The organism is Psychrobacillus syltrankelensis, from assembly GCF_055454035.1.
In genome coordinates, this window is the sequence record NZ_CM144227.1 from 3384329 (window position 1) to 3441660 (window position 57332).

Sequence of the window (57332 nt, forward strand, 5' to 3'; positions counted from 1 at the left end):
CTTTTAACAATCAATGGAGACATTCCTGACCGTGAAACCGGACTGAAGCTTGCAGAACAATATGGTATTGATGGGGTTATGATCGGGCGAGGTATTTTTAAAAATCCTTTTGCTTTTGAAAAAGAGCCAAAAGAACATAGTAGTAAAGAGTACCTTGATCTTTTAAGACTGCAACTTGAACTTCAAGACAAATATTCTGAAGAATTGCCCCGTTCAGTCTCGGCGCTTCATCGCTTCTTCAAAATATATGTCAAAGGATTTCGTGGAGCTGGTGAATTAAGAAATCAATTAATGAACACGAAATCAACGGATGAAGTACGTACATTGCTTGATAATTTTGAAGCAAACAATTTTGATTGAAGCCGAACAGTATGCTGAAATAAATTGCAATAATTATCTTAGGTTTTATGAGCAAAAAATTAGTTATAATTAGTATAAAAAAAGAACGAATTCCCAATGGTGGAATTCGTTCTTTTTCTTGCCCAGATATAGATCTACTATCCTCGTAAAGTAATGGATAACTACTATTTTTACTCCTGCTCATAATTTTATAAATAAAACTAGTAATAGCTAAAAATAGAAAGGCTCTCGACTGGCGATTATTATGATAGGTCTCCATTATTTACAGGTGATACAGGTTCTGGTGAAAGTGAGATTCAGAAAATTCTTCATTTGTAAGGGAAACATACAAAAGATAATTTTGTCTACATACTAAATTTTTAAATGCATTGCATGTCTAACTAAATTCCTTTTCACTGTGCAGATACCCTTAGTGAGTCTTAGTTGTTTGCGTATTTTAGAGAGAGGGCAAAATTGTCTTCTTTGATTAATCTATAGGAGGGAGGGATGGACATGTTGTTTTTCGAAGGTGAAATAAAGAAAGTAAGTAATAAAGTTGGACCGTCGGGATGGAATACAATGCTGATACAAGACCCACGCTTAAATGGGCAATTACGGAAGGATCAGATAGCCCAGGAGACGGAAGCAAGGAATGCAGCGAATCGTCGAAAGCGCTTATTGAAGGGATATGACTAATTAGAATAAAAGACGTTGCTTCACCGAGAAGGTGTGGCTACGTCTTTTTATTTTTAACTTTCAATTGATGTTTTTTTTATTATTAGGTATGCTGAATCTCTTTATGAATCAATCGAAGAATATATTATTTTAAAATAGTGAAAAATGGAAAAAGTATTGCATAAAAGTACTTTTTACAACGTTTTTTATTAGAATATTATGTTAATTCAGATAATATTCTAGTATTGTAATCTCTTAATAAAATCAGTATAATACTATTTGTATTGAGTACAAATGTCTTTTTGGGATGGAATTCAAGTGACGTTCATTCAATAGAATTAATTGCTCTTTTTATAAACTTATTTAATAGTATAGGCGCCGAAGTCTATTAGTAATGAATAACTTTAAAATAGCAATATCGTAAATTAACAAGTGGGGGAAAGTTATGAAAAGTTTATTTAAAAAGTGGAGTCAGTTGAGTCTAGTAAAACAGATAATTATAGGTTTGATTGTTGGTATTATTCTTGCATTAACAATTCCGGAAACAGCAAAGTTCATAGTCATTTTTGGCTCTTTGTTTGTAGGTGCTTTGAAAGCTATTGCACCTGTGTTGGTACTCTTTTTGGTTATTTCAGCTATAGCTCAACACAAAAGTGGTCACAAAACGAATATGAAATCTGTTATCATTCTATATCTGTTAGGAACTTTTTTAGCAGGATTAATTGCTGTAATTGCGAGCTTTATTTTTCCTGTAAGCTTAACTCTTGTAAATGGAGCTGAGGGTGTAACGCCTCCTAGCGGTGTTGTTGAGGTTCTTAAATCGTTGTTGTTGAATATGGTTGATAATCCAGCTAAGGCAATTTTTAATGCTAACTATATTGGTATTTTAACTTGGGCAGTAATTCTGGGATTAGCTTTAAGAAATGCTGCTGATTCTACAAAAACGATGATTTCTAATGTTTCTGATGCTATTTCCAAAATGGTTACATGGGTTATTAAGTTTGCACCGTTAGGAATCATGGGTCTCGTATTTGAGTCCATTACGACAAATGGATTGGAATCTTTACTTAGCTATGGGAAATTACTTGTTGTATTAATTGGTTGTATGCTTTTTGTTGCGTTGGTTGTTAATCCGATCATTGTATATGTATATATAAAGCAAAACCCCTTTCCGCTTGTTATTAAGTGCATAAAGGAAAGTGGTATTACAGCATTCTTTACACGCAGCTCAGCTGCTAATATTCCTGTAAATATGAAATTATGTCAAAACCTTGGTTTGAATAAAGATAATTATTCAGTATCCATTCCATTAGGTGCAACCATCAATATGGCAGGTGCCGCTGTCACTATTTCTGTATTGACACTTGCAACGGTCCATACTCTTGGAATTCAAGTAGATCTTCCTACAGCCATCATTCTTAGCGTATTATCAGCAGTATGTGCTTGTGGTGCTTCTGGAGTAGCAGGTGGATCCTTATTACTGATTCCTCTAGCATGTAGCTTATTTGGAATCCCAGCTGAAATTGCAATGCAAGTAGTTGGAGTAGGCTTTATCATCGGCGTCTTACAAGACTCTTTTGAAACGGCTCTTAACTCATCTACTGATGTACTTTTCACAGCAGCAGCTGAATACAAAGAGTGGCGTAAAGAAGGAAAAACAATAGATATCAACAAAATAAAATAAAGAATGATGGAACTGCACCCCAAATGTTAGTATAGACTATACAGTGGGGTGCATTTTTTTAAATAAAAATGAATGGCATAAAATATGTTAATCCTTTTAATAGGCGCTCTATGTAACTTGTTAAATTTAGAGTTCCTAAGAATAGAAAGAAGACAGAGGTTAGAAATAAATGTATAAAGATGATGTTAGTTATGAAAGTTGAAATTAGAAATAAAATGATAGATTTTAATGTTCAATATGGAAAGAGGAAGAAATTATCTATTCATATAGATTCGTTTGGTTATATAACTGTTAAAGTTCCCAAAGACACAAGTAAAGAAACTATTGTCAGTGCAATAGAAAGTAAAGGGGAGTGGATCCTTGAGAAGATTCAGGAAATCGGAGAATTTCGAGAAAACCCTAAGGCAAGAGAGTATCACGCTCAAGGAAAGTTCTTATACCTTGGGAAAGAGTGTTTTCTTCATGAATTAATAGATAGTAGTGAGTTAAATGAAGATATACTTAAAAGAAATCTTAAAAAGTTCTATATAACTAGCTGTAAGAAAATTGTAGAAGAACGGATAAAAATATATCAAAAACAACTGAAAGTAAAGCCTAAAATCATAGAAATTGTTGAATCTAAAACCAAGTGGGGTAGTTGTAGTTCGGATAAAAAGATATCCTTTAATTTTCGATTAGCTATGGCTCCAATTGAAGTTATTGATTATGTGATAATCCACGAACTATGTCATATAATTCATATGAATCATGATCGCTCATTTTGGAGACGTGTAGGAAGTATTATGCCAGATTATAAAGAAAAGGAAGATTATTTGGCAAAGCACGGGCATTCAATGTCCTTTTAAAAAAATGAACCGTATTTTGAGTTAAAAACTTATTAACCTTGTAAAAGCTTTTAGTTTGTAGTTACTTAAAACAGGAGCCAAAATGATCAACAAATTTTAAAAATGAAAGGATTATTCATTATGGCAATCATTACTTTTCTTTTGGTTGGTTGGATTCTAAATTGGTTTAAATTCGAACAATTAATTATTCAAGCATTTAAGGAATTATTTAGTAAAGACATAACAAAGGCAACCTACTATTTTCTGTTTTTTTGTGTAGGGGTATTAGGTGAAATCGTCTTATTTTTTCAAGGTGCTTACTATAAATATTTCTTACATTGATGAACTATGTGACTCTGTGCCAAGCAGGGTCACTTTTTTGGAAAAAGTATATAAATGATTAGAGTAGTGGAACCTGAAAAAAAATGATAGCATCTATGATAAAGAAGCGTTGAGCGGACGAAATTGTATCTTCGTCCGCTTTTTTAAAAAATAAGAAAGCATCTCATCTCTCATTATCCAAACCAAATGCATCAAGTATCCAAAGCACTTTGGAAATAGTGAATACCAGATGTACTTAAAGTATACATGCGGCTTGAAACCTGGCCCTTTTCATCCTTAGCACCGCAATATTAGTTAATTACGTGATATAATAGATAATCCGAGCTACAGTATAAACAAAAAGCATAAGTAGGAGGTTTATAAATGGATAACAATGATATATTAATTAGACTTAGGTATGCTTTAGATATAAAAAATAAAGATATGATAGAAATATTTAAACTTGGCGGAATAGAAGTAGCGAAAGAAGATTTACCAAAAATACTTACAAAATCAAAAGATGAGTACGATGAAGAAGTGCATGTAGAGGAAAATGAGGATCAGATTAAATGCAATAATAAGATGTTAGAGTCCTTTTTAAATGGCTTCATTACTTTTAAAAGAGGTAAACAAGATCCAAAACCAGGACAACCAGAAAGTCCTGAACCTCCTGAAAAAAGTGCTAATAATATGCTTCTTAAGAAAATGAAAGTAGCACTACAATTAACAACGGAAGATATGCTTGATATCCTTGATGATGGTGGTATCGCTGTATCAAAAGGCGAATTAGGCGCTATTTTAAGAAAAGAAGGACATCGAAATTATAAAGTTTGCGGGGATAATTTCGCACGAAAATTCTTAAGGGGATTAGCTGTAAAACATCGAGACAAAACGACTAGCAAAGTAACGGAATAGCACCGTAACATTGTTGTTAAAAGAATAGTGTAAAGTTGTTATAGCATCAATTTAGGTGTTTATAACATCTGTTTAGGATTTAAAAGTCTCTCTCTTCGGAAGGGACTTTTTTGTGTTGTATCGATTATCCTTGAAGCAATACAAGCACGAATATTGAGAATCATTTTTTATAATTGTATGATGAACTACGACTGGGAAAATTTAATTCATTTTTAAAAGAGGGGGCAATGACGATGGAAATTGGAATAACAACGTTTGTAGAAACAACGCCAGATGTACATACAGGTAAAGTGATTAGCCACGCTGAACGTATTCGTGAAGTTGTGGAGGAGATTGTGTTAGCAGATAAGGTAGGATTGGATGTTTTTGGAGTAGGAGAGCATCATCGTGAAGATTTTGCATGTTCTGCACCTGCTGTTTTGTTAGCTGCAGCTGCATCACAGACGAAACAAATTAAACTGACAAGTGCGGTTTCCGTATTATCATCAGACGATCCAGTACGTTTATATCAAGAGTTTTCAACGGTTGATGCAATATCCAATGGACGTGCAGAAATCATGGCAGGTAGGGGATCATTTATTGAATCATTTCCTCTATTTGGTTATGACCTACAAGATTATGATGAGCTATACGACGAAAAATTAGATTTATTATTGAAAATTAGAGAATCTGAGAAAGTGACATGGAGTGGTAAACATCGTCCATCTATTAACAACTTAGGGATTTATCCTCGACCAGTTCAAGCTCAGATACCGGTATGGATTGCTAGTGGTGGTACACCACAATCTGCTGTAAGAGCTGGGGTTCTTGGGCTACCTCTCGTACTAGCTATTATTGGTGGAAGCCCATTACAGTTTGCTCCAATTGTCGAGTTGTATAAGAGAGCAGCAAAACAGGCAGGTCATGACGTTTCAAAGCTGAAGGTTGCCTCTCATTCTCATGGTTTTGTAGCTGAGACAACAGAAAGTGCAAAAGAAAAATTTTATCCACCAACTGCACAAGTGATGAATGTTCTTGGGAAAGAACGCGGTTGGGGACCGTACACGCGTAAAACGTTTGATGAAGCTAGTAGTTTAGAAGGTGCTTTATATGTAGGGGACGTAGCTACAGTAGCGGAAAAAATCATTTTCCTTCGTAAAAACGTTGGCATTACTCGTTTCATGCTTCATGTACCAGTCGGTTCTATGCCACATGAGGATGTGTTAAGAGCAATAGAGCTATTAGGAACAGAAGTGGCGCCAATTGTGAGAGCTGAAATTGATCGTTGGGAAATGGAAACGGAAAATACGTTATAGAGAAATGTTTAAAATATATCGAAGCACCCACTTTTTTAAAAGGCGGAGTGAATGAGATATTGGGTTCCGATTGTAACGAAATGTTAATAGAAAACGTCTATTTATGTACAGTTATTTTCGGGAGGGAAAAAAATGAAAGAAATAATTGGTGTAATACTTTTATTGAGCGTTTTATTGTTTGGATGTACAAATGAAGATAATGCACTTCAAGTACAATCTCAAGAGAAAGTTGCGTCAGAAACAACGAATACTAGTGAGAACGAGGAAGAGAAGGTATTGGGTGTCGTTGAAAAGTTTGGAAAAAGTCTTCAAAATGTGTCCTTATTAGGTCCGAAAGAACAACTGGAAGAGAATATGCAGGATAATTATGGCGATATCGTTTCTCCCGAGCTTATAAAACAGTGGATGACAGATCCACCCAAAGCACCTGGAAGATTATTTTCCAGTCCTTGGCCAGATCGGATTGACGTATTAAACAAGGAAAAAATTTCTGAACATGCATATGCAGTACGCGGTGAAATAATTGAAATAGCTAATAAAGATGAAGTCGTTAGTAAAATTCCTATAAACCTCGTAGTCGAAAAAGTAAGAGACCAATGGCTTATTAATGAGGTTACTCTCGGAACGGAAGAACAGATTGATTCCATTAAATATAAAAACAATGAATATGGTTTTATATTTAAATTACCAAAGACTTGGGAAAATTATTCGATTGTCAGGGATAAATGGGAAGGACTAGCTATATCTACATCCGAAGGTGAAAAAGTTGTAGAGACAGGGCCAATAATTTCACTCCGACATCCTATGTGGACTTCGGAAAATCCACGCCAAGATATTCCGATTATGATTTTCACTATAGAGCAATGGAATTTAATGAAGCAGGAGAAATTCCATATAGGAGCGGCGCCTATCGGACCATCCGAGTTAAACCGTAATGATAAATATGTTTTTGCAATACCTGCCCGCTACAATTTCGCATTTCCCACAGGTTATGAAGAAGTTGAAAAGATTTTAGAAGGTAAACCATTAGTTGTAGATGGTGTATAAAAGCAGGAAAGTGGAATTGAAACAATAAAAACGAACTACTCGCAAAAGTTCTTTATAGTTTAGATATGAAAAATGCAACTAGCGGCTGAAGCTACACTTTCGGCCGCTTTTTACTTCATTAAATACTGTCCACTTATGTCTGAGAGGAGTTAGGAATAATAAAGAAGGAAAAATGTGCATTTAAGCGAATTAAATAATATCCAATCAAATAATAAAAAGCGAAAAAATAAAGGAGATGTACAATGCAAAATAACTATAAAAACTGTCAAAGTTGCGGAATGCCATTAAAAAGTGATGAAAATGGTGGAGGAACTGAAGCGAATGGACAAAGAAGTAATATGTATTGCAGTCACTGTTATGAAAATGGAGCATTCACGTTACCAAACATTACAGTAGATAGGATGAAAGAAAAAGTAATGGATAAAATGGTAGAGATGAAATTTCCGAAGTTTGTAGCAAAAATTTTTACGAGAAATATTCAAAAATTAGAGAGATGGAAAAACTAAAGGAAAAATAAACCGTTCGCAAAAAAGCTTAAGGCTGTATTAAAAAGAAATATACGGAGTAATAAAGGAGATTTACTTATGAAAAGCAAGTCGCTTACTTATACCAAAAGAGATGCAAGATAAATACAATGAAATCACTGAAATGATAAGTGCGTTTTGCGAAGAAAATTTAAACGAAGAGTACAAACTGCTATGTTTTAAAGTTGTGTGCAGCATTATGTAGGAAACGCCAATCGCCTCTTGCAAAAGGAAAAACGAACATATGGGCATGTGGCATCGTTCATGCAATAGGTACTGTTAATTTCTTATTTGATCCAGATCAAAGTCCTAACATGAAAGTAAAAGAACTTTATGAGAAATTTGGGGTAAATGGCAGTACTGGAAGTGCAAAATCAAAACTAATAAGTGATCTGATGAAAATAGGGATTTTCGATCCTAATTGGTCATTACCAAGTAAGATCGAGAACAATCCAATGGTATGGATGGTTTTAGTGAATGGTCTCCTAATAGACGTTCGATATGCAGCTAAGGAGATTCAAGAAGAAGCATACAAAAAAGGATTGATACCATACCTCCCGGAATAGATATACGGTTTCAGTCAAATTATGTTTCAACCAGCTACAATGGTATCCAGATCATTGTAGCTGGTTTTTTATTTCTTCTTTGCGACCAAGGTATTCAAGAAATATTTGCAGTATCTACTATATAAGCCACTTCATCTATGTTCCTTACCCAAGTACGAATTGAAGAACAATTGTATACTTTAATCTCACTTAACTGCAGAAAGATTGATTGACCCGAGAGTAAAAATAACCGTCAAAACCTAATTAGAGGGGACGGTTATTTCTTTTTGTATTGTGAAAAGAATCGTTTAAAAAAATAGTTTTCAATTTATTATCAAGTTTCAAATTAACAAAAGAGGGTAAAAAAAGTCTATGTGTACACTGCAAAAAATGAGATTTTAAAAAGAATGAAGTAAAACTATTTTTGATTTTTTAATACTTTTTATATACTAAATATTGCTTTAAATAAGAACTTTAGTATTTGTTATATCCTTAACCTTTCAGGGCATAATAAAAATCATGGCGAAAATAACGTGTCAAATTAACGTAAAGAACGAAGAATCCGTAAGAGCCAGCTACATAATTTGGGTGTTAAGATACTTTATTCAACATAACTTCTATAATTATGTTGAAAAATATTAAAACATCGTGGAGGTATCAGTTTGGACTCGATTTTTGTAACTTATATTAAATATTTTAATTTTTTTATGTTCCTATTTTTCACATTTATGTATTCTTATCAGATATTTTATATGTTTATTGCATTTAAGGCTAAACAAAATAAGAATTTGGAAATTAAGAAGGTTCATCGTCATAAATATGCAGTGATAATACCAGCGCGAAATGAAGAGCGAGTCATTGAACATCTTATTAAAAGCATAAAAAATCAAAAATATCCCAAGCAATTGATAGATATTTTTGTTGTAGCAGATAACTGTACCGATCATACAGCCCAAGTTGCAGAGAAAGCTGGAGCTATTGTCAAAGAGCGTTTCAATAAGATTCAGATAGGTAAGGGATATGCCCTAGACTTTATACTAAAAATAATTGAAAGTGAATTCTCATCTAGAAAATATGATGGATATATTGTGTTTGATGCAGATAATCTCCTTGATGAAAATTATATAGCGGAGTTAAATAAAACATTTAATCAAGGATACAAAGTAATCACCAGTTATAGAAACTCTAAGAATTATGATCAGAATTGGATATCTGCTGGATATGCACTTTGGTTCCTTCATGAGGCAGAATATCTTAACCTTCCCAGAATGGTTTTAAACACTAGTTGTGCAATTTCTGGAACAGGCTTTCTAGTACAAGCAGATTTAATCAAAGACAATGGTGGCTGGATCCACCATTTACTTACGGAAGATATCGAGTTTTCCGTTTCTGAGATTATTAAGGGCGAAAAGATTGGATATTGTAGAAATGCAATATTCTATGATGAGCAACCAGTCACCTTCTCACAGTCATGGAATCAGCGTTTACGTTGGGCGAAAGGTTTTTATCAGGTCTTTTCTAAGTATGGAAAAAGCCTAATTAGAAATATTTTTCGAGGAAAGGGTAACCGGTTTTCATGCTTTGATATGACTATGATGGTAATGCCAGCTGTTCTCGTTTCCAGTGTTTCTATTATTGTTAATGGATTGTTTTACTTGGCAATTTTTTTAGGAATATTTGGTGGTAAAGAGATGATTCCTCAAGCTTCTCTTGGAATATTACTTTCTTTTGGGTGGTATTATGGAATACTTTTTCTTATTGGTTTAATAACCACGATAACGGAATGGGAAAAAATTCATTGTTCAAGGTGGAAAAAAATAGCTTATACAATAACTTTTCCTTTTTTTATGTTTACGTATATACCAATTTCTGTCGTAGCCTTGTTTAAGCATGTTGAATGGAAACCAATTGCTCATACCGTAGTGAAATCACTTGACGATGTACGATAAAGGTACAATAGAATCTTCCAAAAGAACATTGAATCCCGAGACACTATAGAGAGGCAGGTCGTGACTAAGGTCATGATTTGCCTCTCTTTCTAATAGGTTTTGTATTTGAGGTCTCTTGTTATTTTCTTCTGTTTTATTGACTAAAACGTGATTGCGAGTCTTAACTACAAAAGGTAATGTGCTTATTTCGGATGGAACTATTAGAAAAAGTAAAAAAATTTATTAAAAGTAAAAATATTAGAATCTATTGTTTTTTATTTTCTAGGAATATAATTTATTTAGATAAATAAATCATTCTATTAATTTGATATAGAAGGAGAGAATTATATGGAGAAGAAGAATCTTGAATTAGCAATTCAATTACGTCATGAATTACACCAACATCCTGAACTCTCGAATCAAGAGGCTTGGACAAAAAAACACTTAATTGATTTTTTGAAAACGCATACAAAATTAGAAATTGTAGATAAGGGTCAATGGTTCTATGCCATTTATCGTGCTGGTGAAGATAAAAAGAATATTGCATACAGAGCGGATTTTGACGCACTCCCAATGCCAGAAGTAATTGAAATACCACACGCATCACAGATTCCAGGTGTTTCTCATAAATGTGGACATGATGGTCATTCAGCAAGCTTAGCAGGATTTGCATTAGAGATTGACCAAAACGGCGCCGATAAAAACATCTTCTTCCTCTTCCAACATGCAGAGGAAACTGGTGATGGAGCTCTACAGTGTGTATCTTTTATAGAGGAAAATAACATTGAAGAGATTTTTGCTTATCATAACATGAGTGGAATGGCTTTAAAATCAGTGAACATAATTGACGGTACAACACAATGTGCATCAAAGGGGATGACAATCCATATGGAAGGGGCACCTGCCCATGCAAGTCAACCTGAGGATGGAGTAAATCCTGCTTTCGCTATAGCTAAAGTTATTGATGCTATTCCCGATTTTATATCACCTGACAGTAACAAAGGTATCGTTTTATGTACAGTTGTTCAAGTAGATATAGGAGAAAGAGCATTTGGATTAGCTGCTAGCAAGGGAAACTTGCTATTAACGATCCGTGCATTATACGAAGCAGAATTAGACAAACTACAAAAGAATCTCGAAGATTTTGCTTGCTCTCAAGCTGAAAAGTATGGACTAAAAGTAAGTTTTTCATATAATGATACTTTTCCGGAAACTGTGAACCACAAGGAAAGCACGCATAAGATACGAACGGTTTGTGAAAATAAAGGGTTCCAATTAGTTGAAATGACACAAGCATTTCGTGCCTCTGAAGACTATGGCCATTACTTGAAGCAGACAAAAGGAGCAATGTGCTATATTGGAAATGGAGAAAATTATCAACATGTTCATACATATGAATATGACTTTCATGATGAAATAATTGAAACTGCTGTTGAACTTTTCAAAGGTATAGCTGAATTATAAAACTTATTCAACAAAGAAATTAAAGAAAGCGACAAAGAGCTGCCTCACATGAGGTAGCTCTTTGTCTGTAGAACAATGTTTAGACTTGTATTAATTCGGCAAGCTCATTCGTGGACTTGGCTTCTGTAACTTTGTAAAAAAGATTGATTATTTATAATAATGATCTATTTGGCAATTTGATGAAAATGATGTTTTTGTTCAGCAAATGGAATTGTTCTGTAAAGTTTCAGATTTAAAATTAGAATACCTTCTCCGATTTCTTCTAAAAACTTTGGTTAAGAACAAAGTAATAATAATCGACGTACTAACATATCATTCAAAGGATCTATACGTTTTTCTTTCCATTGCGGAAGCGACTTAGCTTTGGACGCTGATATCCTAAAAATAATACATAATCTTCAGAAAAGTGTTGACAATCAGAAATAAGTAATGATACCCTATAGTAGTTAGATATTCAAATTAGAAATGGAGGTACGGAAAATGACTACATTTAGAACTTTAAAAAATAATTGTATAGTGATTTCGTGCCCAACCGCTAATTATTTTTTTATAAATAATTAATACGGACGGCATGTTATGCCGTTCTTTTTCTATGAGCACACGCTTATGTAAAGAAGCGTGTGCTCTTTTGTGTGCATTTTTAGAAAATTTGGTGTTTTCGCGCATTGCGTGTTGCATATATAAACAAAATAACAAGAAAAGGAGTGCTGGTGATGATGATCATGAAACAGCGAAGAAAGTTATTAAAAAAGGAATCTCTCGAAAGTGGATAGCACCGGTTGGGGAAAGAAAAACCCCAGTTGACTAAAATGATGCTATTGGTTTAATCGGAAAAATAATAAATGAAGGAGGAAAAAAAATGATGATACCAAAAATGAGTGGTAAGCAGATTAATAAATTTGTAGGAAAAAATAAATTGGAGTCGCCAACACACTATTTAGGTGAAAAGAGGCTAACAGGAATGGTGCTAGCCACACCTTAACAATATAATTGGACTTCTCCTTAAGGAGAAAAATAATGTTTACCATTAACGATATAGAATATGCAAAGCAACGGATGGCTGACTTGGAAAAGGAAGCAAGACAATATAAATTAGGACATAACTACCTATCTAGAAAAAAGAAAATCCAAAAATCTTATTTGAAAAGAGTCTTGAGTTATTTTACACGCGTAAATTCAAAATAACCTTCAGAATTGGTAACGATAAGTTGACATAAAGTGAACCTTTAATCAGTGGGGGTATTACTGCCAGTTAATGCGGTATAAAGAACCCATTTAATTCGTTACGGCGCTAGGGACGCCCCTCGCCATAAGCCAAGCAGCTTCACCGCTGTTCTGATGACTTCGGCTACCCCTGTTAAGGCTCCTGCACTTAGTTCGTTTAGATATTCATTTGTTCGATTTATATAGATAGTAGTCAATTACCTATTCATAACTAAGAAAAGATCTCTAGAGCGTATGAGTACGCACTAGAGATCTTTTTGATTAGAAATATCGATAATTAAGTGAGAGGTACCCGCGTTCTAACACGATTATTGCTGGAAATGGAGATATCCGTTCAATAGGCGGGGCAAAAGTATATGAAGATGCTGTTATAAAAGTAACTGTAATATGGGATGGCTTTAAAGAGTCATTTGAACTACATAATAATAGTAAGTAACTTTATTGAACGGGTGCTTTAGCAGAACAAGGCTGTCAGCAGAAAGCCATTATCCTTTTTCAACTTAAGCGACAGGTTAGTGAAATAAGAAATGGTTTTATTACGTAGGTTACTAATTACTAAAGAGGTGGTTTGAAAATGAAGTTGAGAGTGTTGTTTGGTATTTTTCTTATAATTAGTTTGACAGCTTGTTCATCAACCAAACAAACTGTTATTGCGGATGAGGTTATCTTCTATGGCGAGGGAGAACATTGGAATGTCAAGTATATTTACAATCCTGAATTGTATGATGAAAAAAAAGTAAATTGGGTTGAAATCGAATTGAAAGATTTAGAACTATCGCAGGGAGATTAATCTACCATGTGTGCTTCCCGTAAGGGAGCGACAGTCAGTGGTGCACCGTGGTCGTTGGAGTCAGAATAACGGATGGGCTCTAACGCACCATAGTATATTCAATTAAAGCATTCTTGTATAAAAAGTTTGAGCATTTTTGTGACATTTATTCCATTAAATCCTGATTATGGTACAACCCAGTAATTTAAACGACTTTATAGTTGAAGCTATTTTATAAAAAATTATTGTACTAAAGCAACAGGATAGTGGAAGAATGTTTGTTGACTCTAGTTAGAGATAATTGATAATATAGTTGCATGAAATTATATATAAAAAAGGATGACAGTCATGAGAAAAGCAGTGAAATAAGCCTCCTAAGATAAAATTAAGTATATTAGGAGGCATTGAATATGAAATTCAATATTATTAATCGTGACAATTGGTATCGAAAAGAATACTTTGAACACTTTTTACAACAACAAACAACTTTCAGTATAACCAATGAAATAAATATTACTATTCTTATGAAAAACCTAAAGGAAAAGAATTATAAGTTATATCCTGCGTTTATTTTTATGATTACAAAAGTAGTTAATTCCCACAGAGAATTTAGAACTAGTTTTAACTATGAAGGGAAGTTAGGTTACTGGAAAGAAATTGTGCCCTCTTATACAATTTTTGATAAGAAGACATGCACGTTTTCGGGCATCTGGTCACCAAATTTAGTTAATTTTTCAGAGTTTCATTCTCAATATGAAAAAGATGTAGAAAAATACAATGGTATGGGTAGTTTATTTCCAAAAACACCTTTTACAGCATTTAATTTAAATATTAATAATGGTGGTAATTTTCTCTTACCAATAATAACTGCAGGGAAATATTCACAAGTAAATGATGAATTATTCCTACCTGTCTCTTTACAAATTCATCATGCAGTTTGTGATGGTTATCATGCGAGTGTTTTTATGGATGGCTTACAAAGACTTGCTGATGAAAGTGCAGAGTGGATTTAGTTCTTAATCAAAAGAATATAAAGGGACTGTCATATCAGTTCCTTTTTTTATTGAGGTAAAATAAAGTTTGTGAATAAATGTACTTAAACAAACGGGTGCTTTAGTTAAGTATTCGCTTCCCAAAATAATCAATCTTTATTCCAACTCAACAGCTTCAGCCTCCTCGTCACTTTGTACCTGAGGGGTCTTCAGCTAAGCCATTCCAACAAGAGTCTAGAGTAATCTGTGAGGTTACTAAAAAATGCTATGTGCATATTTTAGTAAGTAGTAAATAACGTATATCCAACTTAAACAGCCGTGTATAATAGCCCAACCTATAGATTTATATGCCGTATACGAAATAACCATAGAAAGGCAAGTTCCAAAACTTATTCCTTTTTTAATGACATTAACTGTTTTTTGATTGCTATTATTTTTCAATTCTTGACCCTCCCTTCTTTATATCTTCTATTCATTACGAAGTTTACTAGTATTAAGAATGTATTCCTAAACCTACCTATTCATACTGTTATTTACTGAGCAATTTTAAATATAGCAAAGGGATTTTGTGTACGGAACACGAATAATACCTAAAAGAAAAGAAAAATAGAATTTCGTAGAAGGGCTGGTGAGAATTTGGGAGCCTCGTTTCAGATGTTTTCGGCGGCACATATCAGTGCAATTGTGGGGCTATGCTTTCTAATCATACTAGTATTTCTAACAAAAAAGAGATGGTCATTTCCAGCGAATAAAATTCGGTTAATAGAACGTCTTTTTGCACTGTCATTATTGACAATGGAAATTGGGTATCATATTTGGCTCTATCAAACCGGAAGGTGGAATTGGGGTAATTCACTGCCACTTGAATTATGCAGTATTAGTTTAATCTTCACGATAATTCTTTTGTGGACAGGAAATAGGCATGTATATGAGTTTGTTTTTTATGCTGGCATTGGAGGAGCACTTCAAGCGGTAGCAACACCAGTTTTAGATTTAAGTTTTCCTCATTTCAGGTTTTTTCACTTTTTTTATACGCATTTCGGAATTATTTTAACTGCACTTTATTTCACTTGGGTGAAGGGTTACCTTCCTACATTTAAAGGAATCATTAAGACGATGGTTGCGTTAAATATATTACTTCCTTGTATACTTGTGTTAAACATTTATCTGAAAGGAAATTATATGTTTTTGAGTAAAAAACCAGCTAGTGGGAGTATACTTGATTTTTTAGGTCCGTATCCGTGGTATATCTTATCGTTAGAAATAGTTGCATTTTTAATTTTCATATGTTTATTTATAATATTTAGAAGACCAATAAAAAGGAGTGCATCAACGTGAATAATCTTACGAAAATTAGCATATTAAGGCCAGCAAATGAAGTATTTGAATCCTTCGTAGACCCTTTAAAGATTGGGAACTTTTGGTTTACGTCGAGTTCGGAAAGATGGGAACAAGGAAAAGCTATTACATTGATATATGACGAATACAATGCAACGGTGGATATAAAAGTGATGGAAATCATAGAGAATGAGAAAATCGTATTTAAATGGGGGACTCCCGAGGATGAACATATTGTTACCATTTCGTTGAGTGAGTTAAATAACAGCCGTACGATTGTAGAAGTTAACGAAGAAGGATTTAAAGAAAACGATGAAGAGTTAATAAGTAAATTGATAGATAATAAAGAAGGCTGGGTATATATGTTGACCTGCTTAAAAGGTTTCTTGGAATTTGGAATAAAAGATTTGAGAAGTGGAATAGTGAAGTGACTATCTCTTGGATACCAGGTTCTATATAGATTTTAAATTCTATGTGAACCTGGAGCCAAAAAATTAATTATTCGGTATTTACTTACTTTATTTTATAAGAGTTACAGGTAAATGTTGTTTGAAATCTTATATAGTTATAGAGTGTACGAGCGTGTCTACCTTTTTGAGTATAGACATTTATTTTGGGATGCAGTTGGCGGAGAAATTCACGATCACATTCACACCGATTTCTGCTCCTACTGTAACATTCATCATGTGCTTTACAAGCTGCATCGACATCATTTATTGGGGCACCTGGTCCACTGCAACCTGGTCCACACCATTTGTATCCTGGAAATACACAAAAACGTAAGCCCCTCTTTCTTCTTTGTGACAAATCTACCACCTCCCTTAAATTATTTCTATAAGCTTCTAATATAAGCTATTCTATAATCTGTGTTATTGCATCAACAAGTACCTAGGAGTTTCACATTTTATTTATATGAAACCATTAGAATCTAAATTTAATACATACAATGAATTTTAGAAAAGAGGAATATTAATGAGAATCGAAAAGTTGAAAAATGATAGAGTTCTTCTTTTTGTAGAGTCTGCAAGAAGCATAGAATGGAGCTAGATGAATCCTTTTTATATGATGAAGTTTTAAAAGATTTTGAGACGAATGATGAAAATCCTACTTATATAGTTACTAATCATCTTAGGAGGAATAGCATTAGCTCTTTACGGTATTATCGCTACTTTTCAAATGTTTCCTTCCTTTGGTAGAGTATATGCTACCTATGGTGGTGTATTTATCGTATTGTCTGTCCTTTGGGGATGGGGAGTTGATAAAAAGGTGCCTGATATTTATGATTGGATTGGAGCTTTGATATGTATCGTTGGGGTTTCAGTTATGTTGTTTGTTCCTAGAAATTAGTAAGAAAAGGGCATTTCATAAGTAAATGAAAAATAAAATCGGGAGTCCAGGTACCTTTCTAGGTACTCGGACTTCCGTATTTTATTTGTGTAAGATGAGAAAAAGCTATATGAAAAGAGATTATCAAAAGCTCGGTGAGTATGAATTGGTGAAATAAGCAGTTAATCAATATTTAGGAATCTGAGAAGTTGCTCTGGTTCTTTTTTTTTGTAAAGGAGTATAATAGATGCATTAGTCAAAAAATTCATTCTAATAATTATGAGGTGTAAAAATGGCAATTGAAAAAGTTCGAGATTATTTTGAGGATTTTGGAATAGCATATAAGATAAAGGAGCTTGATGCATCAAGTGCAACAGTAGAACTTGCTGCCCAGGCTTTAAATGTAGAGCCAGCGCGCATTGCAAAAACACTTTCTTTTAAAAAAGATGAAAGTTGTATTTTAGTAGTTGCTGCAGGGGATACAAAAATTGATAATGCAAAATTCAAGGCGACATTTGGAGTGAAAGCTAAGATGCTTTCTCCTGAGGAAGTCCTAGAACAAGTAGGACATGCTGTTGGAGGGGTTTGTCCATTTGGAATTCCCAAAAATATATTGGTTTACTTAGATGAGTCACTGAAAAGATTTGAAACTGTTTTTCCTGCATGTGGCAGCAGTAATAGTGCAATTGAACTTACCTGCGGGGAGTTATATACATATGCTAATGGGGAAGAATGGGTAGACGTTTGCAAAGGGTGGGAATGAAAAAATTGAGAGGTTGATAGGATGTATGAATGAACATAAAATAACTAAATCTCTATTTTTAATTGTTTTAATTAGTGTAACGATGTTAATAAGTGCGTGTAATAGCGGATCAAATACAGAAGAAGTTCAATCGAAAGAAATACTAGCATATTTAACTAACTATGATGAAAAAACAAAGACATTAACGTTTGATGAGATAGAATGGATTGATCAATCTGATACCGAGAGAATAAAAGAATTAGGATTAAATCCGGAATCAGATTTTCCAAGTGGGTTTCAGATTTATAATGAGTCAGAACAAACCAACAGTTTGAAAGTGTCTGATGCCGTAAAAACTGACGTCGTGAATGGATTTAATCTTCAAGAGCCATTGCAAATAGATATACAAGAACTAGCTTCATATATCCCAAAAGAGGGAGCCCCTTTTTACTTAACAATCCAAAATAATAAAATTAGTAAGATTTCTGAAAAGTACACACCTTAAAATACCAACCCCGATCCATGTAATTATGATTCGGGGTTATTACATGAATAAAGGAGATTTTTATGGACATAACTTTTAAAACACCAGCGGGAAGATTTAATTATCGTGTAGCAGGATTACTGATTCACGAAGGCAAATTGCTCATCATGCAAGATGAAAATCAGCCTTACTATTATGTGCCAGGCGGTCGTGTTATGTTGCATGAAACAAGCGAAGATGCGATAAAACGAGAACTAAATGAAGAACTTAATATAGAAGTGAATATAAACCGCATGCTATGGATAAATGAAAACTTTTTCGAAGAAGCTACTTTGAATGAACGTTTCCATGAAATATGCTTTTTTTATTTAATAGAGCTGAAAGACAAAGAGATCCTAGTAAATGGCGATGAATTTGTTATAAATGAAAATGAAAAAATACATACGTATTACTGGAAACATTTAAATGAATTGCAGGATATCAATATATTTCCACTTTTTTTGAAAGAGAAAATATCAAACTTACCATTGTTTATAGAACATATTTTATAGATAGTAAGAGATTAATTAGAGAATCGATCAATCTCTTGTAACAATCGATCAATCTCGCAATAGAATCGATCAATCTCGCAATGAAATCGATCAATCTCTTGTGATAATCGATCAATCTTTCGCAAAACGGCATGGCGAGCATTTAAATGAATGGTATTAATCACCTTTGATTTGTTCATCCTACAACAGAGGAGGTGTGATACAATGGCACAAGTCATTCTTTGTGAAGTCAATAATTGTACATTTTGGGGTTCTGGAAACAAATGCAACGCAGACGCAATTTATGTTGTAAGTAGCAAAGGTAAACAAGCATCGAATAGTGAAGAAACAGATTGTAAAACATTTGAACCGGAATCTTAAGTTGCTAACACCTCATTGTGGAAGCTCATGGACTTTAGTTCATGAGCTTTTTTAGAGGAATACATTATTAATAAGTAGTTACTTTAAAGAATTGCTGAAGCGCATAAATCCAGCGTTGCCACCATGTAGAGCTATCTTGAAACTTGTCCAAATCCAAAGTATACATCGCGTCTACATTGTTCCAAAGTCGTTCAAAATAATTCTCCATTTCAACTACTAGTTTACTATTATTTGGTGCAATTACTCGTAGATTATTTTCTAAATTATAATTATCTAATGTTCGTTCTGTATAATTTGCCGAGCCGTTTGAAATAATTGTATGCTTCTCTGTTTGAATCCATATAGCTTTCGTATGATACTGTCCCGTAACGGTATTGTACCATCGAACATGAACCTTTCCTTTCGTATCCTCCACCAACTTCTGAACAACGGGTCGATTCGGTATTCCTGACTTTTCTTGCCCAAATGAGTTTTTATTTGGATCAAGAATGAGATTTACCTCTACTCCGCGGTTTGCCGCGTCAATTAGTGCGTTAACTACATCTGGCTCCGCGACAAAGAACATGCCAAGCCAAATCTTATCTCCTTTTTTTGTCACTGCCAAATCTTCTAGCAAAGCATCTAAGATTTTTTTCTCCGTCAAGTATTGAACTTCATATTGTCCTCTTTCTTTATTTACCTTCACACGAGGAAGCTTCGGACCTCCAGAAAATAAAGAAACTGCTTCTTCGGATTTTAGAATATCATTCAATATGGAGCCTGTTACTTTCAAAGCAATATTTCCATGGTATCCGCTTGCATCATGAGGATTGGAAGACGTAACTAGCGCTTCCTTTTCCGTTACTACTGCTTTTCGATGGTTTGCTTTCACGTTGAGTAGAGCTAAGTAAGAAGAAATAGTCATTTTCGGTGCGTCACTTGCCATTGCATTATCAATCCAACCTTTTCCTCCAAAATCAAACCACTGAAAAAACAATCGGTATATACCTGAATAAATAGGTGTCGAATCACGCAATGGATCTAGATCGGTATATACTATTTCTACTCCAGCTTCACGCATTTTCTTAAACCACTTATTTTCATATGACCCATACCCACGGTTTATTGGGTCTGTAATAAATATTATCGGCATATCAGGGTTCATTTTCTTTTTCTTTGCTAATGCTATAGAAAGCGTATCTGCAATATTTGGAAAATTTTTATCTCCGTCATAGTACCCATCAAACAAGAAAAAATCGACCACGACAAATTCATCTGCTTTCTCAATCATATTATATACTTCATCAAAAATATGATTTTCATGAACCATACCTGTTCCTTTTCTATCCTGTGCATATGTTAAATCAGTAATAAATTCTACTATATCTGTTTTATGTATTTCCCCTGCAAATGCTACGCCATCCGGAAGAGGCTTATATGTGTTCCATAAAATTACTGCAATATAGATAAGTGCAAACACACCAATAGCACCCATAGTAATGCGCTTTCGCTTACTCCATGGTTTAGGATTCTTTGTAGCCATATGTAGTTCCCCCTAAAAACTTGTTTATTATTGCTATTCCCGGACTTTATCGATTGCAAACAGAACTAATTGGAAAGCAACAATTACGGAAAGTTGTGCTGGTTGCAAAAAGCGAAAAATTATCGTATACGAACAGAAATAGATGTGTAATATAATATTAAGCGAAACTGTCCCAATGGCTAATATGCGATTGGGACAGTTTTTGTTCCATTGACTATTTTTTTTATTCATGTTAAAATTACTTTGAATTAAAGATATTTGAATTAGAGATAAAAAGGAGGAATAATTTATGAATCAGTTAAAAGGTATGCACCATGTAACAGCGATTACAAGTAGTGCAGAAAAGAATTATAAATTTTTCACATATATTTTAGGGATGCGTTTAGTAAAGAAAACAGTGAATCAAGATGATATCCAGACCTATCATTTATTCTTTGCAGATGATATAGGTGGGGCAGGTACAGATATGACGTTCTTCGACTTCCCAGGAATTACAAAAGGTACACATGGAACGAATGAAATTTATAAAACAGCTTTCCGCGTTCCAAGTGATGCAGCATTAGATTATTGGTTGAAACGTTTTGATCGGCTAGAAGTCAAACACAGTGGTATTCAAGAACAATTTGGAACAAAGGTACTTTCATTTGTCGATTTTGACGACCAACAATATCAATTAATTTCAGATGAAAATAATGAGGGCGTTGCAACAGGAACACCATGGCAAAAAGGACCGATTCCTTTAGAGTATGCTATTACTGGACTAGGTCCTATTCATATCCGAATTGCAGAATTTGATTATTTAAAAGAAGTAATGGAAAAGGTTTTGTTATTTAAAGAGATAGCGCAAGAAGGTTCTTTCCATTTGTTTGAGGTAGGTGACGGTGGAAATGGTGCACAAGTAATCGTAGAGAAGAATGTCATTCTTCCTCCTGGTCGACAAGGATTCGGAACTGTTCACCATGCAGCATTTCGTGTGGAAGACCGTGCTGTTTTAGACGAGTGGACAAAACGTATGGAGAGCTTCGGATTCCAAACTTCTGGTTATGTGGATCGCCATTTCTTCGAGTCACTATATGCGAGAGTGGCTCCAGGACTCCTGTTTGAATTTGCAACAGATGGTCCAGGTTTTATGGGAGATGAACCATATGAAACATTGGGAGAAAAGTTATCATTACCTCCGTTTTTAGAACCAAAGCGTGCACAAATTGAAAGTCTAGTTCGACCGATTGATACAGTAAGAAGCTCAATCGAATTTGTGAAAGAATAAATAATAAACAAGCCCACTTCTGCAAAGGAAGTGGGCTTGTTCTATTTTAAGATGTGAATAAATGGGTGGATTATTCTCTCTACTTTAATAGTATGAAAAAGTTGTAGAAATGACAGGGAATAACGCATAAAAGTTTATCAATATCTATATTAATTAGAATCTAGTTTTTTCTTTCTTCACAGATGATTCAATATAACCATTTAGGGTATAAGAATTAATAGGTGAATACACTAAAGTGAGGAGGAAATTTTAGTTGATACGTTTTGATAAAATCTCCAAAGTATTTAACGATGGAACTGAGGCGTTGAAAGATGTTTCTTTAACAATTCCAGCCGAACAATTAGTAGTAATTATTGGCCCAAGTGGTTGTGGGAAAACTACTTTAATGAAGATGATTAATCGTTTGGAAATTCCAACCTCTGGTGAAGTGTATGTGGATGGTGGAGCAGTATCTTCCATAAATCCGGTAGAGCTCCGAAAAACAATAGGGTATGTCATTCAACGGATAGGTTTATTTCCGCATATGACGATTGAAAAAAATGCATCCCTTGTACCAAAATTAAAGGGATGGCCAAAAGAAAAAACCTCTGAACGAATTCGTGAACTTATGTGGATGGTTGGGCTTGAACCGAAGCAGTTTTTAGGTAAATACCCACTTGAGCTAAGTGGGGGACAACAGCAACGTATTGGAGTGGTGAGGGCTTTAGCTGGAAATCCTGATATTATTTTAATGGATGAACCGTTTAGTGCTCTTGATCCAATTAGTCGAGAACAATTACAAGTGGAAACGAAAAACTTACAGGAAAAGATAAAGAAAACAATTGTTTTTGTCACGCATGATATGGATGAAGCATTAAAAATAGCAGATACAATTATAGTTATGAAAAGTGGAAGAATAGAACAAATAGGTTCCCCAACTGAATTAATAGAAAATCCAATTAATGATTTCGTGAAAAATTTTATAGGAATAGAACGCATTAATCGAAAACGATCAGTTGGGAAACGTGAAATTCAGGAATTTATCTATTTCTTTGAACAAGAAAAACAAAGCCCGTGTATAGAAGTGGATGAAAGTCTCCTACTAGAAGAAGCAATTGCTTTATTAGAAGAAGGTGGGGAAAATTGTTTACTTGTAAAAAAGAACAATGAAAAGTTAGGATATGTGAACCAATCTGTCCTTTTACGCGTATTGCTTGCAAAAGAAGAGGTGGTTTAAGTGCAGAAATTTATCGAAACAATTCAAAATAGATCCGATTTAATTCAAGAAGCATTTATTCAACATATTTTCCTGTCATTTATCGCTCTTGCTGTAGGTATAGTCATTTCTCTTCCCTTAGGTATTTTTGTTGCAAGGTATCGAAAGTTCGCAGAGTTAGTGATAGGAATCACTGCTATTTTTCAAACAATTCCTAGTTTAGCGTTATTCGGTTTTTTAGTGCCGTTAATCGGGATAGGAACAAAAACTGCATTAATTGCATTGATTATTTACGCACTTTTACCAATTTTACGCAATACATACACCGGGATTACAAGTATAGATGGATCGATTATTGAAGCAGGGAAAGGAATGGGAATGACAAAAAGCCAATTACTCTGGCAAATTGAGTTTCCTCTTGCTTTACCTTTTATAATGGCTGGTATACGAACAGCCACTGTTTTAACGGTTGGGATTGCTACGCTGGCGACATTTGTTGGGGCAGGGGGCTTAGGTGATGTTATTTACCGTGGTTTGCAGTCTTATAATAACTCACTCGTTTTAGCAGGAGCATTACCTGTTGCTTTATTAGCTATTTTATTTGATTTTGCTTTGAAATTAATAGAGAAAAAGTCCACACCAAAAGGATTAAATACTGGAGGATGATTGAGAAATGAAAAAGACGTTTTTAGCGATTGGGATTGCAACAACTGTTTTATTAGGGGCTTGTTCTAACTCAAATGAGGCACTTGTTATAAGTGGAAAGCCTTGGACTGAACAATATATATTACCTCAAGTTTTAGGACAATATATTGAAGCAAAGACAGACTATAAAGTGAAATATAAAGAGGGGCTAGGGGAAGTGGCTATCATGACTCCCGCTCTTAATAAAGGGGATATAGACTTGTATGTCGAGTATACAGGAACCGGATTAAAGGACGTTCTGAAAGAGAATTCAGAGGTTGGAGAAAGTTCGGAAAGTGTATTAGAGCGAGTGAAAAAAGGATACGAAGATAAGTTTGAAGCGACTTGGCTTAGTCCACTAGGTTTTGAAAATACGTATACTTTAGCTTATACGAAAGATAAAAACTACGATGCAAAAACATATTCTGACTTAGTTGAAATCTCCAGAACAGGAAATATGGTATTTGGAGCACCGCATGCATTTTATGAACGTCAAGGAGATGGATATGATGACTTTATAAACTCGTATCCCTTTACATTCACAAAAACGGAAAGTCTCGATCCAAATGTAATGTATGAAGCATTAAAGAACGGAGATGTAGATCTAATACCTGCATTTACAACAGACGGTCGAATTGAACGTTTTGAATTACAGACAACTGAAGATGATTTAGGATTTTTTCCAAAGTATGACGCTGCTCCTGTTGTTCGATTAGAAGCATTAAAAAAGTTTCCAAAGCTTGAAAATGTATTGAATGAACTTGCAGGTAAAATATCAGAAGAAGATATGTTAAAAATGAATGCCCGCGTAGATATTGATGGGGATAAACCGGAAGATGTTGCACATGACTTTTTAGTGGAAAAAGGACTGATAAAAAAATAATAAAAAAAGCACCTGATTCTAATTCAAATAGAATCGGGTGCAAATTATTTAAATCAATGATTTAAAGTTTAATCGTTTATTCAAAGCAGTCATAAGAGGAATACCGACTACTAATACTGCAAATTCACCTGCTGCAACAGTTAACCATGTGTAAAGGAAAGGTGCGTCTGTGCCAAATGCAAGGTTTAATTCGAATGCAATGATAAACGTCATAAACGTAAAGATTAACGTATTAAATACCATATGTGGAACGTGCCCTTTAATAAACTTCGATGCAAAAATAGTGATAGATAAAGAAATGACCGAATGTGCTACCCCAAAAATAAGGTCATATGCCGCCATTGGGGAGAAAATATTTGTTACGAATACACCTAGTGCAATACCGAAAAAGAACTTTTTATTGAAAACGACAAGGTGGTTAAACATTTCGGAAATACGAAATTGTACTGCTGTAAATCCAAAGGGTGCTACTAGTAACGATACAGCAACATATAAAGCAGCAATAATCCCGCTTATTGCGATTGTTTTTATCTTCATTATTCATTTCTCCTTAGTTTTTTTACGTGGGAGGTTCTCGAACCACGTTATTTGTAATGCCAATTGATAATTATATGACATTAGTAGTCAATTTGTCAAAAAAATAATTTGGAAAACTACTATGTTAAAATAGGGATTAGTCTTTAAAAGGAAGGTTTTACATGAAATATATTTTATTGATTATTAGTGCATGCATGATCTTTATGAAGGTTGGATGTACGATGGATACAAAAACGCAAAATTTAAAAACTACAATGGGTAATACAGTAAATAAAGTGAATATAGGGAATGAAATGATTGTCCATTTTATCGACGTAGGTCAAGGGGATTCTATTTTTATTCAATCGCCGGAAGGTAAAAGTATGCTTATTGATGCAGGTAAGAAGGAAGCTGGTAAAGAAGTTGTTGCTTATTTGCGTAAGCAAGGAGTAGAGAAGTTGGACTATGTTGTGGCAACTCATCCAGATGCGGATCATATTGGTGGGCTTATTACAGTATTAAATTCTATTTCAATTAATAACTTCGTGGACTCAGGGAAAGTACATACTTCACAGACGTATGAGAAAATGCTACAACTTATTTTAGATAAAAAAATTCCCTATATCGTTCCAAGTAGAGGAGACACTATTTCTTTAGATTCAAATATCGATATAACAGTATTAAACGCAGGTGAAGATTCCAAAGATAATAATGAAGCATCTATCGTGTTGAAGGTGCAGTATGGAGAGGTTTCATTTTTATTTACAGGAGATGCAGATATTAACGTGGAAAGAAGGATGTTAAAAGAGTTTGACTTGAGGTCTACAGTTTTGAAAGCAGGCCATCATGGATCAGAAACACGTAGCTCAGACGCTTTTATTCGTTCTGTAAGTCCAAAAGTGACAATATTGAGCTATGGAAAAGATAACTCCTATGGACATCCAAATGCCGAAGTAGTAACTCGTCTAAAAAATGTTAAATCGCAAGTTTACTCCACTGCAGAAGTAGGGAACATTGTTATTAAAACAGATGGTGAGGATTATTCTGTTTCAACTGAAGAACAAACGAGAAAAATTGAAACAACTTCAACTACAGTTAAATCAGGAGTAGTTATTTCAAGTAAAGACTTGCGTGAAGAGATTATAGGTATTACGAACACAGGTAATACTACAGTGAATTTGACTGAGTGGCAGCTAGTTTCTGTCATTGGCAATCAGGTATTCAAGTTTCCCAATATCAATCTAGCTTCAGGGAAAACTATTTTTGTTACAAGTGGTCCGAATGCTCGAGAAGGTAATGAATACGTTAAATGGACGAATGGACAAATTTGGAGAAATGACGGAGATGCAGCGAAATTAATAAACGACAAAGGGGAAATCATAAGTGAAGTCGAATAAATACACACTAGATCGATTCGAAGGTGGATTTGCGGTATTCTTAAAGTATCCATCTGAAACAGAAAGCTTACTTGTGCCTTGTTCTGAGATGCATGATTCCTTGGATGAAGGAGATATTGTGTCCATCTCTACCTTGAATGGAACGTATACAATCGAACTTCTAGAAAACGAAACGATAAACCAGAGAGATAAAGTTCAATCCTTATTAGAACAATTAAAGAACAACAAAAAATAGAAGCTTTGCAAATAAAAATTCACAGTTTTCAAAACAAACGTGACTAACATGAATGTTACAAAATTCATGTTAGTCACGTTTATTGTGTTTTTCACGTTATTCACGTTAGTTTTGGTGCCTGGCACCCGTAATAATTTTGTAATAATTGGTTAGAGTGATGTGTCGCGTAGGAAGTTTTTGACGATGTGATGCTCAGGTTCGTATGTTTTGAGTGTATAACCTTCTTTTTGTAGCCATTCGATTATTTGTGGTAAGGCTTTTGTTGTTTGGCTTCGATCGTGAAGAAGCACAATGATATCACGATCCCCTGATTTGTAGGATTTTTCTATTCCTGCTTTTACGTTTTTGACTATTTGATCGGCTTCTTTGTCGGTGTATTTCCAGTCTTTTGAATCGACGTCCCAATCCCATAGTTTGTAGCCTTTTTTTATTAGTTCGGATTGCATAGTTACCGTCAGATCTGGTTTGCTGCCATATGGTACACGGACGAGTTTTGCTTCTTTATCCGTCATTTGTTTAATAAGCTTTGCTCCTTCGTTCATTTCATCGATGAAGGATTTGGACGACTTGTAAACTTTCGCTTTGTCATGAGTCATGCTGTGTGTTCCAATATAGTGTCCATCTTTTACAACAGCATCGATAATAGGTTTGTTCTTTTTCATATTATTTCCTACAAAAAAGAAAGTTGCATGGACGTTATATTTTTTTAATATGGAGTTATTTATCCCTGTAAATCTATTTGGACCATCGTCGAACGTTAAGTAAATATTAGCTTTCGATTTTCCTTCAGTTTTTGTTGGTAGAGTTGATGTTTGTTTATTAAAGAAATTATTTAATAAAATTTCAAAGTCTTCATGTGACATATGTCCATAGTCATCTCTGTATATTCGTTGTGTTTTCTGTTTCTGAAAGTCATGTACTTTATAACCCATTTCTGTTGCGATATAGTGAACACTAATGAAAAGCTTTCCATTTACTTTAACAATCGGGAACCAATCAAGTGGTGCTCCATTTTTAGATATTATTTTCGAGTTTTCATTAAAACTAATTTCTATCCCGTTTTTCCGGATATAGGTGACGCTTTTTTCTTGTTCAATTGGAATGTCTAAATATGCAGCAATTTCTTCAAGTGGAACTTTTGTATCTTCATTAATAAATTTGATGTCACTAAAATCTAGTATTTGATCGCTGAGTCCTACGTGATAAGTTGCAGAGGTTGATGCTTGACCAGTGGCTGTACAATGAATGAAAGAGAGAAAAATAGCTACGCAAATTATTAAAATATTTTTAATGACACTAACCACCCGTATTTTTTTTAGATTCTCACCCTAGTATTATATGTATTTTGTATTCATCGTATACTTATATTAAAATATATATTTGAATAGAATGATCTTCGGTTGTTCGAAGAATATAAGAAAAGGAGGTGTGTTTAATGGCAAATAGATGTAAATTGCCAGAGAGTGCAACGTCTCATGCAAAGCCTATTTTTGGAAAGGCGATACTTTGTGTGAGGAGCTATTTGATTCAATAATAATCGCCATTCATCATATTGGCTTTGCACCTTATTTCAAGTTTAAAAAGAATAAGGAGCGAGCAAAATGACATATGTTAAAGCAAATTCTGTTTTACCTAAAGAACTTATCTTAGAGATTCAGAAGTATATTCAAGGTGAAACTATTTATATTCCTAAACTAGGAGAAAGTTATAAACAGTGGGGAGCGCTTTCTGGAGAAAGAAAACGTATTGACGATAGAAATGTATTACTGAAGAAAGCTTATAAAAATGGTGTTCCCATGAATCAACTTGCTAAGGAATATTTTCTATCGGTGGAAACTATTAAAAAGATTATCTATACAAAGTAGAATTTGAGCTGGTAACCTTCTTTGAGGTTATCAGTTTTTTTATGTCGAAAACAATTCATAACCATCTTTTCCGTTTATAAAAAAACGCATATCCGCTACAATGGATGAGAAAAGATTTTGTTAAAAAATGTGAATAGGAGAGATGACTATGAATCCTTTCATTAGAAGTGATCAATATAACTTTATTAAAAATCAAACGCAAATATTGATTAATGGGCATCTGACAGTTAATGATCAAGGTGTATTAAATGCGCTAAAATCGCTTGCATTAGAAAAAGTTTTGGCTATTTTTGAAGAACTTAATGAAGAACAAAAGGACTTACTCCAAACTATTGTGGAAGTAAAAGAAAAGGTAGAAGCAGAAGTTTTTTTAGAGCAAATAAAACAATTTGTAATACCTTTTAAAGAAATAAAAGAACAAACCATTAAAAAAATATTCCCAAAAGCAAAGAAGTTAAAAATACCTTCATTAGAAGAAATGGACTTTAAAGAAATAAGTTATTTAGGATGGATCGACAAAGGTTCTAACAAAAAATTTCTTATCATGGAACATAACAGTAAGTTAGTTGGAATTTCTGGAGGCTTCCATAATTCCAATAAAAAAGGTATTTGTGCACTATGTAATCGCTTCGAGGAGATTGGGATGTTTACTTCTTCCATAAAAGGAGCAACTCAGGACGCTTTTATAAGTAGGGGGAATTATATTTGTCAAGATAGCCAGAAATGCAATCAAAATCTAAATTCATTAGATAAACTTAATGAATTTGTTAACCTTATAGTTGGACGCTAAATTGTACCAAAAACCAAAACAAACGTGAATGTTTAAACATTCACGTTTGTTTTGGTGCCAGGCACTTGTAATATTAGAGGGAGGAATTACCATGGAGAGTGAAATGCTTAAAATATTTGATGGGGATAGAAAGGAGATAGGCGTGGCTACACGAGAGGAAGTACATAGGTTAGGGTATTGGCATGAAACTTTTCATTGTTGGTTTATTGGTAAAGAAAAAGAAAAAGACTATATTTATTTGCAAATTAGAAGTGACTTGAAAAAAGATTATCCGGGTTTGCTAGATATAACAGCTGCCGGGCATTTGCTTGCTAATGAGACCGTGCGAGATGGAATTAGAGAAGTAGAAGAAGAACTTGGCATAAGCGTTTCTTTTGAAGAACTAATTTCTCTAGGAATAATAGATTACTCTGTCACTACTGGAAATCTTATTGATAAGGAGCTAGCGAATGTTTTCGTATATGATTACTCTTTAAGTTTTGATGATTTTACCCTTCAGGAAGAAGAGGTATCCGGAATTGTTCGAGTGGAGTTTAAACAATTTGAGTCGTTTTGGCTAGGAGGATTAGAAGAAATACAAGTAGAAGGATTCGAAATAACAGCAGCGGGAACTAGAATTTCTGTTAAAAAAATGGTCACAAGGAATAATTTTGTACCACATGAAAAATCGTATTATGAAGCTATTATCCATGGAATCTCTGGATTCATGTGATAATAGCTTTTCTATTTATCTATTTTACGTAATTCTACAAATTACTACTTTATTCGATAAATTTATGTTGATTAGTTCAAATGGAATGGGTGTTTTTTGAGGAATTCTTATTATTTTCACTTTCTTTGTACTATCTCTATCTAAAAAAACCAACTTTCATAATAGAAAGTTGGTTAACATTAGTTATTCTAGTATTTTAATTTTCACGTTTTTACGTCCCCATTTGTAGGCTTCGCTTGTGGAAGAGAAAAATACATCAATTTTGTTACCTTTAATTCCTCCACCGGTATCGCCAGCGATTGCGTAACCATAACCTTCTACATATACTTTCGTTCCAAGTTTGATAACATCTGGATCTACTGCAATTACTTTAATATCTGGATTTTTTCTTAAGTTAATACCAGTAGTAGTGACACCTGAGCAACCATTGCAGTTCCCAGTAAATGCACTTGCAGAAACGATGAATTCCTTCACTACCTTATCCTCAGAATCCGAGCGAGAAGGATTTTTGGCTTTTGCCGCTTTTACAGGGGCAATTATTAGTTTTTGGTTTGGTTGAATATTATCTGATTTCAATTTGTTCCAAGCTTTTAAGTTGGCAATAGACACTTTTTGCGATTTTGCAATTTTAAATAAGGTGTCTCCTTTTTGTACAGTGTACGTTGAAGATGCGGCTAAACTTGCATTTGCTCCGCTAACCAATAATGCAATTATGATGATGAGTGTTCCAAGAATTTTCTTCAAATACTCTGCTCCTTGCTATTTAGTCTAAGTTCATATTAGCAGAATTTTATTACAGGAATATTACGGTAATTTACCAATAGCATTACAGAATAGAAAGTTCCTTTTACAATGGGTAAGGAAAATGTATGCTCTGTTAATAACTTATATGCTAAAAAGTCTAAATTAAAATTCTACTGCTTTATTTATGCAGTTAAGAATTCTATTTGGATGCTTATTATGATTAATAGAAATTATCTTAGCATTTTTGAAAAATAGACATACTATATGAATTGTTTGAATTATAATGATATTTAAAGGAGTGTTTATCATGCTAAAAAAACCTAAAATGCTTCAAGCTGGAGATAAAGTAGCTACCATTAGTTTGTCATGGGGTGGAGCAGGCGAACCTAATTTGAAGTGGAGATATGAGCAAGGGGTAGAAAGGTTAGAAAAGGTGTTTCAATTAGAAGTTGTGCCAATGCCGAATAGTTTAATGGGTGGAGATTATTTATACGAAAACCCAAAGGCACGTGCAGAAGACTTAATGAACGCATTTAAAGATCCAACGATAAAGGGGATAGTTTCGAATATTGGTGGTAGCGAAAGCATCCGACTATTACCATATATTGATTTTGATGTTATTCGAGATAATCCAAAAGTATTTATAGGTTATTCGGATTCTACAGTGACGCATTTATTTTGCCACAAAGCAGGAATATCTTCATTTTATGGTCCGTCTGTACTAATGGATTTTGCGGAAAATGTGGAAATGCACGAGTACACAGTGGAAGGCTTGAAAAAAACTTTATTCTCAAATGATGTAATAGGAGAAATAAAACCGGCATCTGAATGGACTAGTGAACGATTAGAATGGATTATTGAGAACAAGCATACAAAAAGACGGATGAATCCAAATAGAGGTTATGAATTGCTGCAAGGTTCTGGTGTCGTACAAGGCAGATTAATCGGCGGATGTATAGAAGTATTAGAGTTTGCAAAAGGAACTGCACTTTGGCCAGAACCATCTAATTGGGAAAATAGTATTTTATTTTTTGAAACATCAGAGGATATGCCAGAACCAACCCTTATTGAGTATTGGCTTCGAAATTATGGTTCGCTAGGAATTTTACAGAATGCAAAAGGGATAGTTTTTGGAAAGCCTCAAAATGAAAAATACTATGAGGAATACAAGGAATCCATTTTAAGAATTATGAAAGAACTTGACTTGAATGAGTTACCGGTACTTTATAATTTGAACTTCGGACATACCGAGCCAAAATTTGTTCTTCCATACGGAGCGCTAGCAGAAATTGATTGCGAAAATTGTACATTTTCTATTTTAGAAAGTGGAGTTGAGTAATTGATGCCTTCTTATATAGTAATAGGCGGTGGTATTTTGGGTGCTTCCACCGCCTATCATCTTGCAAAAGAAAACGTGCAAGTAACACTCGTGGATCGAAAGGATTTAGGACAGGCAACTGATGCAGCAGCAGGAATAATTTGTCCTTGGATTTCACAAAGAAGAAATAAAAAATGGTACGAGCTAGTAAAAAATGGTGCGAAATATTACAGTCAGCTTATAGAGGAACTCGATGCATTAGGGGAAACATCGACTGGTTATAAACAAGTAGGGGCAATTGCGCTTCATAAAGATGAGAAAAAGTTACAGAAAATGTTAGAACGTGCGTTAGAAAAACGAACCGATGCCCCAGAAATAGGAGAATTGAAAATATTGACTCCAGATGAGACTAGAAAGATTTTTCCATTAATTTCAGAAGATTTTTCTTCTCTTTTCATTGAAGGAGCAGCTCGTGTGGATGGACGAGCCATGAGAGATGCTTTAATTGGAGGGGCAAAAAAATTAGGTGCAGAAATAATTTACGGGGATGCGGAAATTTCTGATGGGGTTTTATTAATAGACGGAAAGCCTTTTAATGCTGAGGTAATTATTTTAACGGCAGGTGCTTGGGGAAATGAACTACCGCATAAAATCGGAGTAGATATGAAAGTAAGTTTCCAAAAGGCACAGATTATGCATTATAAAATAAATAATCAGGATACAGGAGACTGGCCTGTAGTTCTACCTCCAAACAATCAGTATTTGCTCACATTTGATAATGGGAAAGTGGTAGCTGGTTCCACGTATGAAGAAAATACAGGTTATGATTTTCGTGTAACTGAAGCAGGAAAACAGGAATTAATGGAGAAATCTACAAGTATTGCAAAATCATTAGCAAAAGCAGAAATCGAAGAGGTTAGAGTAGGATTCAGACCATATACACCAGAATTTCTACCTACTATAGGGAAAGTAACTGGTTATGAGTCAATTTATTTTGCAAATGGCTTAGGGGCTTCGGGATTAACTGCTGGACCATTTGTAGGAGCAGAGCTAGCTAGATTAGTATTAGGACGCAAAACTGTGCTTGATTTATCTGATTATGCACCGAATTGATTTGATAAGAGGATGGGGGAAACGGGATGAATTATTCTCAAGTGGAAGAAGTAAATGATATGACTGTGGTGGAAGCCTTAGAAAAAAACTTAGCTATTATTCGTTTTGACTTAAATCGACGAGTTGCTTACGTAAATGATAACTTTGCAAATGAACTTGGCTATCCAAAGGAAAAAGTGATGGGGATGAACCATCGAGATTTTTGTTTTCCAAAGTATGCGAATAGCACTGAATATGAACAATTTTGGAAAGATTTATTTGCAGGAAAAACCCTTCACACTAAAGTAGAACGTAAAGATTCAAAAGGAAATAGTGTTATGCTTGAAGCAACTTATATGCCTATTTTTGGAGAGCGGGGCAATGTTCTAGGCGTGACAAAGGTTGCCACAAACGTAACCGAACAACATCAAACAATTATGGTTGTCACAAATGAATTAAATGAAATGTCAGAGGGACTTAAAAACCGTTCAGAAGCTGGTATGACACGTAGTCAAGAGCTTTTGGAAACAATCGATGAAATTGCAAAAGGAGCTAAAGAAAGTACATCTACTTTGATGAGTTTACAAGTGCAAGCAGATTCTATTCGAGGTATTGTTCAAACAATTAGAGAAATTGCTGCTCAGACAAACTTATTGGCATTAAATGCAGCAATAGAAGCCGCACGCGCAGGGGAACATGGGCGTGGATTTAATGTCGTTGCACAAGAGGTACGCAAACTAGCTGCAAGAGTAGAAGCATCCATTGTAGAGGTACGCGAAAATATTGAAGGTATAGCAAAAGAAGTAAATAAAGTAACGCAAAGCAATGGGAAATCTCAACAAAGCATCGAAAAAAGCCAAGATGAAATTCGAATTGCCTTAGAAGAGTTTAAAGAAATTGCCAAAGCATCTGAAAAACTAGAAGCGCAAACAGCACATTTCGTCAAACTAATATGACAAGTATGTTACTAGTGCCTGGCACCAGTAACACCTTTGTAATAATTGGAGGATGGTTCTGAATATTTTCACCGAAAAATGTTACACTGTATAGTGGTATTGGAGGGGAAAATGTTGAGTGGTCATTCGATTGTTTATGTCGAAGTAAAGCGGGAAATTGATTTTTATTATCAAATGAAGAGTATTGAAATGCAATTTGTGCTTCATTTAAATATAGAAGGAATTGCTTCGGAGCGAGATCAATTTAAGCTTGAGCATGTTCATGATGTGTCGCATAAACCTTTTTCTTTTGGCGGAGGTATTTTGTATTTACATACAAATCAAGGCGTTTTTCCATACAATATCCAAGAAGATCCTAGCTACTTTATCCTTGCCTTTAAGGCTTTAAAAGCAACTAATAAATAATTTTAAGTTAAAAATTGCGTAGAATTTTATGAATCATCGAACATTAATCTAGATTATTGTAATTGACCTTTATCGTGCTATAATGAGAAATATTCAAATAGCACTTACTCGTATAATCGCAGGAATATGGCCTGCAAGTTTCTACCGGCTTACCGTAAATGGGCTGACTATGAGTGGCAATACGATAATAGAGGTATGGCATTTTTGTCATATATTCTTTTATTTCTGTTCGAATTTTCAGCTCGAATGGCATTGTTCCACTCCTAAAATGGATGGAAACAATGCCTTCGAGCTTTTTTGTGTTCTGTCAAATTAAACTTGAAGGGGATTCTGTAAAAATGAAATTATTAAAAGAAAAAATCGTAAAACATGGTAAAGTTCTATCCGAAAATGTATTAAAAGTAGATACATTCTTAAACCACCAATTAGATCCAATATTGATGCAAGCGATTGGGGAAGAATTTGCTAGTCGTTATAAAGATGCTGGTATAACTAAAGTAGTAACAATCGAATCTTCTGGTATTGCTCCTTCTATGTTTGCAGCATTAACTCTTGGAGTCTCAGTTGTTTTTGCTAGAAAACGCAAATCTTTAACGTTATCTGATAATTTATATACATCAAAGGTACATTCTTTTACAAAAAATGAAACAAATGATATTTCTATTTCGAAAGACTTCATTACAAGTGATGATGTAGTTTTAATCATTGACGACTTCCTGGCGAATGGACAAGCGGTGCTTGGGTTGCTTGATATTGTAGAGCAAGCTAATGCAACAACTGCCGGCGTTGGAATTGTAATTGAAAAAGGATTCCAAAAAGGTGGAGCTCTTGTTCGTGATCTTGGAGTACGGGTAGATTCACTTGCGAATATTAAATCGTTAGCAAATGGTAAAGTGGAATTTTTTGAGGAGGATTTCACTAGATGAACAATACGTTGAAAAATACAACACTTGGTATCCAACATCTCCTTGCCATGTATGCGGGGGCAGTAATGATTCCATTAATAGTTGGTGGATCATTAAATCTCCCTTCCGATCAATTGACCTATTTAGTTGCTATTGACATTTTAATGTGCGGAATTGCTACCATTTTGCAAGTAGTGAGTAATCGATTTTTTGGAATAGGACTACCTGTTGTATTAGGTTGTACATTTACAGCGGTTGGCCCAATGATTGGTATAGGTAAAGAATATGGCATTTCTTCAATTTATGGAGCTATCATTGTTTCTGGTATTTTTGTTATTGTTATCAGTGGGGTTTTTGGACAACTCGTAAAATTCTTTCCTCCAGTTGTTACTGGTTCCGTTGTAACTATTATTGGAGTTACACTTATCCCTGTGGCTATTACGAACATGGGTGGAGGACAAGGAGCAAAAGATTTTGGGTCGACTTCCAATATTCTTTTAGCATTTGGTACTTTACTTTTTATCGTGTTACTTTATCGCTTTTCGACAGGATTTATTAAAGCTGTTTCTATTTTACTTGGATTAGTTGCTGGAACGATTGTTTCGATAGTAATTGGAAAAGTAGATTTCACAGCTTTTAAGGAGGCTAGTCTTTTCCATATGGTGCATCCTTTTTATTTTGGAACACCTACATTTGACTGGTCACCAATTATTACGATGATTTTAGTGGCAATGGTATCGTTAGTTGAATCGACAGGTGTTTATTTTGCTCTTGGAGATATCGTAGATAAAAAAATATCAAAAAAAGAATTGTCAAAGGGGTATCGTGCTGAAGGTATTGCTGTATTACTTGGTGGTATTTTTAATTCATTCCCATATACAACTTTTTCTCAAAACGTTGGACTTTTGCAGATGTCAGGTGTTAAATCCAAAAACGTTATTTATATTACAGGTGGTATGCTAATAGCACTTGGGTTCATTCCTAAAATTGCGGCAATAACAACCATTATACCAGTGTCCGTTCTTGGCGGAGCAATGCTTGCTATGTTTGGAATGGTCGTATCACAAGGCATTAAAATGCTTGGCAAAGTAGTTACGGAAAGTCAAGATAATGCAATGATTATAGCTTGTTCTGTTGGTATGGGGCTTGGAGTATCGGTAGTACCTAACTTATTTGAATCTCTTCCCTCTGGCATTCAAATTTTAACAAGTAACGGGATTGTTGCAGGAAGTATGACAGCGATAGTTTTGAATATATTATTTAATATGCTTCCTTCTAAGAAAGTAAATCAGCTTAAAACTGAATAATTTTTTCCTTGAAATATACTGAAATGTCGCCTCCTTTTTCTATGTATTTAGATAAAGGAGGCGACATTTTTTTTATGTGAAAAAGAGTATTTAAGAAACAGTTTATGTTCAACTAAAGCCTCTGTCCGTTGAATAAGGAATCTTTACTAACCGCCCCTATAGTTAAACTAAATTCAATAAAAATAGCTTTAATCCTTTAAGGAGCAACGCATGTTTAATTAAGATTTAATTTGAAGGACTACCTTACCTTTTGTTCGTCCGCTTTCTACATGCCTATGGGCCTCTACGATTTGATCAAAAGGATAACACTTCTCTATAACTGGTTTTACTTTCTCTTCCTCTATTAGGCCACGCAAGAATTCTAAATCCATGTTATTAGGCTTTGCTAGATGCAGTTTAGCTTTCTTTCGACCGATCAAGGAGCCTACCAATAACTGAACTGGGTGATAGATAGGATAGAGGGGATTTTCTGTTATATAGACACCATTCGCGGTTAGTGAACCTAAACAACCAAAAAAGGTCCGTTTACTTACAGCATCCAGTACGATATCGTACTTTTGTCCGTTTTTCGTGAAGTCTTCCTTCGTATAATCGATTACGTAATGTGCTCCGAGATCTTTCACCCAATGCAGATTCGATGTGCTACAAACTGCGGTTACCTCAGCCCCGTAGTAATTGGCAAGCTGAATTGCAAAGTGCCCGACACCGCCCGAAGCTCCGTAGATCAAAACCTTTTGCCCCGATTTTATCTTTGCTACGTCCCGCAATGCTTGAAGAGCTGTTTGAGCAGCACATGGCACGGCTGCAGCTTGTTCAAAGGTTATGTTTTTTGGCAAATGACTCAGTCCACTCTGTGGAGGGCAGACATATTCTGCGTGGGATCCGAAGCAGCTTCCGAAGACATAGTCGCCAACATTAAATCTGTGTACATTTTTACCGACCGCTTCAACGATACCCGAAACGTCAATCCCCAATATGGATGATTTTGGTTTTTTAAGACCATTTTCTAATCTAGTAGGCAAATAACCCTTCCGATATAGACAGTCAAATTGATTGACCGAAGCGTTATGCACTCTGATCAGTACCCGATCGTCATTCTTTATAGATGGTAGTTCAACTTCATTTATCCTAAGGACCTCCGGGGATCCATACGAATTGTAAACGGCTGCTTTCATTTCACTACCTCCAAGGTTCTGCGTTATGCATGCCCACTATTATGCAAAACTTTTACTGAAGCAATGTTGTCTCCAGTCATTTCAAAAGTTTCTTCTTTATTAAAATCGTTATCTAGCTTAAAAATGTATTCAAGCATAATTATTTCTCCACCTTTATTTTTTACGTTCCAGTTTATGCTGTTAAACTAACACTTAGAACTAACCGCTAAAGTTGAATAAGAAAAAGGATTTATCCTACTTAAAGTATCTGTTAGTTGAAAACAAAGTCATTGTTCGATTGCTCATTGTCTCAATATATCTGACAAGCCGTTGTCATTTCCGTATCGGAATCTCCCTATTTTCCCTTCTTCTTTTGTAGAGAAGAGGACTTCACTTTCTACATTTGCAGTTTTTTCTTCACTACCATTTTTTTGATAACCTACCTTTGCAATGAAGGTATAACGATTTAGAATTTTCTCGCTTTGCTTGATCGAGACTTCTTTAAAACTTAACTTATATCCTTTAAAATCAGCAAAACTTTGATATAAAGAACCGAATGCCCTCATAAAGAAATCTAGTTCGCTCTCTGTGAAATAACCTCCATATACCTCTTCTATATACTTAGATAATTCCTTATTTTCTTCAATTCCATTTTTGATAATCTTGTATTTAGGATTCCACAATAAGTCCATAAACTTCTCGTCTGGTCCAGTAAATTGAAGCTCTAGAACTTCTCGAATTACTGTCCTATTTGGGTCATCTAGTTCATCTAGGGAGCAACTAGAAATTAAATAACCTGATATTAACATAATTAAAGTCAAGAAAACAATAAGTGTTTTGTTCTTTCGCTTATACATTACAAAACCCCCCTTTGTAATTAATACGGTTTACAATCAAAGAAGATTCAAAACTTTGTTTTAATGAAATGGTCTCGCTTGTAAGTAATTTGGTCACGAACAGACATCTTTTGTTAATGTTTTATTCTGATAGGAGAAAATTTTTAAATTATTCTGTTTCGAAATCCGAATCATTATGGTAGGATTGTATAATCTATAAGATGTGAGGAACAAATGATGAGGATAAAAGATTGGGATCGAAGTTTAAAAGTAAGATTATTTGGAGAATTTTTTAGTAATTTAAGTTTTTGGATGGTATTTCCGTTTCTTGCGATTTATTTTGCTAAAGAATTTGGAACGAGTATGACGGGAATATTACTTGTAATCTCGCAAATATTTGGTGTTGCGGCAAATTTGATAGGAGGGTACTGTGCGGATCGTTTTGGTAGAAGAACGATGCTATTCTTTTCTGCTATTTCACAGGGCATTATGTTTATCATATTTGCATTTGCTAATTCACCATGGTTGAACTCACCGGTGATTAGTTTCGTAGCATTTGCACTTGCCGGAGTAGCGGGCTCATTTTATCATCCAGCAAGCCAAGCTATTGTAGCGGATGTAGTACCGGAACATCAAAGAAGTACAGTTTTTTCTGTGTTTTATACATCTGTGAATATTACTGTCGTAGTAGGGCCGATTATTGGAGCGGTTCTATTCTTTCAATATCGTTTTCCACTACTCCTAATAGGTGGCATTATTTCTTGTATAGTTGGGCTTGCCCTTCGATTTTTGACAGAAGAAACATTGCCGAAAGAAATGAAAGAGCAGATGGCAAATGATGGTGGTAATTGGGTGAAAGTAGTAGTCAAGCAATTGCGAACTTACGGATTAATTGTAAAAGATAAAGTGTTTTTCTTATTTGTTGTTGCAGGCATTTTACTCGGACAAACGTATATGCAATTAGATATGTTAATACCCGTTTATATGAAAGAGGCAATTGATAAGCAAGTGCTAGGGAATTTATTTGGCCGAGAATGGGCTGTTACAGGGGAAGGTTCCTTTGGTATGCTATTATCAGAGAATGGACTATTAGTTGTTTTATTCACTGTTATTGTAACGAGATGGATGTCGAAGTATCCGGAAAAGTGGGTGTTTTTCTTTTCCTCATTTTTATATATGATTGCGATGTTCGTTTTCCCGATGACAGCAAATTTTTGGGTGTTCCTACTTGCAATGGCAATATTTACACTAGGGGAGTTAGCTACGGTTGGGTTACAAGAAAGTTTTGTTTCAAAATTAGCGCCGGATGATATGCGAGGACAATATTTTGCTGCAGCGAGTCTACGTTACACCATCGGAAGAACGATTGCACCGCTTGTTTTTCCACTTGTAACATGGATAGGCTTTAGTTGGACGTTTGTTATTTTGGCTATTTTAGCATTACTTAGTGGGGTTATTTATTTGGTTACGTTTAAGGAATACAATAAAAGACAAAACGAAATACGCATGTGAATTGGACAAGGGGTGCTCTCGAATGAGAACACCCCTTGATTTTTGTATAGGTAAAACATAACTTTTGAATTATAAATTTCATCCCGATCAAGATCGGGGAATAATTTCCATGAAAGACTAGGCTTTCAATGCCGCGGTAAATTGTTCCACTGGTTGCCTTCTAACCTAAGCAACGTAAACCCTACCTTCTTTTACGTCCTTGCGACCCTGTAGTCGCGCCAGTGTGAATAAGTATTATCAAAAACACATAAAGCAGAATGCCAAATTTCTAAAATTTATGTCATACCAAAAATGTTAACAAATTATAGTATCTCATTAAATAAAAAAAATGTCAATTATTTTTTGTATAAACGATCTCATTACACATATACTTCCATATTAATTGAATGATATACTAGTTCAATCAAACTATTAGAAGTGTAGGTGTAATGAATGGAAACCTGGGATATTTACAATGAAAAGCGAGAGAAAACAGGAAGAACTCATGTAAGAGGAGAAGATATGCAAGAAGGTGATTTTCACCAAGTAGTCCATGTATGGATAGTGAATGAAAATGGGGAATTTTTAATCCAACAACGTCAATCATGGAAAAAAGGATGGGCCAATATGTGGGACTGTGCAGCTGCGGGTGCTGCACTTTCAAATGAGACTAGTGAAATGGCTGCAGTGCGAGAGACAAAAGAAGAAATTGGTCTAGATTTGCAAATGGAGCAGGCTGAAATATTATTTACTATTAAATTCTCAAGAGGATTTGATGATCATTATCTTGTAAAGCAAAACGTCCATATTAATGATTTGAGTCTACAATATGAAGAAGTAGCAGATGTAAAATGGGCATCAATGGATGAAATTAGGGCTTTAGTCGAAAGCGGGGAATTTATTCGGTATGATATTCTGGATTCTTTATTCGAGTTAATAAATTCAAAAATTTCATTAAAGAAAGCAACACTTCGTGATACAGAAACATTGTTTGAATTACAAAAGAAGGTATTTAAACCGCTTTATGAAAAATATGAAGATCATGAAACAAGTCCAGTACATCAAACAATTGAGAGGTTTATGGAGCGTTTAAATACCGGTGATTTTTATAAAATAATTTATAACCATATTTTGGTAGGTAGTGTCCATGTATTTCCAATATCCTCAGGAGTTATGCGATTACATATGATAAATATATTAGATGAGTACCAAGGGAAGGGAATAGCTCAGCTAGTTATATCTAGATTAGAAAGCATGTATCCAGAGGTAACTAAATGGGAACTGGACACCATTCTTGAAGAAGAAAGAAACTGTTATCTATATGAGAAAATGGGTTACGTTCAAACAGAAGATAGATGGAAAATAAACGATAAAATGACACTTGTGCACTATGTGAAAGCCGCTAATTTGAATCAGATGAAGCCTTTATGATTCAAGCCTGATTGTACTTAGTTAGACATCTAAAGTTAACAAGATTTTATGGTTAGGATGCCGATTACCGTAAGAGAAGGTAGGGGCACATATGGAACACGAGACTACAGAGAGCTGGAAGTGACTGTCACTTCCAGCTCTCTAAATCTAACGGTAGAGTATAAAACAATTATGAAATGTTTTACTTTATGATTATCTAACTGAAACAGGTGCAAAGAATTCGTTATATAGCTCTTGTAATATCTTATTTTCATTGCTCTTATGAACGCCAAAAGCTAAGCTTACTTCTGAAGATCCCTGGTTAATCATTTCAATATTGGAGCCAGTCCTTGAAATTGCAGTAGCTGCTCGTGCAGCTAAACCAGTATTGTTATTCATTCCTTCGCCAACTACTACAATCATCGAAAAATCATGACGAAAGTGTACGTCTTCCGCATAAAGTTCCTCTCTCACTCGTTTAATAATTCTAATTTCTTTTTCAGCTGTTAGTTGGTGACTTCTTAAAATCACCGAAATATCATCTAAACCAGAAGGTGTATGCTCATACGAGATAAGTTCTTCTTCTAAGATTTGCAGTAATTTTCGACCGAATCCAATTTCTCGGTTCATCAAATATTTACTTACATATAAAATCGAGAAGCCACTATCTGCTGATATTCCAGTAATCGGGTGATGTTTCCCTTTTCTTTCTGCAACAATTTTGGTGCCAGGAGCCAAAGGGTTGTTTGTGTTTTTAATACATACAGGTATGCCTGCTTTATAAACAGGCATCAAGGCTTCGTCATGGAAAACAGAAAATCCTGCATAAGAAAGCTCACGCATCTCTCGATAAGTGATTTCCTCAATTTCCATCGGGTCATTGACAACTTTTGGATTTGCACAAAACACCGAGTCTACATCCGTAAAGTTTTCATAAAGATCTGCATGTACGGATGCAGCTAATATTGATCCAGTAATATCCGAACCACCTCGGTCAAAAGTTCGTAATAATCCTGCGCGTGTAAAACCAAAAAATCCGGGGAATACGACAATTTCATTCATCCCTATTAGATGACTTAAATTTTCATAAGCTTCAGGCAAAGCAAGTGCACGTTCTGGAAGGTCATTTACAACAAGCCCAGCAGTTTTCGGACTAACATATTTAGCAGGTAGCCCAATGCTTGTAAAATATGTAGAGATGAGTTTGGCATTATTATCTTCGCCACTCGCTTTAATATTATCAACAAAGTATTCTACGTCTGACATATCTGTAGAAATGCGTACGCGTAAATCGTTTTCAATCACGTCACATATCGTTTTGTCTAACCTTAGATCTATAGCAATTTCTCTGTATCGATTTAATACTTGCTGAAGTTTTGATTCTATCTCATCTTGATTTAAAGCTGCATTTGCTAATTCTATTAATAAGTCCGTTACTTTTTTGTCCGAACTAAAACGTTTACCAGGTGCAGACACAACGACGAATTTTCTTGTTGGATCTGATTGGACTATTGCAGCCACTTTTTTTATTTGCTCAGCACTTGCTACTGAGGTTCCCCCAAACTTACTCACTTTCATTTCATCATATCCTTATTCAAAGATTTTAGTGTACTTCTAGAGAAAACAAATGATTTTATACAGTGTACAAATTAAAAGACTTAACGTCAATACATTTGGTGAAAAAAATGACTATAATAAAAAAATGTGAACGTTTTACTTATAAAATTAATTAAAGTTCGTAAAATCAACAAAATGCATTAAGTGGAGCTTTACTTATTGGGAATTTTCACCTAAATAACGAATGATAAAATTTTGATTTTTTTTATATGTTTTAAATAGCGTAATATCAAGCTTTATATAAAATGATTAAAAATGATAGCGTTTTCAAGTTTTTTAACTATATTGACAATTTAAAAGAGTGTGAGTATGATGAGTTTAACTTTAATCAGCAAAAGTCCTCCACTTCAAAAAGTGGTCTGAAATGTCGACAATTCATCAGGAGCAAAACCAAGTCTGAATAAAGTAAAAACCTTCGTTGCACAATAATAGACGAGGAATAATTAATCTCAATATAAATTAAACAATATTGATGGAGACAAGCTTTGCATTTTGATTCTAAAGAGAGCTGATGGTTGGTGAAAATCAGTGATTTCAAGTGTAGGGTAGCACTCTTGAATTGGTGAACTGAACAGTTTAGTAGGTTCATTCGATTAATGCGCGTTAAGCATGTTAAGAGGCTGCAATTTTTTGCAGTGAATTTGGGTGGTACCGCGTGAGTTTACTATAAGCTCTTCGCCCCTTACATTTGTAAGGGAGTGAAGGGCTTTTTTGCTTTTAGAAATAAAAAAAATATTTGATCAGAAGGAGAAAATAATTATGGCATACAATATATTAATCAGTGACCCACTAAGCGAGGATGGAATTTACCCATTAAGACAAGCAGAAGGGTTTAATATCGTAATCGATACAAACCTAACTCCAGAACAGCTAGAAGATAAAATTGGTGAATTTGATGCTTTGTTAGTTCGTAGTCAAACACAAGTAACACGTGAGCTTATTGAAAAAGGAACAAACTTAAAAATTATTGGACGAGCTGGAGTTGGGGTAGATAATATCGACCTTCCTGCAGCAACAGAACGAGGTATTATAGTAGTCAATGCTCCAGACGGAAATACAAACTCCGCAGCGGAACATACGATTGCGATGTTAATGTCACTTGCACGTAATATTCCTCAAGCATTCCATGCATTGAAAAATAAAAAATGGGATCGCAAATCATTTATTGGAGTAGAAGTGAAAAATAAAACACTTGGCGTTGTTGGACTTGGGAGAATTGGAGCAGAAGTTGCTGCACGTGCAAAAGGACAACGAATGAATGTGATTGCTTACGATCCATTTTTAACACCTGAGAAAGCAGAAAAAATGGGTGTGCAATTTGGGACGATTGAAGATGTTATTAAAGCAGCAGATTTTATTACAGTGCATACACCATTATTAAAAGAGACACGTCATTTGATCAACAAAGAAGCTTTTGAAAAAATGAAAGATGGTGTTCAAATTGTGAACTGTGCACGGGGTGGCATTATTGATGAAGATGCATTATATGATGCTATTATTTCTGGTAAAGTTGCTGGAGCAGCATTAGATGTTTTTGAAGAAGAACCGTTTTTAGATCATAAGCTACTTACATTACCACAAGTGATTGCTACGCCTCATTTAGGGGCAAGTACTGTAGAAGCACAAGAAATAGTTGCTGTGGATGTTTCCCATGATGTAGTTAGCTTTTTACAAGGCGGTGTTGTAAAAAATCCAGTAAACCTTCCTTCAGTACCAAAAGATGTATTAGTTAAAATTGAGCCTTATTTTAATTTAGTTGAAAAGTTAGGTACATTTTTAAGTGATTTAACAGCTGGAGTTGCGGAAGAAGTAAACATCACGTATTCTGGTGAACTATCAAATATAGATGTTCGACCATTGACACGAAATGCAATAAAAGGTCTCCTGAAAAGTAAGTTGGGAGAGTCAGTAAATGATGTAAATGCAAAATTTCTTGCAGACCGCATCGGCATCATTGTGAATGAATTGAAAACAACGAAATCAAAAGGATTTACAAGTTTAATTACGGTTGAAGTAAAAACAGCAACCGAAACAAGAAAAGTAGCCGGTACATTATTAAATGGACTAGGAGCCCGAATATTACGGGTTGATGATTTCATCGTTGATGTCGTTCCGGAAGGCCATTTACTATTTATTCGGCATAAAGACCAACCAGGGGCGATTGGCCGTGTAGGTACACTTTTAGCAACAAAAGGTGTTAATATCGCAGCGATGCAAGTAGGACGATCTGAAGTAGGTGGAGACGCTATTATGATGATTTCTATTGACAAACATGTTGAAAAAACGGGAATCGAACAATTAAAGGAATTAGCAGATATATCAGATGCAACACCGATAGACTTATAAAGGAAATTGTCTTTACTCAAAAGCACCTACCGACAGCGTATAAGAACCTAAAAGTGTTGCAAGAGCACCTAAAGTGGAGCTATAAGCACCTAAGTGTGTCGAAAGCGCCAAGCTCCTGCTCCAAAGCACCTATCGACAGCATATAAGCACCTAAATGTGTAGCAAGAGCACCTAAAGTGGAGCTATAAGCACCTAAGTTTGTCGAAAGCGCATAGCTCCTGCTCCAAAGCACCTATCGACAGCATATAAGCACCTAAATGTGTAGCAAGAGCACCTAAAGTGGAGCTATAAGCACCTAAGTGTGTCGAGAGCGCATTGCAACTACTCAAAAGCACCTATCGACAGCATATAAGCACCTAAATGTGTAGCAAGAGCACCTAAAGTGGAGCTATAAGCACCTAAGTTTGTCGAAAGCGCATAGCTCCTGCTCAAAAGCACCTATCGACAGCATATAAGCACCTAAATGTGTTGCAAGAGCACCTAAAGAGGAGCTATAAGCACCTACGTGTGTCGAGAGCACCTAGCTCAAGCTCCAAAGCACCTACCGACAGCGTATAAGCACCTAAAAGTGTTGCAAGAGCACCTAAAGAGGAGATATAAGCACCTACGTGTGTCGAAAGCGTATAGTTCTGCTCCAAAGCGCCTACCGACGTATACACAATTAATCTTAGTAGATTCCGACGCTCACCAAAAAAAGAGCGAGCACCTAGTCAATTAGTAGACTGGTGCTCGCTTTTTGTTCTATTCAAGGATGGAAATTAGCTCACGCAAGTTCTTTATTGTATAAGTAGGTTTTATTTCTTCACTTACTTCTTTATTTTCGCGGTTTATCCATACAGACTTCATTCCAACCTTGGAGGAACCGAGAATATCGGTCATTAAATTATCTCCTACCATTAAAGCTTCTTCTTTATTAACTCCAGCAATTTCTAATGCATGCTCAAAAATAGAAGGATCTGGTTTTCCTTTTCCAAAGGCGCCGGAAATAATAATACGATCGAAGTAAGGAGCTATCTCTGGTGTTATTTTTAACTTAGTGTTTTGAAGACTAGGCGAGCCATTCGTTATTAAGAAAAGTATATACTTCCCTTTTAGTAAATTTAATACTTCAAAAGTTTCCTCATAAACAAAGGGACTTTCTTTTCGCATTTTCGGAAAGTATGTCGATAGTTCTTCTCCAAGAGCTGTATCGTCTATGCCGAGGTATTGTAATCCTTTTATCCATGATTCTCGTTGATAATTAGGTGCAATTGCTTTCATCTTTTGGAACTCTTCGCTAGGGTCATCGAACGTTCCCCATAGTCCTTCAAAAGGATTTATTCCAATCATTTGAGTAAATGGGCGTGTTTCATATGTATCATATAATTTACTTGCTTCATAACGAACGGATGACTCTAAAGCTTTCGGGTCAAAATCTACTTTCGTTGTTGCATATGCACAAGTTTTTTGAAATGCAGTTTCTACACTTTTTTTATCCCATAATAATGTATCATCTAAATCAAAAAAAATAGCCTTCATTTTCATATGCTCCCTTCACTAACTTACATATTACTTTACCGCAGTGAAGGAAGACTGTCACTAGAGTAAATATGTCTCAGACAAAAAAAATTTAACCATTTTTTGAAAAGTGTTTAGCTTCATACATATCAATCTTTTTCGAAAATTAGAAATAGATTTTGGAAGACTGACATGTGTTCCAGAATAAGAAAGTATACAGATAATTGCCCTGTAAAAATAGTATTCATACTGGGATTTCCGCTTCAGATGGACGCTATCCGCAGGGGGAGCGATGAACCATCACCGCCGCTTAAGCGTTTGTAGTGATGGTTCATCTGTCTCACAGAGGAACAAAGGCTAAGAGCGCCACATCGTGTGGCAACGCCTTCGTGACCAACATCCTGTTGGCCTCCGACTGGACTCGTCATCTTTCACTACAATCCATTAAGTGAGTAGTACCAAAACAGGAGATGCCATTGTTAAGAAAGCACTCTAGAAACAGTGAAGACAAGATGCTCTTAAAGTGCGCTTACGCTTTTGTATAAAAACATGGTTTCCCTTCATATTGTTTCTATTATATAGTTGATTAGTAAAGAATAAATATAGAACAGGTAAGAAAAGATTTTTTATATAGACTTAATTAGAAGATAAATGGTAGGAAACTTTTTGACACTAAAATGCGTTATATATTGTAATGGGAGTGAAGCAAATGAACGTAATAGAAAACTATTTAGACGATATGTTTTTTTTCGTTTGTATAGCACTTCCGTTCGTTTTTATTTGGCGTTTCCTTAGGTGGCGAAAAAGAGGATTTGATTTAAAGGAAAGTTTGCATGAGTTAGGAATACTTCTGCTTGTTTTAGTACTCATTGGGGTATTTTCGCAAACTATCATTCCTAGAAATGGCTTAATTCGACCTACAATATCAAACGTAAATTTCGAGTTATTTCGAGTTTTTAGGGAAACGTTTAATGCCATTAGATATCTTGGGTTTTGGCAACCATTTTATATTAACTTTCTCGGTAACATTATTCTGTTTATTCCTATCGGTTTTCTTTTCCCACTTCTTTCTAAAAGAATGGAACATTTTCCTTATCCAGTGATTGTAGGATTATGTATTTCACTCTTTATCGAAATAACGCAACTACCTCAAAATAGAAGTAGTGATGTAGATGATTTATGGCTTAATACACTCGGTGCTTTAATCGGTTATTTGATCTATTTGTTAATAAAAAAAAGGTTCCCAAAACTTACTGAAGCTTTTAAGCGATTAAAGGAAAGAAGTTTATAATTCAGGTCGTTGGGTAAATAATAGATGGATATAAAATGCAAGGAGAGTACAGATATGATAATACCTAAAGAATCAAAAATTGAAGAAAAACGAGACAGTATGATAGAAGACCTTGTAAACAAAGGCGTATTTAAAATCGACGGAAAGCAGTTATATGAACTTAATCTTTATGAATTAACAAAAGAATATATAATAGAAGAAAGTTAAATTTACTTAAATATCATACCCTTTTAGACGGTAGGCAGACTCGAAATAGTTTGCTTACTGTCTTTTTATATAAAGAAAGAAAAATGGAATTTGGAAAAAATAATCGCTTACTAGAAACCTTTTCGTTTACTAAAAGTATCTATTATTAAAGGCACTTTTTTTCGTATATCCACTCTGATCTTTTTAGCTAAATACCGATAATAAAAATGTGGTACACTTGATTCAAACACAGATGAGGTGGAGAACAATTTGACTTTTTTAGAAAATTTAAATGAAACATTACAAGAAAAATGGGCAAAAACAAACTTTGCATTTGAAATGCCTATCCAATCGCAATTGATACCACATATGCTTGATGGTTCAGATATAGTAGCGGAATCTCCGACGGGTACTGGAAAAACGTTAGCATACGTCCTACCGTTATTACAAAAGGTAGATCCTTCAAAGAAACAAATCCAAGCATTAGTCATTGTCCCTTCTCAAGAATTAGGTATGCAGATTGTAGAAGTTTTCCGTGAATGGACAGCAGGGACTGATATTTCCGTTGCACAATTAATCGGTGGAGCAAATATTCAAAGACAAATTGAAACCTTAAAAAAGAAACCAACAATAATAGTAGGAACACCAGGAAGATTACAAGAACTAGTGAAAGTTAAGAAATTAAAAATGCATGAAATCAAAACAATCGTATTAGATGAAGGCGATCAATTATTAAGTCGAGAGCATCGGACAACCGTAAAGGGATTAATAGATGCAACTCTTGAAAGACAACTTGTTGTTGTTTCAGCTACAATAACGGACGAAATTGAGTTAGTTGCAGAAAGAATGATGAATAATCCAGTACGCATTCAAGTGTCTGCTGAAGAAATCCCTTCAAAAGGTGAAGTCGTTCATAGTTTTGTGAAGACAGAAACACGTGATAAAACTGAGTTATTAAGAAGACTATCTCATTTAGAAGGAATGAAGGGTCTTGCATTTGTAAATAGTATAGATCAACTATTGATGAAGGATGCGAAACTTACTTACCGTGATGCACCGATAGTATCCCTACATTCAGAAATGAAAAAAGAAGAACGTAAAAAAGCATTGGATGACTTTAAAAATGGGAAAGTAAGTATACTAATTGCTACGGATGTTGCGGCAAGAGGATTAGATATTTCGGGCTTAACTCATGTTATACATGTGGATGTACCACATTCAATTGAACAATATTTACATCGTTCAGGACGTACTGGCCGCGCAGGAAAAGATGGAGAAGTATTAACTTTATTAACGTATGCAGATGAAAAAACGTATAAAAAATGGACAAAAGAGCTTCCAAGTAAACCTGTACAGAAAATTTGGCATCGTGGTGAGTTTATTGAAGGTTCATCGAAAACGATTGAGAAGAGAGGAAGATAATAAATGAACTTCCAACAAAAACTAGAAGAATATGCAGAACTAGTAGTAAAAGTTGGCTTAAATATTCAAAAAAATCAACCCCTACTGATTAATACAACGACAGAAACTATAGATTTCACAAGACTTATTGTAAAAAAAGCGTATGAAGCTGGCGCAAAAAGAGTAGATGTAAACTATACAGACGAAGTAAATGCAAGAGCTTTTTACGATTTAGCCCCTGACGAGGCATTTCATGAATTTCCGAAATGGGCTGCTATGCAAAGAGATGAATTAATCGAAAATAAAGGTGCATTACTATGGATAGATGCAGATAATCCAGATCTACTCGAAGGTGTATCCATTGACCGAATTACAAATTTCCACAAAGCAAGTGGTAAAGCATTGGAAAATTACAGAAAAGCAGTGATGAATGACGTTATTACTTGGTCTATTGTCGCAATGCCTTCCCCAAAATGGGCAGCAAAAGTATTCCCTCATTTAGAAGGAGAATATCAAATGCAAGCGCTATGGGATCTTATTTTCCAAGTAGTACGAATAGGTGAAGGAACTGCTGTTCAAAAATGGACAGATCATATCACCCATTTAGAAAGCCGTGCAGCCTTATTAAACGAAAAACGATTTAAAAAGTTGCACTACAAATCCGATGGTACAGATATTCAAGTGGAACTTCCAAAAGGACATATATGGCTTTCAGGTGCAAGTAAAAATGGGCAAAGTGTCCCTTTTATTGCAAATATGCCTACCGAAGAAGTATATACGGCGCCACTTAAAACTGGTGTAAACGGATATGTAAAAAATACAAAACCATTAGTGTATCAAGGAAATGTTATTGATAATTTCACTTTAACATTTGAAAATGGGGCTATTACAAAAGTACACGCGGATACTGGAGAAGAGTTATTGCTAGAATTAACACAAACAGATGAAGGTGCAAAGTATTTAGGGGAAATAGCTTTAGTTCCTCATGAATCACCTATTTCAGCATCAAACGTATTGTTTTTCAACACTCTTTTTGATGAAAATGCCTCCAATCATTTTGCAATTGGAGAGGCATATCCAACCTGTGTGGAAGGGGCACGTGGTCTAAGTAAATCAGAACTTGAAAATTTAGGTCTTAATACTTCAATTGTGCATGAGGATTTTATGATCGGTAGTGCACATATGGATATAATAGGAGAGTTAGAAGACGGAACAATGGAAGCAATTTTCCAAAAAGGAACTTGGGCTTTTTAAGGAGTCGATTCAAATGAAAAAATGGATTGCTGCACTTATATTACTTTTCTTCCCTTTTACAACACTTACGAGTGAAGCTAAAGGGGGAGAAGTTTATATTGCTTTAGGGGATTCTTTAGCTGCAGGGCAAACACCAAATAGAGCAATTGACTCTGGATATACGGATTTAATAGCACAAGAGTTGACTCGAGCTCATCAACTTTCCTATTACTCAAAAGCGCTTGCTTTTCCTGGTTTTACGACTGCAGACGTATTAAAAACAGTCCGTACGAAAGAAGCGAAGGAATTACTTAAAAATGCAACAGTTGTTACCATTTCAGCAGGAGCAAATGATTTGCTTAGACTTGTGCAAGTAAATCCTGCTAAAGGGTCCATTTCATTTCAGCAAGTTCAAGTAAACTTCGCATTAAATAATGTACGGAAAAATATGGATGAAGTTATACAAGAAGTTCAAGCAATTACACCAACAGCAAATATTTATATCATGGGATATTATTTTCCTTATCCACACGTGCGTGACTCTCAAAAAGAAGGTATAAAAAAACAACTAAATACAATGAATACTATTTTAAAAACAGAAGCGGAAGCAAATGGAGCAACATATGTTGCTGTAGAAGAAGCATTCAAGGGTAATGAAAAAGAATTGTTACCCAACCCTGCAGATGTGCATCCTACAATGGAAGGATATCGACTAATGGCAAATGCTTTTTTTAAACAGTACAATGGGCGATTACAAGTAAATTCAAATGAATTACCAGCTCCGAACCCACTCACTTTTGAACAAATTCTCAACGGGCAAAAAGAATTCCCAAAATCACCTGTTTCAAAAATTCAAGGTTTCGATCAATATTTATCTTTGACAAAGTTAAAACTCTATATATAACAAAATCTGTTCCCAAACTACAATGGGAACAGATTTTTATTTTACTGTTTTTCTTGATTTCATTATTTTCCGTACGATTGGATATACTATTGGCGCCCATTTTATTGCAGTTTTAACGATGTTTTTTACTCTCATATTATCGCTCCTAATAGATTTTAACTGTATTATTCAATTCCCTTTAATGCAGTAATATAAACATCATCTTAATACTTTGACCCCTTGGACAATATTCCAAACTAGAATAATGATATAAATAATTAAATATAAGAATACTAGTAATAAGGGCGCTGAACTCATAAAGATGGAAGGTTGACTGAATGAACTATAAGACATAGAAAACACACTGGAATAGACAACGATAAATAGAATAATCATAAAAATAAAGGGAATTAAATGAGAAATAAGTGAACGTTTAGCGTGTTGTTTCACTTTTGAATCTTGAGAAACAAAAAAAACAATAATCGGAAGTATTAAGGGAGCAAATAACACACTAAAGTAGGATAATGCTGATAAAAGTTTTTTATTTTCCATTGAAGTTTTCTCCTTTCTGATTCTTTTAATTAGTTTCAGGTAAATAAAAAAAGTCTCGATTTTGGGTGAATTGTTCTCGAGGTGTCATAAAGTGTAAAGAAATGGACCAGGTTAAGCAACTTTTAATTTCTCAGAAGCGTCGTCTCGACCCTTCTGAGAACTATTAAGTAGAAAGCGGACGCTTTTCTTATTTTCACTTCAATCAATAATAAAAGAGACTAAAATATTTTTATATTTTTCTACGGATGAAATAGAGACATATTCTTTTTCACCATGCCAATCCGCTCCAGAGGGGCCGAACTCAATGGCTCCGGCTCCATTTTTTGCATAGAAACGAGTATCCGCGGAACCATGTTGGCCAAATAGGTTGGTAATAGAATTTGTCATGTTGGATGTAACTTGTTGAAGCTTAAGCACATATAAATTGCTTTCTTCTGTAGTCACTGCTGGCTCGCAAGCATGTACAATTACTTCACTTCCTGGAAAATCCATGTGAGCAGCATTCTTAATCGATGCTAATATTTCTTGATCGTTTTGTCCTGGAACATAACGAATATCATAGCTCATGACACATTTATCCGGAACAACATTATATCTGTCTCCTGCATGTATTTTTGCCAAATTTATAGATGGATAATCATAGAACTTATTACTTGCTGATAAAAAGGACAGTTTTCGCATTTCTTTGTCAAAAGCAAATGCTTGTTCAATCGCATTTACGCCTTCCCAAGGGCGACTTCCATGACTGGATTTACCCTTTAATTTAACATCTAATTGGATAATTCCCTTTGCTTGGAGACCAATATGTAAATGAGTAGGCTCTCCGCAAATGATGAAATCCCCGTTAAATCCTTGATCTACTAAATATTTGGAAGTATCTCCGTCTGTTTCTTCGTCAGTAACAATATGAAGTTGTATTCTTTTTGTTAATTTTTGAGGAGTTAATGAAAGTTCGTAGAAAGCTTGCATCATAGCAGCGACTCCTGCCTTCATATCGGCTGATCCTCGTCCATATAAACGGTCGCCTTCTACTAATGGATTAAATTGTTCAGCATTTCCAGGAACAACATCGACATGACCGTTCCATATAATACATTCTTCACCAATACCTATTTCTGCAACAAGCATGAGCTTAGAATTATTTTCATAAACAGTTGTAGCAATTCCTCGAGCTTCAAACCAATTTCTACAAAATAATAATGCAGCATTTGCTCCTTCTACATCATCACTTTTTATGCGAATCAAATCTTTCAATAACTCTATCATAATCGTTGGCTCCTTTTCGTATAATATTTCTATTAGTATAACAATGATAAACATGGGGTTGCATTACTTATTTTATTGGGCTACAATAAACACGAACTAAATAATTCATAACCACAAGGGGCGTCGCTTACGCGGCTGAGATAGTACCCTTCGAACCTGTAAGTTAATGCTTGCGTAGGGATGTGGATGGAAACTGACAATCGCGCGATGTCTGGGTCTATCCCAGGGTCGTTTTTTTTGTGGTCAAAAAGGAGATTACAATGAGAAATCAACGTGTATTGTTATTAATAGAAATCGCTATTTTTGCAGCCTTAGGGTATGTATTAGATATGATAGGGTTTGGTATGCCACAAGGTGGTTCCGTTACTTTCGTGCTTGTTCCAGTTATTCTAATTGCTTTTCGTAGAGGTGTTGTTGCTGGTCTTATAACAGGATTTTTAATTGGGTTATTGCAGGTAGCAACAGGTCGTTTTTATGCAGTACCATTATCTTTTGGATATGTATTTTTGCAAGTATCAATCGATTATTTTATCGCGTTTATGGTAGCCGGATTCGCTGGTTTCTTTAGACCAGCATTTATGAAAGCACTTGAAAATAAAGATACGAAAAAAATGGCGATCGCAGTAATTTTAGGAGCATTCGTTGCTGCATTTCTTCGTTATTTAGCACATGTCACTTCTGGAATAGTATTTTTCGGTGAATATGCTGGCGATCAAAACGTAATTTTGTATTCATTAATCTATAATGCTACTTATATGATTCCAGTATTTTTATTCGCAGCATTCATTTGTACCATCTTATTCGTAAAAGCGCCACGCCTTCTACTGCCGAATAAAGTTTAAATATGATATGATTATTGTACATTCAAATGAGAAGGGATCTTTTAAGATGATTGTACAAACAAACGAAGAGTTAGAAGCGTTAAAAAAAATTGGTCTAATTGTTGCGGAAGTTAGAGATGTAATGAGAGCAGCAACAAAGCCGGGAGTAACAACGAAAGAAATAGATGAAATCGGTGGAAAGCTATTTGAACAATATGGTGCTATTTCAGGACCAATGGGGGAATATAATTTTCCGGGTTACACATGTATAAGTGTAAACGAAGAAGTGGCACATGGTATACCCGGATCTCGTGTCATTAAAGAAGGCGATATCGTGAATATCGATGTCTCCGGTTCATATGATGGATATTTTGCAGATACAGGTATTTCATTTGTCGTTGGTGATGGGTATGAAGAAAAAGAAAAACTATGCGCAGTGGCCGAAAATGCATTTAATCGTGCTATGCTAAAAGTGAAAGCTGGATCTCGTTTGAACCAAATCGGTAAAGCCGTAGCTAGGGAAGCAAAAGAAAATGGTTTGCATGTTATTATGAACTTAACTGGGCATGGTATTGGTAAATCTCTGCATGAAGCTCCTCAGCATGTGTTAAATTATTATGATGCATGGGACCCAACGATTTTAAAAGAAGGTATGGTTCTTGCTGTAGAGCCGTTTATCTCTCAAAAAGCAGAACATGTTGTAGAATCAAGTGATGGTTGGACTTTTGTAACACCAGATAAATCGTTAGTCGCTCAAATTGAACATACGATTGTAGTTACGAAAGAAGGACCACTTTTATTGACGAAAATTGATTAAAAAATGCTACATCTGTTGATAACCACTTTCTTACAAAATATACTTGTTAGTATAGCGTAAAAGTATCCATTTGAATTTTACGTTTTCGGTTCACTTTGGACGAAATGATTACCACATTATAACTGTCGAATAGGGATGGGTGGAAGTGATGCAGTCACTTCTACCCATCCCATTTTTCGATAATCTTGTTGTGGATATTTGTCCGTCGCTCCCCAAAAGCGCTTAAGAGAAAAATGCTTTTTAAGAGAATGATAGAATAACTGCCGTTCTACTGAAGTCCTTTCCTTGCTTATTTTGCTAAGAGATACTAGTCATATGGAGATGCTATGTAAGAAAGTGACACTTGCTATAAAATCTAAAAGGCGGAAATACCATAGAGAAGGGCTGAGCAGCCAAAATAGCATCTTTGGCTGCTTATTGTATGAATAGGAAAGTGGATATTCTTTAATTCACAAAGCTTTGGCACTTGGTTTAATTGTGCTTGCGGTGAGGTGCGATAAAGTCGAGTCCTTCCGCATTCATCTCGATGATGTTGTAGTGATTGGATAATTTTGATTAACAACTTATATGAAAAAATGCCTTGGAAATTATGATTTCCGAGGCACTTTTTTTATGAAGAAAATCCCTACTATTAGCACACAACTTAAAAACATAGAAGCAGCTGTTATTAATAATTCATCCAACAAATGGTGAACAGCTATACCGATAAATGACCAAATAAAGACAAGGACGATAACAGGGTCATTATAATGGAAACGTATATGCATAGCAATTGCGGTAGCTATTGTTAAAAAAATTACTATCCACAATGATTTTGTGATACCCCATCCACTAAATTCAATGAAAGTAAGATAGTAATCAATATTTATAAATGTAGCAACGAGCATCCATCCTAGATAAACAGATATAGGAATTCTCGTCATCCAAGATTGTTCCATTGTGGAATAAGTCATAAATAGTAAGAATAAAATCCCTATCAAAGCAAACATATCAATTAATGAAAGTGAAAATAATCCATAATGCCAAAAAAAGATCCAAAGTATATTGAGGATCGAACTACATACGAATAATATTACTCGTTTCCAAGATATAGTTACCCCGCTCTTATATTCTTTAATAATATTCCATATCCAACATGCTAATAAAAAATAAATGGCAAACCAAATAAGAAAAACGTAGCTTGCAGGAGTAAATAAAGCAGGTAACCAATTTGATATTTCTCTAGTTGTATGATGATTTATTGATAGCGTACTTGCGAGTACACTTACCGCAACTGTAGAGATCCAGCTTATAATCAAAAGGATTATTTTAATCATATGCATCCCTCCTATCCTTCTAGTATACCTTTCAAATATTCTAACAAACAACTGATTTGTGAATGTTTCATGGCA

General features: G+C 34.9%; 60 protein-coding genes, 1 pseudogene, 3 riboswitches and 1 other annotated feature (1 of these 65 cut by a window edge). Of the genes and pseudogenes, 47 read left to right on the forward strand and 14 right to left on the reverse strand.

What is annotated here, in order from left to right:
• From ACTSKG_RS16540 to ACTSKG_RS16620, 17 genes are all read left to right on the forward strand, one after another.
• A protein-coding gene (locus ACTSKG_RS16540) for a tRNA dihydrouridine synthase (RefSeq protein WP_464755640.1) crosses the window boundary here: on the forward strand, positions 1-360 show its end. It extends 609 nt beyond the left edge of the window; the window shows 360 of its 969 coding nt (coding positions 610-969); its start codon lies beyond the left edge, outside the window; the stop codon is at positions 358-360.
• A gap of 1099 nt (positions 361-1459) precedes the next feature.
• The gene (sstT, locus tag ACTSKG_RS16545; RefSeq protein ID WP_464755641.1) at positions 1460-2698 is read left to right on the forward strand and encodes a serine/threonine transporter SstT; all 1239 of its coding nucleotides are present in this window, start codon (positions 1460-1462) and stop codon (positions 2696-2698) included.
• A 191-nt stretch (positions 2699-2889) separates the two neighbouring features.
• Positions 2890-3543, forward strand: a complete 654-nt coding sequence (locus ACTSKG_RS16550; RefSeq protein WP_464755642.1) for a M48 family metallopeptidase — start codon at positions 2890-2892, stop codon at positions 3541-3543.
• Positions 3544-3663: 120 nt separating this feature from the next.
• On the forward strand, positions 3664-3864 hold the full coding sequence (locus ACTSKG_RS16555; RefSeq protein ID WP_464755643.1) for a hypothetical protein: 201 nt from the start codon (positions 3664-3666) through the stop codon (positions 3862-3864).
• A gap of 363 nt (positions 3865-4227) precedes the next feature.
• The gene (locus ACTSKG_RS16560; RefSeq protein ID WP_464755644.1) at positions 4228-4758 is read left to right on the forward strand and encodes a YehS family protein; all 531 of its coding nucleotides are present in this window, start codon (positions 4228-4230) and stop codon (positions 4756-4758) included.
• 233 nt (positions 4759-4991) lie between these two features.
• The gene (locus tag ACTSKG_RS16565; RefSeq protein WP_464755646.1) at positions 4992-6053 is read left to right on the forward strand and encodes an LLM class flavin-dependent oxidoreductase; all 1062 of its coding nucleotides are present in this window, start codon (positions 4992-4994) and stop codon (positions 6051-6053) included.
• A 132-nt stretch (positions 6054-6185) separates the two neighbouring features.
• Positions 6186-7100, forward strand: coding sequence for a hypothetical protein (locus ACTSKG_RS16570; RefSeq protein ID WP_464755647.1), 915 nt, complete (start codon positions 6186-6188; stop codon positions 7098-7100).
• Positions 7101-7342: 242 nt separating this feature from the next.
• Positions 7343-7606 carry a zinc ribbon domain-containing protein gene (locus tag ACTSKG_RS16575; RefSeq protein ID WP_464755648.1) on the forward strand — a complete coding sequence of 88 codons (264 nt, stop codon included), beginning with the start codon at positions 7343-7345 and terminating at the stop codon, positions 7604-7606.
• Positions 7607-7809: 203 nt separating this feature from the next.
• Positions 7810-8190: a DUF6398 domain-containing protein gene (locus tag ACTSKG_RS16580; RefSeq protein ID WP_464755649.1), complete on the forward strand. Its 381-nt coding sequence runs from the start codon at positions 7810-7812 to the stop codon at positions 8188-8190.
• A 731-nt stretch (positions 8191-8921) separates the two neighbouring features.
• Positions 8922-10118 (forward strand): glycosyltransferase family 2 protein, encoded by a 1197-nt coding sequence (locus ACTSKG_RS16585; RefSeq protein WP_464755650.1) that lies wholly within the window; start codon positions 8922-8924, stop codon positions 10116-10118.
• 327 nt (positions 10119-10445) lie between these two features.
• Positions 10446-11561, forward strand: a complete 1116-nt coding sequence (locus ACTSKG_RS16590; RefSeq protein WP_464755651.1) for a M20 metallopeptidase family protein — start codon at positions 10446-10448, stop codon at positions 11559-11561.
• An 859-nt stretch (positions 11562-12420) separates the two neighbouring features.
• Positions 12421-12543, forward strand: coding sequence for a hypothetical protein (locus ACTSKG_RS16595; protein ID WP_464755652.1), 123 nt, complete (start codon positions 12421-12423; stop codon positions 12541-12543).
• A 35-nt stretch (positions 12544-12578) separates the two neighbouring features.
• Positions 12579-12746, forward strand: coding sequence for a hypothetical protein (locus tag ACTSKG_RS16600; protein ID WP_464755653.1), 168 nt, complete (start codon positions 12579-12581; stop codon positions 12744-12746).
• Positions 12747-13359: 613 nt separating this feature from the next.
• The gene (locus ACTSKG_RS16605) at positions 13360-13575 is read left to right on the forward strand and encodes a hypothetical protein (protein ID WP_464755654.1); all 216 of its coding nucleotides are present in this window, start codon (positions 13360-13362) and stop codon (positions 13573-13575) included.
• Positions 13576-13964: 389 nt separating this feature from the next.
• Positions 13965-14567 (forward strand): chloramphenicol acetyltransferase, encoded by a 603-nt coding sequence (locus ACTSKG_RS16610; RefSeq protein WP_464755655.1) that lies wholly within the window; start codon positions 13965-13967, stop codon positions 14565-14567.
• A gap of 633 nt (positions 14568-15200) precedes the next feature.
• On the forward strand, positions 15201-15884 hold the full coding sequence (locus ACTSKG_RS16615) for a YwaF family protein (protein WP_464755656.1): 684 nt from the start codon (positions 15201-15203) through the stop codon (positions 15882-15884).
• Entirely contained in the window at positions 15881-16315 is a 435-nt protein-coding gene (locus ACTSKG_RS16620; RefSeq protein ID WP_464755657.1) for an SRPBCC family protein, read from the forward strand. The genes ACTSKG_RS16615 and ACTSKG_RS16620 overlap by 4 nt, the downstream gene beginning before the upstream one ends.
• 82 nt (positions 16316-16397) lie before the next feature.
• Here ACTSKG_RS16620 and ACTSKG_RS16625 read toward each other — a convergent pair whose 3' ends face one another.
• The gene (locus ACTSKG_RS16625) at positions 16398-16700 is read right to left on the reverse strand and encodes a phospholipase (RefSeq protein ID WP_464755658.1); all 303 of its coding nucleotides are present in this window, start codon (positions 16698-16700) and stop codon (positions 16398-16400) included.
• A 309-nt stretch (positions 16701-17009) separates the two neighbouring features.
• Here ACTSKG_RS16625 and ACTSKG_RS16630 point away from each other — a divergent pair.
• The 4 genes and pseudogenes from ACTSKG_RS16630 to ACTSKG_RS16645 all read left to right on the forward strand — a co-directional run.
• Positions 17010-17231: pseudogene (locus ACTSKG_RS16630) on the forward strand (YnfA family protein); the annotation flags it as partial.
• Between the two features lie 271 nt (positions 17232-17502).
• Positions 17503-17973 carry a YbaK/EbsC family protein gene (locus tag ACTSKG_RS16635; protein ID WP_464755659.1) on the forward strand — a complete coding sequence of 157 codons (471 nt, stop codon included), beginning with the start codon at positions 17503-17505 and terminating at the stop codon, positions 17971-17973.
• 25 nt (positions 17974-17998) lie between these two features.
• On the forward strand, positions 17999-18457 hold the full coding sequence (locus ACTSKG_RS16640; RefSeq protein ID WP_464755660.1) for a hypothetical protein: 459 nt from the start codon (positions 17999-18001) through the stop codon (positions 18455-18457).
• A 62-nt stretch (positions 18458-18519) separates the two neighbouring features.
• Positions 18520-18987 carry an NUDIX hydrolase gene (locus tag ACTSKG_RS16645; protein ID WP_464755661.1) on the forward strand — a complete coding sequence of 156 codons (468 nt, stop codon included), beginning with the start codon at positions 18520-18522 and terminating at the stop codon, positions 18985-18987.
• Between the two features lie 11 nt (positions 18988-18998).
• On the opposite strand, the gene ACTSKG_RS16650 is transcribed toward ACTSKG_RS16645, so the two are convergent.
• Positions 18999-19166: a hypothetical protein gene (locus tag ACTSKG_RS16650; RefSeq protein ID WP_464755662.1), complete on the reverse strand. Its 168-nt coding sequence runs from the start codon at positions 19164-19166 to the stop codon at positions 18999-19001.
• Between the two features lie 25 nt (positions 19167-19191).
• Between ACTSKG_RS16650 and ACTSKG_RS16655 the strand changes: the two genes are divergently transcribed.
• On the forward strand, positions 19192-19347 hold the full coding sequence (locus tag ACTSKG_RS16655; RefSeq protein WP_464755663.1) for a DUF1540 domain-containing protein: 156 nt from the start codon (positions 19192-19194) through the stop codon (positions 19345-19347).
• Between the two features lie 67 nt (positions 19348-19414).
• On the opposite strand, the gene ACTSKG_RS16660 is transcribed toward ACTSKG_RS16655, so the two are convergent.
• Positions 19415-20869 carry a phospholipase D family protein gene (locus tag ACTSKG_RS16660; RefSeq protein WP_464755664.1) on the reverse strand — a complete coding sequence of 485 codons (1455 nt, stop codon included), beginning with the start codon at positions 20867-20869 and terminating at the stop codon, positions 19415-19417.
• 289 nt (positions 20870-21158) lie between these two features.
• On the opposite strand from ACTSKG_RS16660, the gene ACTSKG_RS16665 reads away from it, so the two are divergent.
• The 4 genes from ACTSKG_RS16665 (at position 21159) to ACTSKG_RS16680 (ending at position 24898) form a co-directional block, all read left to right on the forward strand.
• On the forward strand, positions 21159-22136 hold the full coding sequence (locus tag ACTSKG_RS16665) for a ring-cleaving dioxygenase (RefSeq protein ID WP_464755665.1): 978 nt from the start codon (positions 21159-21161) through the stop codon (positions 22134-22136).
• Positions 22137-22389: 253 nt separating this feature from the next.
• Positions 22390-23352: an ABC transporter ATP-binding protein gene (locus ACTSKG_RS16670; protein WP_464755666.1), complete on the forward strand. Its 963-nt coding sequence runs from the start codon at positions 22390-22392 to the stop codon at positions 23350-23352.
• Positions 23353-23997: an ABC transporter permease gene (locus tag ACTSKG_RS16675; RefSeq protein WP_464755667.1), complete on the forward strand. Its 645-nt coding sequence runs from the start codon at positions 23353-23355 to the stop codon at positions 23995-23997.
• A 7-nt stretch (positions 23998-24004) separates the two neighbouring features.
• Complete coding sequence (locus tag ACTSKG_RS16680; RefSeq protein ID WP_464755668.1) at positions 24005-24898, forward strand: glycine betaine ABC transporter substrate-binding protein; 894 nt, start codon at positions 24005-24007, stop codon at positions 24896-24898.
• A gap of 48 nt (positions 24899-24946) precedes the next feature.
• Here the strand turns inward: ACTSKG_RS16680 and ACTSKG_RS16685 are convergent, their stop codons facing one another.
• Entirely contained in the window at positions 24947-25435 is a 489-nt protein-coding gene (locus tag ACTSKG_RS16685; RefSeq protein ID WP_464755669.1) for a QueT transporter family protein, read from the reverse strand.
• Between the two features lie 7 nt (positions 25436-25442).
• Positions 25443-25487: riboswitch (PreQ1 riboswitch) on the reverse strand.
• 109 nt (positions 25488-25596) lie between these two features.
• Between ACTSKG_RS16685 and ACTSKG_RS16690 the strand changes: the two genes are divergently transcribed.
• Positions 25597-26811, forward strand: a complete 1215-nt coding sequence (locus ACTSKG_RS16690; protein WP_464755670.1) for an MBL fold metallo-hydrolase — start codon at positions 25597-25599, stop codon at positions 26809-26811.
• On the forward strand, positions 26798-27046 hold the full coding sequence (locus ACTSKG_RS16695; protein WP_464755671.1) for a DUF3006 domain-containing protein: 249 nt from the start codon (positions 26798-26800) through the stop codon (positions 27044-27046). The genes ACTSKG_RS16690 and ACTSKG_RS16695 overlap by 14 nt, the downstream gene beginning before the upstream one ends.
• Positions 27047-27195: 149 nt before the next feature.
• Here ACTSKG_RS16695 and ACTSKG_RS16700 read toward each other — a convergent pair whose 3' ends face one another.
• Positions 27196-28350, reverse strand: a complete 1155-nt coding sequence (locus ACTSKG_RS16700) for a polysaccharide deacetylase (RefSeq protein WP_464755672.1) — start codon at positions 28348-28350, stop codon at positions 27196-27198.
• Positions 28351-28647: 297 nt separating this feature from the next.
• Between ACTSKG_RS16700 and ACTSKG_RS16705 the strand changes: the two genes are divergently transcribed.
• From ACTSKG_RS16705 to ACTSKG_RS16715, 3 genes are all read left to right on the forward strand, one after another.
• A complete protein-coding gene (locus ACTSKG_RS16705) occupies positions 28648-28911 on the forward strand; it encodes a CD3324 family protein (protein WP_464755673.1) in 264 nt (87 codons plus the stop codon).
• 148 nt (positions 28912-29059) lie between these two features.
• Positions 29060-29701 carry a FusB/FusC family EF-G-binding protein gene (locus tag ACTSKG_RS16710; protein ID WP_464755674.1) on the forward strand — a complete coding sequence of 214 codons (642 nt, stop codon included), beginning with the start codon at positions 29060-29062 and terminating at the stop codon, positions 29699-29701.
• A gap of 91 nt (positions 29702-29792) precedes the next feature.
• Complete coding sequence (locus tag ACTSKG_RS16715) at positions 29793-30413, forward strand: NUDIX hydrolase (RefSeq protein WP_464755675.1); 621 nt, start codon at positions 29793-29795, stop codon at positions 30411-30413.
• Between the two features lie 183 nt (positions 30414-30596).
• Here the strand turns inward: ACTSKG_RS16715 and ACTSKG_RS16720 are convergent, their stop codons facing one another.
• Positions 30597-31157, reverse strand: coding sequence for a 3D domain-containing protein (locus ACTSKG_RS16720; RefSeq protein ID WP_464755676.1), 561 nt, complete (start codon positions 31155-31157; stop codon positions 30597-30599).
• Positions 31158-31464: 307 nt separating this feature from the next.
• Between ACTSKG_RS16720 and ACTSKG_RS16725 the strand changes: the two genes are divergently transcribed.
• The 6 genes from ACTSKG_RS16725 (at position 31465) to ACTSKG_RS16750 (ending at position 37140) form a co-directional block, all read left to right on the forward strand.
• Positions 31465-32496, forward strand: coding sequence for a S66 family peptidase (locus ACTSKG_RS16725; protein WP_464755677.1), 1032 nt, complete (start codon positions 31465-31467; stop codon positions 32494-32496).
• Between the two features lie 3 nt (positions 32497-32499).
• Positions 32500-33588 carry an NAD(P)/FAD-dependent oxidoreductase gene (locus ACTSKG_RS16730; RefSeq protein WP_464755678.1) on the forward strand — a complete coding sequence of 363 codons (1089 nt, stop codon included), beginning with the start codon at positions 32500-32502 and terminating at the stop codon, positions 33586-33588.
• A 26-nt stretch (positions 33589-33614) separates the two neighbouring features.
• Positions 33615-34523, forward strand: coding sequence for a methyl-accepting chemotaxis protein (locus ACTSKG_RS16735; RefSeq protein ID WP_464755679.1), 909 nt, complete (start codon positions 33615-33617; stop codon positions 34521-34523).
• Positions 34524-34634: 111 nt separating this feature from the next.
• Complete coding sequence (locus ACTSKG_RS16740) at positions 34635-34928, forward strand: hypothetical protein (protein WP_464755680.1); 294 nt, start codon at positions 34635-34637, stop codon at positions 34926-34928.
• An 88-nt stretch (positions 34929-35016) separates the two neighbouring features.
• Positions 35017-35118, forward strand: a riboswitch (purine riboswitch).
• Between the two features lie 148 nt (positions 35119-35266).
• Positions 35267-35854: a xanthine phosphoribosyltransferase gene (locus tag ACTSKG_RS16745; protein WP_464755681.1), complete on the forward strand. Its 588-nt coding sequence runs from the start codon at positions 35267-35269 to the stop codon at positions 35852-35854.
• The gene (locus ACTSKG_RS16750) at positions 35851-37140 is read left to right on the forward strand and encodes a nucleobase:cation symporter-2 family protein (protein ID WP_464755682.1); all 1290 of its coding nucleotides are present in this window, start codon (positions 35851-35853) and stop codon (positions 37138-37140) included. Before ACTSKG_RS16745 ends, ACTSKG_RS16750 begins: the two co-directional genes overlap by 4 nt.
• Before the next feature lie 218 nt (positions 37141-37358).
• Here the strand turns inward: ACTSKG_RS16750 and ACTSKG_RS16755 are convergent, their stop codons facing one another.
• Positions 37359-38315, reverse strand: coding sequence for an NAD(P)-dependent alcohol dehydrogenase (locus tag ACTSKG_RS16755; RefSeq protein ID WP_464755683.1), 957 nt, complete (start codon positions 38313-38315; stop codon positions 37359-37361).
• Between the two features lie 281 nt (positions 38316-38596).
• A complete protein-coding gene (locus ACTSKG_RS16760) occupies positions 38597-39151 on the reverse strand; it encodes a hypothetical protein (RefSeq protein ID WP_464755684.1) in 555 nt (184 codons plus the stop codon).
• 213 nt (positions 39152-39364) lie between these two features.
• Between ACTSKG_RS16760 and ACTSKG_RS16765 the strand changes: the two genes are divergently transcribed.
• Entirely contained in the window at positions 39365-40642 is a 1278-nt protein-coding gene (locus tag ACTSKG_RS16765) for an MDR family MFS transporter (RefSeq protein ID WP_464755685.1), read from the forward strand.
• 432 nt (positions 40643-41074) lie between these two features.
• A complete protein-coding gene (locus ACTSKG_RS16770; RefSeq protein WP_464755686.1) occupies positions 41075-42052 on the forward strand; it encodes a GNAT family N-acetyltransferase in 978 nt (325 codons plus the stop codon).
• A gap of 192 nt (positions 42053-42244) precedes the next feature.
• On the opposite strand, the gene ACTSKG_RS16775 is transcribed toward ACTSKG_RS16770, so the two are convergent.
• Positions 42245-43609 (reverse strand): aspartate kinase, encoded by a 1365-nt coding sequence (locus tag ACTSKG_RS16775; protein WP_464755687.1) that lies wholly within the window; start codon positions 43607-43609, stop codon positions 42245-42247.
• A gap of 499 nt (positions 43610-44108) precedes the next feature.
• Positions 44109-44334 (forward strand) — a binding site (T-box leader).
• Between the two features lie 73 nt (positions 44335-44407).
• Here ACTSKG_RS16775 and serA point away from each other — a divergent pair.
• Positions 44408-45994 carry a phosphoglycerate dehydrogenase gene (gene serA / locus ACTSKG_RS16780; RefSeq protein ID WP_464755688.1) on the forward strand — a complete coding sequence of 529 codons (1587 nt, stop codon included), beginning with the start codon at positions 44408-44410 and terminating at the stop codon, positions 45992-45994.
• Positions 45995-46735: 741 nt separating this feature from the next.
• On the opposite strand, the gene ACTSKG_RS16785 is transcribed toward serA, so the two are convergent.
• Positions 46736-47518, reverse strand: coding sequence for an HAD family hydrolase (locus ACTSKG_RS16785; RefSeq protein WP_464755689.1), 783 nt, complete (start codon positions 47516-47518; stop codon positions 46736-46738).
• Between the two features lie 682 nt (positions 47519-48200).
• Between ACTSKG_RS16785 and ACTSKG_RS16790 the strand changes: the two genes are divergently transcribed.
• The 5 genes from ACTSKG_RS16790 to ACTSKG_RS16810 all read left to right on the forward strand — a co-directional run bounded on the left by ACTSKG_RS16790 (position 48201) and on the right by ACTSKG_RS16810 (position 52506).
• Positions 48201-48782, forward strand: a complete 582-nt coding sequence (locus ACTSKG_RS16790) for a VanZ family protein (RefSeq protein ID WP_464755690.1) — start codon at positions 48201-48203, stop codon at positions 48780-48782.
• Between the two features lie 54 nt (positions 48783-48836).
• Positions 48837-48989 (forward strand): Fur-regulated basic protein FbpA, encoded by a 153-nt coding sequence (locus ACTSKG_RS16795; RefSeq protein WP_464755691.1) that lies wholly within the window; start codon positions 48837-48839, stop codon positions 48987-48989.
• A gap of 249 nt (positions 48990-49238) precedes the next feature.
• Complete coding sequence (locus tag ACTSKG_RS16800; RefSeq protein ID WP_464755692.1) at positions 49239-50390, forward strand: DEAD/DEAH box helicase; 1152 nt, start codon at positions 49239-49241, stop codon at positions 50388-50390.
• 3 nt (positions 50391-50393) lie between these two features.
• Positions 50394-51623 carry an aminopeptidase gene (locus ACTSKG_RS16805; RefSeq protein ID WP_464755693.1) on the forward strand — a complete coding sequence of 410 codons (1230 nt, stop codon included), beginning with the start codon at positions 50394-50396 and terminating at the stop codon, positions 51621-51623.
• Positions 51624-51636: 13 nt separating this feature from the next.
• Positions 51637-52506 (forward strand): SGNH/GDSL hydrolase family protein, encoded by an 870-nt coding sequence (locus tag ACTSKG_RS16810; RefSeq protein WP_464755694.1) that lies wholly within the window; start codon positions 51637-51639, stop codon positions 52504-52506.
• Between the two features lie 36 nt (positions 52507-52542).
• Here ACTSKG_RS16810 and ACTSKG_RS16815 read toward each other — a convergent pair whose 3' ends face one another.
• The 3 genes from ACTSKG_RS16815 to ACTSKG_RS16825 form a co-directional block, all read right to left on the reverse strand.
• Complete coding sequence (locus ACTSKG_RS16815; protein WP_464755695.1) at positions 52543-52641, reverse strand: hypothetical protein; 99 nt, start codon at positions 52639-52641, stop codon at positions 52543-52545.
• Positions 52642-52704: 63 nt separating this feature from the next.
• A complete protein-coding gene (locus ACTSKG_RS16820; RefSeq protein WP_464755696.1) occupies positions 52705-53037 on the reverse strand; it encodes a magnetosome magnetite crystal formation protein family in 333 nt (110 codons plus the stop codon).
• Between the two features lie 198 nt (positions 53038-53235).
• Complete coding sequence (locus tag ACTSKG_RS16825) at positions 53236-54303, reverse strand: M20 family metallopeptidase (RefSeq protein WP_464755697.1); 1068 nt, start codon at positions 54301-54303, stop codon at positions 53236-53238.
• 106 nt (positions 54304-54409) lie between these two features.
• Positions 54410-54501: riboswitch (TPP riboswitch) on the forward strand.
• A gap of 62 nt (positions 54502-54563) precedes the next feature.
• Here ACTSKG_RS16825 and thiT point away from each other — a divergent pair.
• Together thiT and map are read left to right on the forward strand one after the other, a co-directional pair.
• Positions 54564-55145: an energy-coupled thiamine transporter ThiT gene (gene thiT / locus ACTSKG_RS16830; protein ID WP_464755698.1), complete on the forward strand. Its 582-nt coding sequence runs from the start codon at positions 54564-54566 to the stop codon at positions 55143-55145.
• Between the two features lie 46 nt (positions 55146-55191).
• On the forward strand, positions 55192-55941 hold the full coding sequence (gene map / locus ACTSKG_RS16835) for a type I methionyl aminopeptidase (RefSeq protein WP_464755699.1): 750 nt from the start codon (positions 55192-55194) through the stop codon (positions 55939-55941).
• A gap of 587 nt (positions 55942-56528) precedes the next feature.
• On the opposite strand, the gene ACTSKG_RS16840 is transcribed toward map, so the two are convergent.
• Positions 56529-57257 carry a TspO/MBR family protein gene (locus tag ACTSKG_RS16840; RefSeq protein ID WP_464755700.1) on the reverse strand — a complete coding sequence of 243 codons (729 nt, stop codon included), beginning with the start codon at positions 57255-57257 and terminating at the stop codon, positions 56529-56531.
• Positions 57258-57332 lie beyond the last annotated feature (75 nt).

Bases quoted from the DNA above. Each gene is read 5' to 3' on its own strand.
- sstT (WP_464755641.1), top strand. From the start codon at position 1,460: ATGAAAAGTTTATTTAAAAAGTGGAGTCAGTTGAGTCTAGTAAAACAG.
- ACTSKG_RS16550 (WP_464755642.1), top strand. From the start codon at position 2,890: ATGAAAGTTGAAATTAGAAATAAAATGATAGATTTTAATGTTCAATAT.
- ACTSKG_RS16555 (WP_464755643.1), top strand. From the start codon at position 3,664: ATGGCAATCATTACTTTTCTTTTGGTTGGTTGGATTCTAAATTGGTTT.
- ACTSKG_RS16560 (WP_464755644.1), top strand. From the start codon at position 4,228: ATGGATAACAATGATATATTAATTAGACTTAGGTATGCTTTAGATATA.
- ACTSKG_RS16565 (WP_464755646.1), top strand. From the start codon at position 4,992: ATGGAAATTGGAATAACAACGTTTGTAGAAACAACGCCAGATGTACAT.
- ACTSKG_RS16570 (WP_464755647.1), top strand. From the start codon at position 6,186: ATGAAAGAAATAATTGGTGTAATACTTTTATTGAGCGTTTTATTGTTT.
- ACTSKG_RS16575 (WP_464755648.1), top strand. From the start codon at position 7,343: ATGCAAAATAACTATAAAAACTGTCAAAGTTGCGGAATGCCATTAAAA.
- ACTSKG_RS16585 (WP_464755650.1), top strand. From the start codon at position 8,922: ATGTTTATTGCATTTAAGGCTAAACAAAATAAGAATTTGGAAATTAAG.
- ACTSKG_RS16590 (WP_464755651.1), top strand. From the start codon at position 10,446: ATGGAGAAGAAGAATCTTGAATTAGCAATTCAATTACGTCATGAATTA.
- ACTSKG_RS16595 (WP_464755652.1), top strand. From the start codon at position 12,421: ATGATGATACCAAAAATGAGTGGTAAGCAGATTAATAAATTTGTAGGA.
- ACTSKG_RS16600 (WP_464755653.1), top strand. From the start codon at position 12,579: ATGTTTACCATTAACGATATAGAATATGCAAAGCAACGGATGGCTGAC.
- ACTSKG_RS16605 (WP_464755654.1), top strand. From the start codon at position 13,360: ATGAAGTTGAGAGTGTTGTTTGGTATTTTTCTTATAATTAGTTTGACA.
- ACTSKG_RS16610 (WP_464755655.1), top strand. From the start codon at position 13,965: ATGAAATTCAATATTATTAATCGTGACAATTGGTATCGAAAAGAATAC.
- ACTSKG_RS16615 (WP_464755656.1), top strand. From the start codon at position 15,201: ATGTTTTCGGCGGCACATATCAGTGCAATTGTGGGGCTATGCTTTCTA.
- ACTSKG_RS16635 (WP_464755659.1), top strand. From the start codon at position 17,503: ATGGCAATTGAAAAAGTTCGAGATTATTTTGAGGATTTTGGAATAGCA.
- ACTSKG_RS16640 (WP_464755660.1), top strand. From the start codon at position 17,999: ATGAATGAACATAAAATAACTAAATCTCTATTTTTAATTGTTTTAATT.
- ACTSKG_RS16645 (WP_464755661.1), top strand. From the start codon at position 18,520: ATGGACATAACTTTTAAAACACCAGCGGGAAGATTTAATTATCGTGTA.
- ACTSKG_RS16650 (WP_464755662.1), bottom strand. From the start codon at position 19,166: ATGAACAAATCAAAGGTGATTAATACCATTCATTTAAATGCTCGCCAT.
- ACTSKG_RS16655 (WP_464755663.1), top strand. From the start codon at position 19,192: ATGGCACAAGTCATTCTTTGTGAAGTCAATAATTGTACATTTTGGGGT.
- ACTSKG_RS16660 (WP_464755664.1), bottom strand. From the start codon at position 20,869: ATGGCTACAAAGAATCCTAAACCATGGAGTAAGCGAAAGCGCATTACT.
- ACTSKG_RS16665 (WP_464755665.1), top strand. From the start codon at position 21,159: ATGAATCAGTTAAAAGGTATGCACCATGTAACAGCGATTACAAGTAGT.
- ACTSKG_RS16680 (WP_464755668.1), top strand. From the start codon at position 24,005: ATGAAAAAGACGTTTTTAGCGATTGGGATTGCAACAACTGTTTTATTA.
- ACTSKG_RS16685 (WP_464755669.1), bottom strand. From the start codon at position 25,435: ATGAAGATAAAAACAATCGCAATAAGCGGGATTATTGCTGCTTTATAT.
- ACTSKG_RS16690 (WP_464755670.1), top strand. From the start codon at position 25,597: ATGAAATATATTTTATTGATTATTAGTGCATGCATGATCTTTATGAAG.
- ACTSKG_RS16705 (WP_464755673.1), top strand. From the start codon at position 28,648: ATGACATATGTTAAAGCAAATTCTGTTTTACCTAAAGAACTTATCTTA.
- ACTSKG_RS16710 (WP_464755674.1), top strand. From the start codon at position 29,060: ATGAATCCTTTCATTAGAAGTGATCAATATAACTTTATTAAAAATCAA.
- ACTSKG_RS16715 (WP_464755675.1), top strand. From the start codon at position 29,793: ATGGAGAGTGAAATGCTTAAAATATTTGATGGGGATAGAAAGGAGATA.
- ACTSKG_RS16725 (WP_464755677.1), top strand. From the start codon at position 31,465: ATGCTAAAAAAACCTAAAATGCTTCAAGCTGGAGATAAAGTAGCTACC.
- ACTSKG_RS16730 (WP_464755678.1), top strand. From the start codon at position 32,500: ATGCCTTCTTATATAGTAATAGGCGGTGGTATTTTGGGTGCTTCCACC.
- ACTSKG_RS16735 (WP_464755679.1), top strand. From the start codon at position 33,615: ATGAATTATTCTCAAGTGGAAGAAGTAAATGATATGACTGTGGTGGAA.
- ACTSKG_RS16740 (WP_464755680.1), top strand. From the start codon at position 34,635: ATGTTGAGTGGTCATTCGATTGTTTATGTCGAAGTAAAGCGGGAAATT.
- ACTSKG_RS16745 (WP_464755681.1), top strand. From the start codon at position 35,267: ATGAAATTATTAAAAGAAAAAATCGTAAAACATGGTAAAGTTCTATCC.
- ACTSKG_RS16750 (WP_464755682.1), top strand. From the start codon at position 35,851: ATGAACAATACGTTGAAAAATACAACACTTGGTATCCAACATCTCCTT.
- ACTSKG_RS16755 (WP_464755683.1), bottom strand. From the start codon at position 38,315: ATGAAAGCAGCCGTTTACAATTCGTATGGATCCCCGGAGGTCCTTAGG.
- ACTSKG_RS16760 (WP_464755684.1), bottom strand. From the start codon at position 39,151: ATGTATAAGCGAAAGAACAAAACACTTATTGTTTTCTTGACTTTAATT.
- ACTSKG_RS16765 (WP_464755685.1), top strand. From the start codon at position 39,365: ATGATGAGGATAAAAGATTGGGATCGAAGTTTAAAAGTAAGATTATTT.
- ACTSKG_RS16770 (WP_464755686.1), top strand. From the start codon at position 41,075: ATGGAAACCTGGGATATTTACAATGAAAAGCGAGAGAAAACAGGAAGA.
- ACTSKG_RS16775 (WP_464755687.1), bottom strand. From the start codon at position 43,609: ATGAAAGTGAGTAAGTTTGGGGGAACCTCAGTAGCAAGTGCTGAGCAA.
- serA (WP_464755688.1), top strand. From the start codon at position 44,408: ATGGCATACAATATATTAATCAGTGACCCACTAAGCGAGGATGGAATT.
- ACTSKG_RS16785 (WP_464755689.1), bottom strand. From the start codon at position 47,518: ATGAAAATGAAGGCTATTTTTTTTGATTTAGATGATACATTATTATGG.
- ACTSKG_RS16790 (WP_464755690.1), top strand. From the start codon at position 48,201: ATGAACGTAATAGAAAACTATTTAGACGATATGTTTTTTTTCGTTTGT.
- ACTSKG_RS16795 (WP_464755691.1), top strand. From the start codon at position 48,837: ATGATAATACCTAAAGAATCAAAAATTGAAGAAAAACGAGACAGTATG.
- ACTSKG_RS16805 (WP_464755693.1), top strand. From the start codon at position 50,394: ATGAACTTCCAACAAAAACTAGAAGAATATGCAGAACTAGTAGTAAAA.
- ACTSKG_RS16810 (WP_464755694.1), top strand. From the start codon at position 51,637: ATGAAAAAATGGATTGCTGCACTTATATTACTTTTCTTCCCTTTTACA.
- ACTSKG_RS16815 (WP_464755695.1), bottom strand. From the start codon at position 52,641: ATGAGAGTAAAAAACATCGTTAAAACTGCAATAAAATGGGCGCCAATA.
- ACTSKG_RS16820 (WP_464755696.1), bottom strand. From the start codon at position 53,037: ATGGAAAATAAAAAACTTTTATCAGCATTATCCTACTTTAGTGTGTTA.
- ACTSKG_RS16825 (WP_464755697.1), bottom strand. From the start codon at position 54,303: ATGATAGAGTTATTGAAAGATTTGATTCGCATAAAAAGTGATGATGTA.
- thiT (WP_464755698.1), top strand. From the start codon at position 54,564: ATGAGAAATCAACGTGTATTGTTATTAATAGAAATCGCTATTTTTGCA.
- map (WP_464755699.1), top strand. From the start codon at position 55,192: ATGATTGTACAAACAAACGAAGAGTTAGAAGCGTTAAAAAAAATTGGT.
- ACTSKG_RS16840 (WP_464755700.1), bottom strand. From the start codon at position 57,257: ATGATTAAAATAATCCTTTTGATTATAAGCTGGATCTCTACAGTTGCG.